General features: G+C 72.8%; 45 protein-coding genes (1 of these 45 running past the window's edge). 25 read left to right on the top strand and 20 right to left on the bottom strand.

Features of this window, described 5'->3' with window-relative positions; all coding sequences use genetic code 11:
* Positions 1-83: 83 nt before the first annotated feature.
* The gene (locus tag AB0I16_RS10050; protein WP_363248824.1) at positions 84-1,250 is read right to left on the bottom strand and encodes a PP2C family protein-serine/threonine phosphatase; all 1,167 of its coding nucleotides are present in this window, start codon (positions 1,248-1,250) and stop codon (positions 84-86) included.
* Positions 1,251-1,402: 152 nt separating this feature from the next.
* Between AB0I16_RS10050 and AB0I16_RS10055 the strand changes: the two genes are divergently transcribed.
* Entirely contained in the window at positions 1,403-2,632 is a 1,230-nt protein-coding gene (locus AB0I16_RS10055; RefSeq protein ID WP_363248825.1) for a GNAT family N-acetyltransferase, read from the top strand.
* 40 nt (positions 2,633-2,672) lie between these two features.
* Here the strand turns inward: AB0I16_RS10055 and AB0I16_RS10060 are convergent, their stop codons facing one another.
* On the bottom strand, positions 2,673-3,482 hold the full coding sequence (locus AB0I16_RS10060) for a DNA-formamidopyrimidine glycosylase family protein (protein WP_363248826.1): 810 nt from the start codon (positions 3,480-3,482) through the stop codon (positions 2,673-2,675).
* A 96-nt stretch (positions 3,483-3,578) separates the two neighbouring features.
* Entirely contained in the window at positions 3,579-4,064 is a 486-nt protein-coding gene (locus AB0I16_RS10065; protein ID WP_363248827.1) for a ribose-5-phosphate isomerase, read from the bottom strand.
* Positions 4,065-4,248: 184 nt separating this feature from the next.
* On the opposite strand from AB0I16_RS10065, the gene AB0I16_RS10070 reads away from it, so the two are divergent.
* The gene (locus AB0I16_RS10070; RefSeq protein ID WP_363248828.1) at positions 4,249-5,718 is read left to right on the top strand and encodes an amino acid permease; all 1,470 of its coding nucleotides are present in this window, start codon (positions 4,249-4,251) and stop codon (positions 5,716-5,718) included.
* 218 nt (positions 5,719-5,936) lie between these two features.
* A complete protein-coding gene (locus AB0I16_RS10075) occupies positions 5,937-7,265 on the top strand; it encodes an FAD-binding oxidoreductase (protein WP_363248829.1) in 1,329 nt (442 codons plus the stop codon).
* On the opposite strand, the gene AB0I16_RS10080 is transcribed toward AB0I16_RS10075, so the two are convergent.
* Complete coding sequence (locus AB0I16_RS10080) at positions 7,262-7,840, bottom strand: biotin transporter BioY (RefSeq protein WP_363248830.1); 579 nt, start codon at positions 7,838-7,840, stop codon at positions 7,262-7,264. The two genes, AB0I16_RS10075 and AB0I16_RS10080, sit on opposite strands and share 4 nt — an antisense overlap.
* Before the next feature lie 263 nt (positions 7,841-8,103).
* On the opposite strand from AB0I16_RS10080, the gene AB0I16_RS10085 reads away from it, so the two are divergent.
* From AB0I16_RS10085 to AB0I16_RS10100, 4 genes are all read left to right on the top strand, one after another.
* The gene (locus AB0I16_RS10085) at positions 8,104-9,543 is read left to right on the top strand and encodes an amino acid permease (protein ID WP_363248831.1); all 1,440 of its coding nucleotides are present in this window, start codon (positions 8,104-8,106) and stop codon (positions 9,541-9,543) included.
* Positions 9,544-9,689: 146 nt separating this feature from the next.
* Positions 9,690-11,129 carry an amino acid permease gene (locus tag AB0I16_RS10090; RefSeq protein ID WP_363248832.1) on the top strand — a complete coding sequence of 480 codons (1,440 nt, stop codon included), beginning with the start codon at positions 9,690-9,692 and terminating at the stop codon, positions 11,127-11,129.
* Positions 11,130-11,334: 205 nt separating this feature from the next.
* Positions 11,335-11,985, top strand: a complete 651-nt coding sequence (locus AB0I16_RS10095; protein WP_363248833.1) for a superoxide dismutase — start codon at positions 11,335-11,337, stop codon at positions 11,983-11,985.
* A gap of 125 nt (positions 11,986-12,110) precedes the next feature.
* Entirely contained in the window at positions 12,111-12,317 is a 207-nt protein-coding gene (locus tag AB0I16_RS10100) for a hypothetical protein (protein WP_363248834.1), read from the top strand.
* 22 nt (positions 12,318-12,339) lie between these two features.
* Here AB0I16_RS10100 and AB0I16_RS10105 read toward each other — a convergent pair whose 3' ends face one another.
* A complete protein-coding gene (locus AB0I16_RS10105; protein ID WP_363248835.1) occupies positions 12,340-12,981 on the bottom strand; it encodes a DsbA family protein in 642 nt (213 codons plus the stop codon).
* 186 nt (positions 12,982-13,167) lie between these two features.
* Here AB0I16_RS10105 and pepN (AB0I16_RS10110) point away from each other — a divergent pair, with 186 nt between their 5' ends.
* Entirely contained in the window at positions 13,168-15,732 is a 2,565-nt protein-coding gene (gene pepN, locus AB0I16_RS10110) for an aminopeptidase N (protein ID WP_363248836.1), read from the top strand.
* A 227-nt stretch (positions 15,733-15,959) separates the two neighbouring features.
* Complete coding sequence (locus tag AB0I16_RS10115; protein ID WP_363248837.1) at positions 15,960-17,012, top strand: hypothetical protein; 1,053 nt, start codon at positions 15,960-15,962, stop codon at positions 17,010-17,012.
* 9 nt (positions 17,013-17,021) lie between these two features.
* Here the strand turns inward: AB0I16_RS10115 and AB0I16_RS10120 are convergent, their stop codons facing one another.
* From AB0I16_RS10120 to AB0I16_RS10130, 3 genes are all read right to left on the bottom strand, one after another.
* Positions 17,022-18,188: a serine hydrolase domain-containing protein gene (locus tag AB0I16_RS10120; protein ID WP_363248838.1), complete on the bottom strand. Its 1,167-nt coding sequence runs from the start codon at positions 18,186-18,188 to the stop codon at positions 17,022-17,024.
* Positions 18,189-18,278: 90 nt separating this feature from the next.
* Positions 18,279-20,045 carry a TIGR03767 family metallophosphoesterase gene (locus AB0I16_RS10125; protein ID WP_363248839.1) on the bottom strand — a complete coding sequence of 589 codons (1,767 nt, stop codon included), beginning with the start codon at positions 20,043-20,045 and terminating at the stop codon, positions 18,279-18,281.
* Positions 20,046-20,291: 246 nt separating this feature from the next.
* A complete protein-coding gene (locus AB0I16_RS10130; RefSeq protein WP_363248840.1) occupies positions 20,292-20,756 on the bottom strand; it encodes an NUDIX hydrolase in 465 nt (154 codons plus the stop codon).
* A 311-nt stretch (positions 20,757-21,067) separates the two neighbouring features.
* Here AB0I16_RS10130 and AB0I16_RS10135 point away from each other — a divergent pair, with 311 nt between their 5' ends.
* The gene (locus AB0I16_RS10135; RefSeq protein ID WP_363248841.1) at positions 21,068-24,352 is read left to right on the top strand and encodes a S8 family serine peptidase; all 3,285 of its coding nucleotides are present in this window, start codon (positions 21,068-21,070) and stop codon (positions 24,350-24,352) included.
* A 115-nt stretch (positions 24,353-24,467) separates the two neighbouring features.
* Here AB0I16_RS10135 and AB0I16_RS10140 read toward each other — a convergent pair whose 3' ends face one another.
* Together AB0I16_RS10140 and AB0I16_RS10145 are read right to left on the bottom strand one after the other, a co-directional pair.
* Positions 24,468-25,253, bottom strand: a complete 786-nt coding sequence (locus tag AB0I16_RS10140) for a hypothetical protein (protein WP_363248842.1) — start codon at positions 25,251-25,253, stop codon at positions 24,468-24,470.
* The gene (locus tag AB0I16_RS10145) at positions 25,250-25,822 is read right to left on the bottom strand and encodes a sigma-70 family RNA polymerase sigma factor (protein WP_363248843.1); all 573 of its coding nucleotides are present in this window, start codon (positions 25,820-25,822) and stop codon (positions 25,250-25,252) included. The genes AB0I16_RS10140 and AB0I16_RS10145 overlap by 4 nt, the downstream gene beginning before the upstream one ends.
* Before the next feature lie 197 nt (positions 25,823-26,019).
* On the opposite strand from AB0I16_RS10145, the gene AB0I16_RS10150 reads away from it, so the two are divergent.
* Positions 26,020-27,036 carry an aspartate-semialdehyde dehydrogenase gene (locus AB0I16_RS10150; RefSeq protein ID WP_363248844.1) on the top strand — a complete coding sequence of 339 codons (1,017 nt, stop codon included), beginning with the start codon at positions 26,020-26,022 and terminating at the stop codon, positions 27,034-27,036.
* Positions 27,037-27,065: 29 nt separating this feature from the next.
* Here the strand turns inward: AB0I16_RS10150 and AB0I16_RS10155 are convergent, their stop codons facing one another.
* On the bottom strand, positions 27,066-28,265 hold the full coding sequence (locus tag AB0I16_RS10155; RefSeq protein ID WP_363248845.1) for an MFS transporter: 1,200 nt from the start codon (positions 28,263-28,265) through the stop codon (positions 27,066-27,068).
* A 114-nt stretch (positions 28,266-28,379) separates the two neighbouring features.
* Here AB0I16_RS10155 and AB0I16_RS10160 point away from each other — a divergent pair, with 114 nt between their 5' ends.
* Entirely contained in the window at positions 28,380-29,273 is an 894-nt protein-coding gene (locus tag AB0I16_RS10160) for a LysR family transcriptional regulator (protein WP_363248846.1), read from the top strand.
* On the opposite strand, the gene AB0I16_RS10165 is transcribed toward AB0I16_RS10160, so the two are convergent.
* Together AB0I16_RS10165 and AB0I16_RS10170 are read right to left on the bottom strand one after the other, a co-directional pair.
* Positions 29,274-29,780: a DUF1203 domain-containing protein gene (locus AB0I16_RS10165; protein ID WP_363248847.1), complete on the bottom strand. Its 507-nt coding sequence runs from the start codon at positions 29,778-29,780 to the stop codon at positions 29,274-29,276.
* 314 nt (positions 29,781-30,094) lie between these two features.
* A complete protein-coding gene (locus tag AB0I16_RS10170) occupies positions 30,095-31,306 on the bottom strand; it encodes an FAD-dependent monooxygenase (protein ID WP_363248848.1) in 1,212 nt (403 codons plus the stop codon).
* Between the two features lie 197 nt (positions 31,307-31,503).
* Here AB0I16_RS10170 and pepN (AB0I16_RS10175) point away from each other — a divergent pair, with 197 nt between their 5' ends.
* Positions 31,504-34,104, top strand: a complete 2,601-nt coding sequence (pepN, locus tag AB0I16_RS10175; RefSeq protein WP_363248849.1) for an aminopeptidase N — start codon at positions 31,504-31,506, stop codon at positions 34,102-34,104.
* Between the two features lie 430 nt (positions 34,105-34,534).
* Here pepN (AB0I16_RS10175) and AB0I16_RS10180 read toward each other — a convergent pair whose 3' ends face one another.
* The 3 genes from AB0I16_RS10180 to AB0I16_RS10190 form a co-directional block, all read right to left on the bottom strand.
* On the bottom strand, positions 34,535-35,446 hold the full coding sequence (locus AB0I16_RS10180; protein ID WP_363248850.1) for a LysR family transcriptional regulator: 912 nt from the start codon (positions 35,444-35,446) through the stop codon (positions 34,535-34,537).
* A gap of 51 nt (positions 35,447-35,497) precedes the next feature.
* Positions 35,498-36,361, bottom strand: a complete 864-nt coding sequence (locus AB0I16_RS10185; protein ID WP_363249021.1) for a DMT family transporter — start codon at positions 36,359-36,361, stop codon at positions 35,498-35,500.
* A 266-nt stretch (positions 36,362-36,627) separates the two neighbouring features.
* Complete coding sequence (locus tag AB0I16_RS10190; protein WP_363248851.1) at positions 36,628-38,115, bottom strand: FAD-dependent monooxygenase; 1,488 nt, start codon at positions 38,113-38,115, stop codon at positions 36,628-36,630.
* Between the two features lie 98 nt (positions 38,116-38,213).
* Between AB0I16_RS10190 and AB0I16_RS10195 the strand changes: the two genes are divergently transcribed.
* Entirely contained in the window at positions 38,214-38,807 is a 594-nt protein-coding gene (locus AB0I16_RS10195; protein WP_363248852.1) for a TetR family transcriptional regulator, read from the top strand.
* 145 nt (positions 38,808-38,952) lie between these two features.
* On the opposite strand, the gene AB0I16_RS10200 is transcribed toward AB0I16_RS10195, so the two are convergent.
* The 3 genes from AB0I16_RS10200 to AB0I16_RS10210 are packed head-to-tail and all read right to left on the bottom strand — an operon-like array spanning position 38,953 to position 41,659.
* Complete coding sequence (locus AB0I16_RS10200) at positions 38,953-39,192, bottom strand: hypothetical protein (RefSeq protein WP_363248853.1); 240 nt, start codon at positions 39,190-39,192, stop codon at positions 38,953-38,955.
* A 20-nt stretch (positions 39,193-39,212) separates the two neighbouring features.
* The gene (gene malQ, locus AB0I16_RS10205) at positions 39,213-41,339 is read right to left on the bottom strand and encodes a 4-alpha-glucanotransferase (protein WP_363248854.1); all 2,127 of its coding nucleotides are present in this window, start codon (positions 41,337-41,339) and stop codon (positions 39,213-39,215) included.
* Positions 41,339-41,659, bottom strand: coding sequence for a hypothetical protein (locus AB0I16_RS10210; RefSeq protein WP_363248855.1), 321 nt, complete (start codon positions 41,657-41,659; stop codon positions 41,339-41,341). The genes malQ and AB0I16_RS10210 overlap by 1 nt, the downstream gene beginning before the upstream one ends.
* 434 nt (positions 41,660-42,093) lie before the next feature.
* Here AB0I16_RS10210 and AB0I16_RS10215 point away from each other — a divergent pair, with 434 nt between their 5' ends.
* A complete protein-coding gene (locus tag AB0I16_RS10215; protein ID WP_363249022.1) occupies positions 42,094-45,144 on the top strand; it encodes a beta-N-acetylglucosaminidase domain-containing protein in 3,051 nt (1,016 codons plus the stop codon).
* A gap of 115 nt (positions 45,145-45,259) precedes the next feature.
* On the opposite strand, the gene AB0I16_RS10220 is transcribed toward AB0I16_RS10215, so the two are convergent.
* Positions 45,260-45,796, bottom strand: a complete 537-nt coding sequence (locus tag AB0I16_RS10220; RefSeq protein WP_062773975.1) for an HNH endonuclease — start codon at positions 45,794-45,796, stop codon at positions 45,260-45,262.
* Positions 45,797-46,144: 348 nt separating this feature from the next.
* Between AB0I16_RS10220 and AB0I16_RS10225 the strand changes: the two genes are divergently transcribed.
* The 10 genes from AB0I16_RS10225 to AB0I16_RS10270 all read left to right on the top strand — a co-directional run.
* The gene (locus AB0I16_RS10225; RefSeq protein WP_363248857.1) at positions 46,145-47,224 is read left to right on the top strand and encodes a mechanosensitive ion channel family protein; all 1,080 of its coding nucleotides are present in this window, start codon (positions 46,145-46,147) and stop codon (positions 47,222-47,224) included.
* Between the two features lie 232 nt (positions 47,225-47,456).
* Positions 47,457-48,650 carry an ROK family transcriptional regulator gene (locus AB0I16_RS10230; protein ID WP_363248858.1) on the top strand — a complete coding sequence of 398 codons (1,194 nt, stop codon included), beginning with the start codon at positions 47,457-47,459 and terminating at the stop codon, positions 48,648-48,650.
* A 65-nt stretch (positions 48,651-48,715) separates the two neighbouring features.
* Positions 48,716-50,044, top strand: a complete 1,329-nt coding sequence (locus AB0I16_RS10235; RefSeq protein WP_363248859.1) for an ABC transporter substrate-binding protein — start codon at positions 48,716-48,718, stop codon at positions 50,042-50,044.
* Positions 50,045-50,071: 27 nt separating this feature from the next.
* Positions 50,072-51,007 carry a sugar ABC transporter permease gene (locus tag AB0I16_RS10240; protein WP_363248860.1) on the top strand — a complete coding sequence of 312 codons (936 nt, stop codon included), beginning with the start codon at positions 50,072-50,074 and terminating at the stop codon, positions 51,005-51,007.
* Between the two features lie 9 nt (positions 51,008-51,016).
* Positions 51,017-51,925, top strand: coding sequence for a carbohydrate ABC transporter permease (locus tag AB0I16_RS10245; RefSeq protein WP_363248861.1), 909 nt, complete (start codon positions 51,017-51,019; stop codon positions 51,923-51,925).
* A gap of 8 nt (positions 51,926-51,933) precedes the next feature.
* Positions 51,934-53,199 (top strand): 6-phospho-beta-glucosidase, encoded by a 1,266-nt coding sequence (locus tag AB0I16_RS10250; RefSeq protein ID WP_363248862.1) that lies wholly within the window; start codon positions 51,934-51,936, stop codon positions 53,197-53,199.
* Positions 53,190-54,176, top strand: coding sequence for a BadF/BadG/BcrA/BcrD ATPase family protein (locus AB0I16_RS10255; protein ID WP_363248863.1), 987 nt, complete (start codon positions 53,190-53,192; stop codon positions 54,174-54,176). The genes AB0I16_RS10250 and AB0I16_RS10255 overlap by 10 nt, the downstream gene beginning before the upstream one ends.
* A gap of 259 nt (positions 54,177-54,435) precedes the next feature.
* Positions 54,436-55,974, top strand: coding sequence for a hypothetical protein (locus tag AB0I16_RS10260; protein WP_363248864.1), 1,539 nt, complete (start codon positions 54,436-54,438; stop codon positions 55,972-55,974).
* Between the two features lie 62 nt (positions 55,975-56,036).
* A complete protein-coding gene (locus tag AB0I16_RS10265; RefSeq protein ID WP_363248865.1) occupies positions 56,037-57,038 on the top strand; it encodes a glutamate ABC transporter substrate-binding protein in 1,002 nt (333 codons plus the stop codon).
* A gap of 85 nt (positions 57,039-57,123) precedes the next feature.
* Positions 57,124-57,671, top strand: partial view of a hypothetical protein gene (locus tag AB0I16_RS10270; RefSeq protein WP_363248866.1) — the 5' end (the start) only. The gene runs 772 nt beyond the window's last position; 548 of the gene's 1,320 nt are visible here — the first part of the coding sequence; its start codon is at positions 57,124-57,126; its stop codon lies beyond the right edge, outside the window.

Here is a 57,671-nt window from a genome sequence, read left to right on the forward strand (position 1 = left end):
GCGCACCCCACCCGCCACTGACGAGCCGTCATACCGGCACGCTCCCGCGCGCGGGGGAGGCTTGCCCTCCCCCGCGTCGCGGCTCACGCCTCCCGGCAGATCAGCAGCAGCGCGCGGTCGTCGTTCACGTCCTTGGCGACCGCCTCGATGAGGTGCCAGGCCGCGCCGTGGAAGCCGCCGGCCACATAGCGGTCGGCCTCGCCGGTCAGGCGGTCGATGCCCTCGGCGATGTCGCGGTCCGAGGTCTCCACCAGGCCGTCGGTGAAGAGCATCAGCACGTCGCCGGGGCGCAGCAGGCCCTTCACCGGGTCGAACTGGGCCCCGTCGTAGACCCCGAGGAGCGGACCGTGGCCCGTCTTCTCCTCCCAGCGGCCGGTGCCCGCGCTGAGCTGGAGGCCCGGCGGGTGGCCCGCGGAGAAGAGTTCGTAGTCGCCCGTCTCCAGGTCGAGCACGAGGTGGATGGAGGTCGCGAAGCCCTCGTCCCAGTCCTGGCGGAGCAGATAGCCGTTGGCGGCGGGCAGGAAGGAGTGCGGCGGCAGCGAGCCGAGGAGGCCGCCGAAGGCGCCGGACAGGAGCAGCGCGCGCGAACCCGCGTCCATGCCCTTGCCGGAGACGTCGGTGAGGACGATCTCCAGGGTCCGGCCTCCGTTCGTACGGGCCGCGACGACGAAGTCGCCGGAGAAGGACTGGCCGCCCGCCGGGCGCAGCGCCATCTCGCGGTGCCAGCCGCGCGGCAGCCTCGGCAGCTTGCTCTGGACGCGGATGCGCTCGCGCAGGTCGAACAGCATCGTGCCGCCGCCGCGCCACGGCACGCCGACGCGGCTGCGGAACTGGGCGACGACGAGCCCGAAGAAGCCGCAGGCGGCCACCACGAGGACCACGCCGGGGGTGACGCGCGAGTTCCCCTCGGTGTAGGGGCCGAGCAGGATGGACTCCACGATCAGGGCCACCGCCGAGGCCGCGTAGAGACCCAGGAGGCTCGCGGGGCGCAGCAGCAGTCCGCCCGCGACGATGGGCAGGACGAGGGCGGCGGGCGCGCACCACACGCTGTTCATGAGGGTGCCGCAGGTGATGAGCGGGACGGTGAGGAGCAGCCCCGCGAGGGCCACCCAGTCCGAGCCGTCCCCGCGGAAGTAGTCGACCCCGGATTTGCGCAGCACTATGCGGACCCGGTGCATCCGCTTCTTCATCCGGGCCGTGAATGTCTCGGCTTCCGCCCGCCGCTCGCGACGTTCTCCTCGTACCGCCATTGCTCGTGGACCTTATCCAGCGGGCCGCGCGCTTCGCACGGGAGGTCCCACTTGTCCGTGGTCGTCAGGTGCGGAGGGGCGGTGCGCGGTGGCCGGAAATGGCCCCGTTAATCCTGTCGCACCGGTTCGCACCGCCCTGGTAGGCATGGCATATGACAACAGACTTGCGCTCGCTCGCAAAGGACGAATGGGACACGTGGTACCAGACGTTGGACGTGGCGTTCGGAGGTGTGCCGGAGTCGCCCGACGAGCAGGACCTGTGGCGGTCGCTCACCGAGTGCGAGCGGTCGATCGGCGTCTGGGACGGGGCGGCCTGCGTGGGCGCGGCGGGGGCGTTCTCCTTCCGGCTCTCCGTGCCGGGCGGGGCCCTGGTGGAAACGGCGGGCGTGACGATGGTCGGCGTGGCGGCCACGCACCGCAGGCGCGGCATCCTGACGTCGATGATGCGGCGTCAGCTCGACGACGTGCGCGCGCTCGGCGAACCCCTCGCCGTGCTCACCGCCTCGGAACCGGCCATCTACGGCCGGTTCGGGTACGGCGCCGCGACCCAGCACATGAAGGCGGACATCGACACGTCCCGGGTGCGGCTGTCCACCCCGGCAGGCACGGATGACGTAGCCCTGCGGTACGCGAAACCCGCCGACGTCCACGAGGCGTGCGAGGAGCTGTACGCACGCGCGGTCACCCGGCGCCCCGGGATGCTGGCCCGGCAGCCCGGCTGGGAGCGCCTCGGCCTGCTCGACCCCAAGGAGGACCGGGAGGGCGCGTCACCGCTGCAGTGCGTCGTCGCGGAACGCGCGGGCGAACTCGCCGGGTACGTACGCTTCTGCGTCAAGCCCGAATGGGACTGGAAGGGCCCCAAGGGCGTGGTCCGGGTCCGTGACATAGAGGCCCTCGACCCGGCGGCGTACGCGGCGCTGTGGCGCTTCCTCTTCGGCATCGACCTGACGTCCTCGGTCCTCGCGGCCAGCCGCCCCGTGGACGACCCGCTGCTCCAGCTCGTCTCGGACGTCCGGCGGTGCGACGTGTCGGTCCGCGACTCGCTGTACGTGCGCCTCGTGGACGTGGGAGCGGCCCTCGCCGCGCGTACGTACCAGATGCCGCTGGACGTGGTCCTCGACGTCGACGACGCCTTCTGCCCCTGGAACGCGGGGCGCTGGCGGCTCACCGGTGACACCAAGGGGGCCTCGTGCGAGCGCACCGAGGACGCGGCCGACCTCGCCCTCTCGGTACGGGAGCTGGGCGCCGCCTACCTCGGCGGCACCTCCCTGTCGTCGCTCGCGGGCGCGGGCCGGGTGCGGGAGCTGCGCCAGGGCGCCCTCGCCGAGGCCTCGCCCGCCTTCGGCTCCGACGTGGCGCCCTGGCTTCCGCACGGGTTCTAGCCGGGGGCTCCGGCGGGCGCCCCGGGCGGGCCGCGGTGCCTCAGGCCGGCCGCTGGCAGGTGGGGCACCAGAACAGGTTGCGGGCGGCGAGGCCCGCGGTGCGGATCTCGCCGCCGCAGACGTGGCAGGGCTGGTTCGCCCTGCGGTAGACGTACACCTCGCCGCCGTGGTCGTCCACGCGCGGCGGGCGGCCCATCGCCTCCGGGGTGTGCTCGGGCCTGACGGTGTCGATGCGGTTCAGGCGGACGCCCTCCCGCATCAGCTCCACCAGGTCCGCCCAGACGGCGTCCCACTGCCGCCGCGTGAGGTCCTTGCCCGGGGTGTACGGGTCGATGCCGTGCCGGAAGAGGACCTCGGCGCGGTAGACGTTGCCGACGCCGGCGATGACCTTCTGGTCCATGAGGAGCGCGGCGACCGTGGTGCGGCTGCGCGCCATCCGCCGGTACGCCTTCTCCGGGTCGTCCCCCTCCCGCAGCGGGTCGGGGCCGAGGCGGGCGTGTATCGCCCGCTTCTCCTCGTCCGTGATGAGGGCGCAGGTGGTCGGGCCGCGGAGGTCGGAGTAGTACGCGTCGTTGACCAGCCGCAGCCGGACGGTGTCCGTGGGCGGCGGCGCGGGGACCTCACCGAGGGCGTACTTGCCGAAGAGACCCAGGTGGATGTGGACCCACTCCTCGCCGAAGCCCAGGAAGAGGTGCTTCCCATGGGCCTCGGCGGTGTCCATCGGCCGGCCGTCGATGAGGGCGGCGCTGTCGGAGAACTTGCCCTGCGGGCTGCGGACGCCCGCGGGCTTCCCGGCGAACCGTGCCAGGTGGTCCTGGGCCAGCCGGTGAATGGTGTGCCCCTCCGGCACGGGTCCCTCCGGGGATGGTTCGGTGCCGGGGGGGCCGCAGAACAGCCCCTCCGGCGTCTGAGGAGCGGGGTCCGGGGCGGAGCCCCGTGGGGGCGGCTACTGCTGGGGGTGCCCGGCGGGGATGGGCGGCAGTTCACCCGTGGTCTCGTAGGCCGACAGCATGTCGATCCGGCGGGTGTGCCGCGCCTCGCCCGAGTACGGCGTGGCCAGGAAGATCTCGACGAACTTCGTCGCCTCCTCCTGCGTGTGCATCCGGCCGCCGATCGAGATCACGTTGGCGTCGTTGTGCTCACGCCCGAGCGCGGCGGTCTGCTCGCTCCAGGCGAGGGCGGCCCTGACGCCCTTCACCTTGTTCGCGGCGATCTGCTCCCCGTTGCCCGAGCCGCCGATGACGATGCCGAGGGCCTCCGGGTCCGCGGCGGTCCGCTCGGCGGCACGCAGGCAGAACGGCGGATAGTCGTCCTGGGCGTCGTAGATGTGGGGCCCGCAGTCGACGGGCTCGTGGCCGTGGCTCTTGAGCCATTCGACCAGGTGGTTCTTGAGTTCGTAGCCGGCATGATCCGAGCCGAGGTACACGCGCATGCGTCCGAGTGTGGCACGTCGCGGGCCGGGTAGCCGCGACCGGGGCGGCACCTTGATCCCCCGGGTCAGGGCATTGGTACAGGCCATCGACCGGAATACAACAATCCGGATTCAGGACTTCCGTCCCGATCACCCCTGGGTTTGAATGCGGGGGCTCGCGACCCGAGAACTTAAGGAATCGTCCATGACCTCGCAACCCTCCCTTGCGAAGCCAGACAGCACCCCGCCGCGACCCGGCGATCCGCAGACTGGCGGCAGTGACTCCGGCGACGGCCTCAAGGCGGGTCTGAAGAACCGGCACCTCTCCATGATCGCCATCGGCGGCGTCATCGGAGCCGGCCTCTTCGTCGGTTCGAGCTCCGGCATCGCCGCCGCGGGACCCGCGATCCTCATCTCGTACGCCCTGGTCGGCGCGATGGTCGTCCTCGTCATGCGGATGCTGGGCGAGATGGCCGCCGCACGGCCCACGTCCGGCTCCTTCTCCACCTACGCCGACCAGGCGCTCGGCCGCTGGGCCGGGTTCTCCATCGGCTGGCTGTACTGGTTCTTCTGGGTCGTGGTCCTCGCCGTCGAGGCCACCGCGGGCGCGGTGATCCTCAACGGCTGGATACCGGCCGTCCCCCAGTGGGGCTGGGCGCTCATCGTGATGGTGGTGCTCACCGCGACGAACCTCGTCTCGGTCGGCTCCTACGGCGAGTTCGAGTTCTGGTTCGCGGGCATCAAGGTCGTCGCCATCGGCGCGTTCGTCGCCATCGGCCTGCTCGCCGTCTTCGGTGTGCTGCCCGGCTCCGACAACCCCGGCGCCGGATTCGCGCACCTCACCGACGCGGGCGGCTTCATGCCCAAGGGCGCGGGCGCCATCCTGACGGGCGTGCTCATGGTCGTCTTCTCGTTCATGGGCTCCGAGATCGTCACCCTGGCCGCCGGTGAGTCCGAGGACCCCCAGCGCGCCGTCACCAAGGCCACGAACAGCGTGATCTGGCGCATCGGCGTCTTCTACCTGGGCTCGATCTTCGTCGTGATCACGCTCCTGCCGTGGAACCACAAGTCGATCACCGAGGACGGCTCGTACGTCGCCGCGCTCAACTCGATCGGCATCCCGCACGCCGGCCAGGTCATGAACGTCATCGTGCTCACGGCCGTACTCTCCTGCCTCAACTCCGGGCTCTACACCGCTTCCCGCATGGCCTTCTCGCTCGGTCAGCGCGGCGACGCGCCCAAGGCCTTCGCGCGCACCAACGCGCGCGGCGTGCCGCAGGCCGCGATCCTCGGCTCCGTCGTCTTCGGCTTCGTCGCCGTCTGGTTCAACTACCAGTGGAAGGACACCGTCTTCGACTTCCTGCTCAACTCCTCGGGCGCGGTGGCCCTCTTCGTCTGGCTGATCATCAGCTTCACGCAGCTGCGGATGCGCGGCATCATCCTGCGCGAGGAGCCGGAGAAGCTCGTCGTGAAGATGTGGCTGTTCCCGTACCTGACGTGGGTCACGATCGGGATGATCTCGTTCGTCCTCGTCTACATGCTGACCGACGAGGCCGGACGCAAGCAGGTGCTCCTCTCCCTGCTCGCCGCCGCGTTCGTGGTCGTCTTCTCGCTGGTCCGCGAGAAGGTCGGCCGACGGGACGACGACACGGCCGAGGAGCGGGCCGGGGCCTGAGCCCTGCCCTGCCCTGCCCTGCCCTGCCCTGCCCTGCCCTGCCCTGCCCTGAGGGACCCTGTCCCACGGCGCCCCCGCGGTTCACCGCGGGGGCGCCGTGCTGTGCGCGGCCCGGGGAAAAGCTGACGGCCGGTGTCAGGTTATTGCGGGATGCTCGCCGCGTCAGGCAGGGAACGCGCGGCCCACGGCCGCGCACGGACGGCCAACGGAGGCATCCCGTGGACTTCACCGCTCAGCGACTCGTGTTCCGGCCCGGTGACGCCGGGTACGACGAGGAACTCGCCGGGTTCCAGACCGGCTTCGCGGTCCGGCCCACCCTCGTCTTCGGTGCCGGGAGCGCCGACGACGTCACCGCCGCCGTGTCCCATGCCGCCGAGCACGGCCTGCCCGTCGGCGTACAGGCCACCGGGCACGGGCTGCCGGGCGCGTCGGAGGGCGGGGTCCTGATCAGTACGCGGCGGATGGACGCCGTACGCGTCGACGCCGGGGCCCGTACCGCCACCGTCGGCGCGGGGGCCCGCTGGGGCCAGGTCGTCGAGGCCGCCGCGCCCCACGGCCTCGCACCGCTCAACGGCTCGGCGCCGAGCGTGGGCGCCGTCTCGTACACGCTGGGCGGCGGTCTCGGGATTCTCGCCCGGGAGTTCGGATACACCGCCGACCACGTACGTGCGCTCCGCGTCGTCACGGCCGACGGCACGCCGCGCCACGTGACCGCCGACGGCGACCCGGAGCTGTACTGGGGCCTGCTGGGAGGCGGCGCCAACCTCGGCGTGGTCACGGAACTGGAAGTCGGCCTGGTGCCCGTGGCCCGGCTCTACGGCGGGGCGCTCGCCTTCGACGGACGCGAGACGGACCCGGCCGCCCTGCTCGCCGGCTACGAGCGGTGGACGCGGACCCTGCCCGACGCGCTCACCTCGTCACTGGCCGCGCTGCTCTACCCGGACATCCCGCAGCTCCCGCCCCAGCTCCGGGGCCGCTACCTCGTCGCGGTGCGGGTGGCGTTCACGGGTCCCGCGGCCGAGGGCGAACGCCTCGTGGCGCCGCTGCGGAAGCTCGGGCCCGCCGTCTCCGACACGCTGCGGGAGATGCCGTACGCCGAGAGCCACACCATCCACGGCGACCCCGACTTCCCGCACGCCTACTACGGCGACAGCGCGTTCCTGAGCGGCCTGGACGTGACGGCCGCCGGTGAGCTGCTCGCCCTGACGGGCCCGGACGCCGCGTCCATGCACGTCGTCCAGCTCAACCACCTGGGCGGCGCGCTGGCCCGGCCCGCGGCCAACGCCGTCCCCTACCGCGACGCGGGCTGGCTCGTACGCGTCCTGTCGCCGCTCGGCGGTACGGACACCGCCTCCGTACGGAAGGTGCACGCCGAGGCATTCGGGCACCTGGCGGAGCAGACGGTGGGGCGCTCGCTGAACTTCGCGTTCGGCGGCGGCGACCGCCCCGACGGCCTCTACGACCCGGAAACGCGGAAGAGGCTCGCCGAACTGAAGGCCCTGTACGACCCGGCGAACCTCTTCAGGCGGAACTACAGCGTCCGCTAGCGGTCGAGCAGCTTCCACGCCGTCGGCAGCGCGCCCATGGCGAGCGCGGCCTTGAGGGCGTCGCCGATCAGGAAGGGCGTGAGCCCGGCGGCGACGGCCTGGGTCAGGGACATGCCGGTCGCGGCGGCGAGGTAGGGCACGCCGACCGCGTAGATGATCGCGGAGCCGAGGACCATCGTGCCCGCCGTGCGCGGCACCGAGCGGTCGCCGCCGCGGCGGGCGAGGGCGCCCACCACCGTGGCGGCCAGCAGCATGCCGAGGACGTAGCCGAGGGAGGGGGCCGCGACGCCCGAGCCCGCCTCCGCGAACCACGGCATGCCGGCCATGCCCACGAGGGCGTACAGCGCGAGCGAGAGGAAGCCGCGGCGGGCACCCAGCGCGGTGCCGACGAGGAGCGCGGCGAAGGTCTGCCCGGTCACCGGCACCGGGGAGCCCGGCACGGGCACCGCGATCTGGGCGGCGATCCCGGTGAGCGCGGCGCCGCCGAGCACGAGGGCCGCGTCCTTCGCGCGGGACGCGGGCAGCAGGTCGGCGAGGACCTGGCCGGGGCGGGTGGTGGCAGCGGCGATGCTCATCGGGACTCCGCGGGGACGTGGGCAGGTTGGGACGGCTCGACGCTATCCCAGGCCGGGGCGCGGCCACACGGTCTCCGGGCGACAACCCGGGGGCGGGGCCTTGGTGGGCTCCGTACAAAGCGCGCCCTGTACACCTCGCGGGGCGTGACGCTCGTCACGGAGGTCGGCGGGTGGGTGCCTCGTTTTGCGCCGGGGGTCACCGCCCGGGGAGACTGTGGAGTCCCGCCAAACTCCTTGAGCACCCTGAGAGCCAGCTGAGCGCCATGCACGACCCCAAGGCCACCGTCGATCCCCTCGGCGGCGGCGACGAACCGCTCGCCGGTGGTCTCAAGCAGCGCCACCTCACCATGCTGGGGCTCGGCGGCGTCATCGGGGCGGGGCTCTTCGTCGGGTCGGGGGCGGGGATCGCGGTCGCCGGGCCCGGCATCGTCGTGTCGTACCTGATCGCCGGGGCGCTCGCGATGTGCGTGATGCGGATGCTGGGCGAGATGTCGGCGGCGATGCCCGCTTCGGGCTCGTTCTCCGTGCACGCCGAGCGCGCGCTCGGCCGCTGGGCCGGGTTCAGCGTCGGCTGGCTGTACTGGTTCCTGCTGGTGGTCGTGCTCGCCGTGGAGGCGACCGGCGCCGCGCGGATCGCCAACGGCTGGGCGCCCGCCGTGCCGCAGTGGGCCTGGGTCCTCGTCTTCATGGTGGTCTTCACCGGGGCGAACCTCGCCTCGGTGAAGAACTTCGGCGAGTTCGAGTTCTGGTTCGCCACGCTGAAGGTCTGCGCGATCGTCGCCTTCCTCGTGCTCGGCCTGCTAGCGGTCTTCGGGGTCCTGCCGGCCGGCTCGCACGCCTCCGGCGACCCCGTGGGCCTCAGCCACCTCAGCGGTGACGGCGGTTTCCTGCCCAACGGCTGGGAGGGCGTGGTCTCCGGGGTGCTCGCCGTCGTCTTCGCCTTCGGCGGCCTGGAGGTCGTCACGATCGCCGCCGCCGAGTCCGACGACCCGGTCCGCTCGGTCACCCGCGCCGTGCGCAGCGCCGTCTACCGCATCCTCTTCTTCTACGTCGGCTCGATGCTGGTCATCGTGACGGTGCTGCCCTGGACGGTGCAGAAGGCGGGCGTCAGCCCCTATGTGACGGTGCTCGACTCGATCGGCGTGCCGTCCGCCGGGACGATCATGAACATCGTCGTCTTCGTGGCCCTGCTCTCGGCGCTCAACGCCAACCTCTACGGCTCCTCCCGCATGGTCTTCTCGCTGGCCGAGCGCGGTGAGGCGCCGAAGGCCCTGCTCAAGGTCGCGGGCGGCGGGGTGCCGCGCCGTGCGGTGCTCGCCTCGGTCGCCTTCGGCTTCGTGTCGGTCCTGCTCAATCTGGAGTGGCCCGACTCGGTCTTCCTCTACATGCTCAACTCGGTCGGCGCCGTCCTGCTCTTCGTGTGGGCGCTGATCGCGGTGTCCCAGCTGCGGCTGCGGCGGCGCATCGAGCGGGAGGCCCCCGAGCGGCTCGTGCTGCGGATGTGGGCCTTCCCGTATCTGACCTGGGCGGCGCTGGCCGCGATGGCCGTCGTGCTCGGCCTGATGCTGACCGACGACGGGGCGCGGCCCCAGCTCCTGTGGTCGGCGGGCGCCACGGGGCTGGTCCTGGTGATCGCGGGGCTGCGGGAGTGGCGTGCGCGGCGCGGAGCGGACGGGAACCGGAATGGCATGGGCCATTTGTAAACACCAGGTAAGCAAAATGTGGCCACACCTTCACGACGTGTAAGCGTCGTGTCCGTATAGCGGTCCGCTGTTCCCTGCCAGCGGTACCGGACTCCAGACTGTGGGCCCGCTCGTCCCCCGTCTCGGCTACTGAACAGGGCACGCCCATGTCTCGGACGTCCGCATCCAAGGACGCATCTCCCGACGAAGCATCCGGCTCGGCGCCCGCGGCCGACTCCCCGCTCGTCCACGGCCTCAAGCAGCGGCACCTGTCGATGATCGCCCTCGGCGGCGTGATCGGTGCCGGGCTCTTCGTGGGCTCCGGAGCGGGCATCGCCGCCGCGGGCCCCTCGATCGTCCTCGCCTATGCCGTATCCGGCGCGCTCGTCATGCTCGTGATGCGCATGCTGGGCGAGATGTCGGCCGCCAACCCGGCCTCCGGCTCCTTCTCCGTCCACGCCGAGCGGGCCATCGGCCCCTGGGCGGGCTTCACGGCCGGCTGGGGCTTCTGGTTCCTGCTCTGCGTCGCCGTCGGCATCGAGGGCATCGGCGCCGCGGACATCATGGTGGGCTGGTTCCCCGGTACGCCGCAGTGGGCCTGGGTCGCCCTGTTCATGCTGGTGTTCTGCGGCTCGAACCTGACGGCCGTGAAGAACTTCGGCGAGTTCGAGTTCTGGTTCGCCGCCCTCAAGGTCGGCGCGATCGTGCTCTTCCTCGGCATCGGCGTCCTCGCGATCATCGGCATCCTGCCCGGCTCGGACGTCTCCGCCCCCGGCACCGCCCACCTCACCGGCGAGGGCGGCTTCATGCCGAAGGGCACGGACGGCCTGATCATCGGCCTCCTCGCCTCCGTCTTCGCGTACGGCGGCCTGGAGACCGTCACGATCGCCGCCGCCGAGTCCAAGAACCCGGTCCAGAGCGTCGCCAAGGCCGTGCGCACGGCGATGTGGCGCATCGCCCTCTTCTACGTGGGCTCCATGCTCGTGGTGGTCACGCTGCTGCCGTGGGACGACAAGGAGGTCGCCGACAAGGGCCCCTACGTCGCCACCCTCGACCACCTGGGCATCCCCGCCGCGGGCCAGATCATGAACGTCGTCATCCTCATCGCCCTGCTCTCCGCGATGAACGCCAACATCTACGGCGCGTCGCGCATGTCGTACTCCCTGATCGAGCGCGGCCAGGGCCCCAAGGTGCTCGGCCGGGTCCACAGCGGCGTGCCGCGCCTCGCGGTGCTCGCCTCCTCGGTCTTCGGCTTCGTCTGCGTGCTGCTCAGCTACTGGCGCCCCGACGACGTCTTCCCCTGGCTGCTGAACATGATCGGCGCGATGATCCTCGTCGTCTGGATCTTCATCGCCGTCTCGCAGCTCATCCTGCGCCGCAGGACGGAGCGCGACGAGCCGCAGAAGCTGGTCGTCCGGATGTGGGCGTACCCCGTCCTGACCTGGGTGGCGCTGGCCGCGATGGCGTACATCTTCTACCTGATGACGGAGCAGCCCGACACGCGCAAGCAGCTCATCGCGACGGGTTCGCTCACGCTGGTGCTCGCCGTGATCGGCTACGTGCGCCAGCGGATGGCGGAACGGCCGGTGGCGGAGGCCGCCGAGTAGGCGGCGGCGACGTACGCCGCCGAAGGGGCCCGGGGTCGATGTCGACCCCGGGCCCCTTCGGCGTACCCGGGGCCTTTCGCGCGTCCGGCGGTCCTAGGTCGAAGGGCTGATCAACCGCGCGGCGTTGCTGCTGTTAGCCTGCACTTGCATATAGGTTGCAATAAGCGGACGCACTCAGCAGAGCAGCAGTCGGAGGGCTCGCACCATGGCCATTTACACGCTTCCTGAACTCCCGTACGACTACGCGGCGCTGGAGCCGGTGATCAACCCGCAGATCATCGAGCTGCACCACGACAAGCACCACGCGGCGTACGTGAAGGGCGCGAACGACACCCTGGAACAGCTGGAGGAGGCGCGCGACAAGGAGACGTGGGGCGCCATCAACGGCCTGGAGAAGAACCTGGCCTTCCACCTCTCCGGCCACATCCTGCACAGCATCTACTGGCACAACATGAACAGCCCCAAGGACGGTGGCGGCGGCGAGCCGCTGGCCGCCGACGGCGTGGGCGAGCTCGCGGACGCGATCACCGAGTCGTTCGGCTCCTTCGCCAAGTTCAAGACCCAGCTCACCAAGGCCGCGGCGACCACGCAGGGCTCCGGCTGGGGTGTGCTCGCCTACGAGCCGCTCAGCGGCCGCCTCATCGTCGAGCAGGTCTACGACCACCAGGGCAACGTCGGCCAGGGCTCCACGCCGATCCTGGTCTTCGACGCCTGGGAGCACGCCTTCTACCTGCAGTACAAGAACCAGAAGGTCGACTTCATCGAGGCCATGTGGCAGGTCGTCAACTGGCAGGACGTCGCCAAGCGCCTCGATGCCGCCAAGCAGCGGGTGAACAGCCTCCTGCTGACCCCGTGAGAACGTCCCGCCTCGTGATCGTCTTCTCAACTTTCGCCGGGGCGGGCGGATGAGGGAAAGGCCCCCGTGAGGACGTGACTCACGGGGGCCTTTCGGTTGCCGGGGTTCTACGGGAACGTGTCGGCATGGTGGACGAGAAGCACTGCCCCACATGCCGACAACTGCACCTGTTCCGCAGGGTCACCCCGGCCGAGGAGGTGCACATCGCCCAGGAAGTGGGCGTCGCGGAGGCCCGCGGCTTCTGGCGCTGCACGAACCCCGGCTGCCTCTGGGTCCAGCCCTACCACGTACAGAAGCGGGGCTTCCAGCTGCCGAAGGAGACTTTCGGCTAGCCCGGCGGCAGCTCTACGCCGGTCAGTCGAAGATCGGGCCCTGCGTGCGGGTGCGCTTGATCTCGTAGAAGCCCGGCGTCGACGCCACGAGCAGCGTGCCGTCCCAGAGCCTGGCGGCGGCGTCGCCCTTGGGGGCGGGGGTGACCACGGGGCCGAAGAAGGCGACCTGCTCGCCGTCCGCGCCGGGGACCGCGATGACCGGCGTGCCGACCTCCTGGCCCACCTTGTCGATGCCCTCCTTGTGGGAGGCGCGCAGCTCGGTGTCGTAGGCGTCGGAATCCATGTACTCGACGAGGTCGGCGGGCAGGCCCACGTCCTTCAGGGCGCCGGCGACCGCCTCGCGGGTCGGGCCCTCGCCACGGTTGTGGAAGCGCGTGCCGAGCGCGGTGTACAGGTCCCCGACGATCTCGTCGCCGTGCTTCTGCTGGGCGGCGACGACGACGCGGACCGGGCCCCAGGCCTTGGTCTCCAGCATCTCCCGGTACTCCTCGGGAAGCTCGTCGATCTTGTCCTCGTTCAGGACGGCCAGGCTCATCACGTGCCACCGGACCTGTACGTCGCGGACCTTCTCCACCTCCAGCATCCAGCGGGACGTCATCCACGCCCAGGGGCACAGCGGGTCGAACCAGAAGTCGACAGGGGTCTTGCCGGTGTTCTCGGACATGTCTCTCCCTAGGGAAGGTGTTCGGCGCCTGGGCAGGGGAACGTCGGGGGCGCACCGGGGCATTCCCGGATGTCGGCAGCCGACGGCACATGCGAGGATCTAGACATTCGTACGAGTCATGCGCGGCATGCGAGCCATGCGGCATGCGAGTCACGCAACCAAGCGAGTCACGAAGGAGTGCCGCCCGTGCCCGGTGAGAATCTGTCCCGCGACGAGGCCCATGAGAGGGCCGCGCTGCTGTCCGTCGATGGCTACGAGGTCTTCCTCGACCTGCGTTCGGCGGTCGGCGAGAGCGGTCAGGAGCCGCGCACGTTCCGGTCGGTGACCACGATCCGCTTCCGCGCCGAGCCGGGCGCCACGAGCTTCGCCGACCTCGTCGCGCCGAGCGTCACGGCCCTCTCCCTCAACGGCAGGGACCTCGACCCCGCCGAGGTCTTCGACGGCACCCGGATCGCGCTCGACGACCTGGCCGAGGAGAACGAACTGGTGGTGGACGCGCAGTGCGCCTACAGCCGCACCGGTGAGGGCATGCACCGCTTCGTCGACCCGGAGGACGGCGAGGTCTACCTCTACACCCAGTACGAGCCGGCGGACGCCCGCCGCGTCTACGCCAACTTCGAGCAGCCGGACCTGAAGGCGCCCTACCGCTTCCAGGTGCAGGCCCCCGAGGGCTGGACGGTGTGGTCCAACGGCGTGGGCGAACTGTCCGACGGCGTCTGGAGGTTCGCCGAGACGAAGCCGATCTCGACGTACATCACGGCGGTCGTGGCGGGCCCCTACCACTACGTCGAGGACCGGTACGAGCGCGTCCTCGACGACGGCACGCGCCTGGAGATCCCGCTCGGCGCGATGTGCCGCAAGGGCCTCGCCCCGCACTTCGACGCCGACGACGTCTTCCTGGTGACGAAGCAGGGCCTGGACTTCTTCCACGACAACTTCGACTACCCCTACCCCTTCGGGAAGTACGACCAGGCCTTCGTGCCGGAGTACAACCTGGGCGCGATGGAGAACCCGGGCCTCGTGACCTTCCGCGAGGAGTTCATCTTCCGCGGCAAGGTCACCCAGGCGTCGTACGAGCGCCGGGCCAACGTCATCCTGCACGAGATGGCGCACATGTGGTTCGGCGACCTGGTCACCATGCGGTGGTGGGACGACCTGTGGCTCAAGGAGTCCTTCGCCGACTTCATGGGCTCCTTCTCCATGGTCGAGGCGACGCGCTTCACCAACGGCTGGATCACCTTCGCCAACAACCGCAAGGCGTGGGCCTACCGCGCCGACCAGCTCCCCTCCACCCACCCGGTCACCGCCGACATCCGCGACCTGGAGGACGCCAAGCTCAACTTCGACGGGATCACGTACGCGAAGGGCGCCTCGGTGCTCAAGCAGCTCGTGGCGTACGTCGGGCGGGACGCGTTCCTGGAGGGCGCCCGCCGCTACTTCAAGCGCCACGCGTACGGCAACACGGTCCTCGGCGACCTGCTCTCCGTCCTGGAGGAGACCTCGGGGCGCGACATGGCGGCCTGGTCGCGGTCCTGGCTGCAGACCGCGGGCGTCAACTCCCTGACCCCGCAGGTCATCCTGAACGCGGAGGGCCGCGTCACCGAGCTGTCCGTGCTCCAGGAGGCCGCCGAGTCCCACCCCGAGCTGCGTCCGCACCGCGTCGCGGTGGGCCTCTACCGCAGGGCGGCCGGCGGCGCCCTGGAGCGGTACGCCCGCGCGGAGGTCGACGTCGAGGGCCCGCGCACGGTCGTGGCCGAGCTGGCCGGTGAGCAGGCTCCCGAGCTGGTCCTGGTCAACGACGACGACCTGACCTACTGCAAGATCCGCTTCGACGAGAACTCCCTCGCCACGCTGCGCGAGCACCTCGGCGACATCACCGACCCGCTCGCCCGCGCCCTGTGCTGGTCCGCCCTGTGGAGCCTGACGCGGGACGCCCTGATGCCCGCCCGGGACTTCATCGGGCTCGTGCTGCGCTTCGCCGGCCGCGAGAGCGACATCGGCGTCCTGCAGATGCTGCACGCGTGGACCAACTCCGCCCTCACGCACTACGCCGCGCCGGAGTGGCGCGAGGAGGGCGCCCGGGACCTCGCCGAAGGGGCGCTGCGGGAGCTGCGGATCGCCGAGCCGGGCAGCCAGCACCAGCTGACGTGGGCCCGCTTCCTCGCCGCGGTGGCGTCCTCGCCGGCCGATCTCCAGCTGCTCCAGGGCCTGCTCGACGGCACGGCCAAGATCGACGGCCTGGAGATCGACCAGGAGCTGCGCTGGGCGCTGCTCACCCCGCTGGCCGCGCACGGCGCCGCCGACGAGGAGGTCCTCGCGGCGGAGCTGGCCCGTGACGACACGGCCTCCGGCAAGCGGCACCAGGTGCGGTGCCTGGCCGCCCGTCCCTCGGCGGCCGTCAAGGCGCAGGCGTGGGCCTCCGTGGTCGAGTCGAGCGCCCTGTCGAACGCGCTGGTCGAGGCGACGATCTCCGGCTTCTCGCAGCCGTCGCAGCGGGAGCTCGCCGCTCCGTACGTCGCGAAGTACTTCGACGCGATCGAGCGGGTGTGGGCGGAGCGGTCCATCCAGATCGGCATGGACGTGGTGCGGGGCCTGTTCCCCCACCTCCAGTCCGACGAGGCGACGCTGGCCGCGGCGGACGCCTGGCTCAGCGCGCACGAGGCGTCGGCCCCGGCCCTGCGCCGCCTGGTCCTGGAAGCCCGCGACGACCTGGCCCGCTCCCTGCGGGCCCAGGCCTGCGACGCGTCGTGACCACCGGCTGACCCCGCCCCCCGGGCATCCCGCGCTCCTCGCGGGGTGCCCGGCCTCCGGGGGAGGGCGCCCCAGCAGAAACCGGCCCCGGGGGTTTTGCGCGCGGGCCCGCGGGCCAGAGATCATCGGTGGTCGAACGCCCGTGCTTTAGGGCAGAGTTGTCCGGGTTTGACGACGGGCTTGTAACAGCGGTTAGTGCGCCGCCCCCATGAGGGAACGACCCGGGCATGAACCACGAAGCCCCGCTCTCCCCCCTCCCCCTCCCGCACCTCGCCGACGCCCGCCCCCGCGTCATGAGCGCCGCCCAGCTCCGTACGCACGGCGTCTCCGCCGCCGACGCCGGCGCCCACTGCCTGCCCGGCGGCCCCTGGCAGCAGCTCCTGCCCGGCGTCTGGCTGCTGCACCCGGGGCCGCCGACCAGTGAGGAACGGCTGCACGGCGCCCTGTTGTACGCGGGGCGCCCACCGGTCCGCCAGGCCAGGGCCGTGCCCGCGCAGCCCCAGGCGGGCGAGCCGCACGCCCCGTACGCCGACGCGATGATCACCGGCCTCGCCGCCCTCGCCCTGCACCGGTTCGCCTCCGCTCCCCCGCTGCTCTCGCTCGACCGCGTCGACGTCCTCGTCCCGCGCACGCGCCGCCTGCGGTCCGTGGGGTTCACGCGGCTCGTGCGCAGCCCCGCGATGCCGACCACCCAGCAGATCGCCGGCTTCCCGGTGGCGCCGGTGCCGCGCGCCCTCGCCGACGCGGTGGCCCAGCTCGCCGACGCGGGTGCCGTGCGCCGGCTGCTCACCGAGGCGGTGCGCGGCGGCCACTGCGAACCCCTGGCCGTGGTCCGCGAGTTGCGCAACGCCCGGCTGCTCTCCCTGCCGCACGTCGTGGACGCCGTCGACTCGCTGCTCGCCGAGGGGCGTGCCATCGCCGAGGACCGGCTGTACCGCATGGTCGCCGAGCACGGCCTGCCCGCGCCCCTGTGGAACGTGGACCTCCGGCTCCCGGGCGGCCCGCACCTCGGCGGCGTCGACGCCTACTGGCCCGACCAGGCCGTCGCCGTGCAGCTCGACACCCGCGTCCCCCGGCAGGGCCTGCGGCACGACGACGCCCTGTGGTCGGAGTACGCACGCAAGCGCGAGCTTCTGGAGCGGCTCGGCATCACGGTCGTCCACCTGGGCGCGCAGAAGCTCAGGGACGCCCTCGACCAGCAGGCCACGGTCGTCCGCACCGCCCTGATGGCGTCGCACGACCGTGACCCGGCGGCGTACGTCGTGGTCCTCCCCCGTTAGCGGCCCGTGCTACCGCTCGCCGCAGAACTCCGCGTTGACGACGGCCGCCGCGTCTCCGCCCGGACCGTTGAAGTTGAGCGCCAGCGCGTGGCGGCCGTCCGCCGTCGTCACGGCCAGCGAGGACGAGCCGTGGATGCCGCCGTCATGCCCCCACAGCACCGTGCCGCAGGAGGTGGTGAGGGGGGCGATACCGAGCCCGTAGCGTCCTTCGGGCCGGTTCTCGTCCCTCGGCACGGTGGTCTTCATCTCCGCGAGCTGCTTCTTCGGCAGGAGCTTGCCGCGCAGGAGGGCCGAGTAGAAGCGGTTCAGGTCGGCCGAGTCGGAGATCATCTCCCCCGCCGCCCCCGCCACCGACGGGTTGAGCCGTGTCACGTCGTGGTTCTTGGCGCCCGGCTCGTCGGACAGCCTGGTGTAGGCCCTGGAGCTGGGCTTCGGCAGATCCGGCCGGGTACCGGGGACACTGGTGCCGCGCAGCCCCAGCGGCTTGATGACGCGCTTCCTCACCTGGTCCGCGTAGGGCGTCCCCGTGACCTTCTCGATGATCATCGAAGCGATGGTGTAGTTGGTGTTGGAGTACTTCCACCCCTTGCCGGGGGCGAAGTCCGGCTCGTGGCGCATGGCGATGGCGACCTGCTGCCGCGGGGTCCAGGTGTCGTAGCGGTGGGCGAGGAACTCCTCGCCGAAGACTCTCCGCTGGAACCACGGGTCGGCCGTCACGTTGTAGATGCCGCTGGTGTGGTTGAGGAGCTGGCGCACGGTGATCCGGTCGCCGTCGTGACCGTGCCCCTCGACGACGCCGGGCAGCCAGCGGCCGACCTTGTCGTCGAGGTCGAGCGCGCCCTCCGCCTCCAGTTGCAGCACGACCGTGGCGACGAACGTCTTGGTGACGCTGCCGATCCGGTAGTGGTCCTGGCTGCCGCGCGGGCGCTGCCGCTCCAGGTCGCCGAGGCCCGCGGCGGAGTCCCACTCGCCGTGCCGGTCCCTGACCTGCACCGTCACACCCGGGGCGTCCTCGTCGAGCGCGGCTTCCAGCGCGCGCTGCGTCGCCCGGTGCCGGTCGCCGCCGCCCTGCCCTGCCCCGGGCTCCGCCGCGAACGCCGGCGCCGCGAGCACTCCCGCCGCCACCGTCACGGCCACCGCTGCCGCCACTGACGTCCATGTCCTGCGCACTGCCATGTCCCGCCCCTCCTGTACATCCCGGTTGTCGGGCCGGGAGACCTCTGGCCGTCGGGCGGGGTTGAGCGGTGCCCGGGGGTTGGGCCGAAATCAGCCCTTCCGCAGGATCAGTTCCGTGTTCCTGTCGCCCGCCTCCCCGCCGAGCGCCGGCTTGGCGCCGGGGGCGTTGAAGGACAGTTCGCGGTACAGCGCGGCCAGGCCCGTCCGGGAGAGGTCGGCGAAGTCCGTGCGGTGCGGGGCGGCGGACTCGATGAGCGTGGTGAACAGGGAGACCGTGCCGTCGTGGTTGTCGGTCAGCTCCACCACCCGCGCGAGCTGCGGGAAGTCGATGTGCGAGGCGGTGGAGACCTCCCAGAAGGAGCCGTGGGCGGTCCGGTGGGGAGTGATCGCGTTCTTGTGGCTGTGCCCGTTGACCCAGGCGAGGACCGAGCGGTACCGGCCGAGCAGCGAGACGATCTCGTCGCCGCCGTGGCGCGCCTCGGCGGGCCGCGCCGGGTCCTGGCGGAGGTTGCGCATGGTCCTGCTGGTGTGGTGGCTGAGGACGACGACGTACGAGGGCCCGCCCGCGCGCCGCTCGTTGGCGGCCAGCTCACGCTCCAGCCAGCGCAGCTGCCGGGTGCCGAGTGAGCCCTCGTAGTGCCCGGCCGGGTCGGTGCTGTCCAGGCTGATGCCGAGCACGTCGTCGCTGATGCGGAAGGAGTAGTACTGGGTGGCCGCCGCCAGGTTCTCCTCGGTGTAGCCGTGGCCGACGGGGCCCGCGCCCTTGTGGGCGGGGTCCAGGTGGGCCAGCACGTACTCGGCCGGGGTGAAGGGCGCCCGCGACGCGTCGGGCGTGACGGGGCGCATGCGCCGCGCCTCGGACCTCAGCAGTTCCTTGAACCGGTCCCCCTTGGGGTCGTGCCCCTTCTTCACGGCCTTCCACAGGGCGGCGCCCCGCGTCTCGTCGAGGGACATCAGCTTCTTGCCGCCGACGGCGAATTCGGTGAGGTACGGGTCCCTGGGCGCCCAGCAGCCGCCGGGCAGCGCGTCGTGGTTGCCGACGGTGGAGTACCAGGGCAGGCCGAGCCCGGGGCTGTCGACCTCGCGGATCGCCGCGTCGAGGAAGCCGTGCAGCCGCGGGAAGCCGCGGCTCTTGTCGGCGTCGCGCAGGGCGTCGTCGGGGTGCCAGTACAGCGGGACGCCGCTGGCCTGCACGCCCTCGTAGCGGCGCGGGTCCCCGGTGTTGGGGGTGATGCGGCCGCCGCTCATGACCTTGAGGTACCAGTCGAGTTCGGCGCGGGAGTTGTTGTCGGTGTTGTCGCCGGTCGTCACCACGCAGTGCAGGGGGGCGCCGGTGGCGGGCGCGCCGCGCAGGGCGTTGACGCGTTCGACCAGGGAGACGGCACCGGCCACCGAGAGGGACTCGTGCGGCCGCCAGGCGCTCGCGGTCTGCGCGCGCAGGTACTCGTACCGCAGCGGGTGCTGTACGTCGACCAGATGCAGGTCGGTGAACTGGACGAACGCGGCGAGCGCGGTCCGCCGCTCCTCTCGTCCCGCCCTGGCCGCCGCCAGGTCCCCCCGCACGACGCGCGGCCAGGCGGGCCCGTCGCCGAGCCGCCGGTAGCCGGAGGTGCCGCGCGGGGCGGCGGCGGTGAGCAGGGTGGTGCCGCCCCGGTAGGGCGCGAGGGGCGCGGTGGGCGCCTGCCGTGAGCGGGCCACGGCGGCGCGGACCGGGGACGCCGCCGCGTTGCCGGAGCCCGCGCCGGGGCCGAGGGTGTGGCCGATGCCCGCGGAGAGCGCGACGGCTCCGGCGGCGGCGAGGAGGGCACGGCGGTCGATGGCGGCGGCTGCGGTGGCGACGGTGCGTGTGCGCGACATGGCGCGGTCTCCCCGGGTGCGTACGCGTCGGCAGTGGTCGCGAGGGCCCCGGGCCCGTTTCGGACCCGCGGATTCCTCGCTCGTACTGGATCGTTGGCAGCGGGGATGGCCTGCGCGTGAACGAGACGGCAACGCGCAGCACCGATCACCGTACGTGGATCATCGGGCACCCTACGCGGTCACGCACCTCTCCTCGGCTGGAGAGGAGGCGGTCACTCCGCGTTCATCTTCCGGGGAAGCGGAGGCTCAGGACGTGGGGTCGGCGGTCCGGCCGCGTCCGTCGGCGGGGCGGTCGCGCCAGAGCCCGATGCCGATGTCGACGAGCCCCACGCGCTCCAAATCCGGGACGGACTCCAGGGGATGCCAGGCCGCGAGGTCGGTGGAGCCGTTGGTCTCGTGGCGCAGTTCGCCGCCGGTGACGCGGGCCTCGTACACGATCCGCAGCCCGTGGAAGTCGGCGACGGCGCCGAGTCTGCGGGGATAGCGGCGGCGCAGGCTGTCGATGCCGAGGAGGGTCACGGGCTCCACCACGTAGCCCGTCTCCTCGTCCGCCTCGCGGATCACCGTGTCGTAGGGGTCCTCGCCGTGGTCCATGCCACCGCCCGGCAGCGTCCAGCGTCTGCTGCCGTCGCCCGCGACCCAGCGGGCCAGGAGGATCTGCCCGTTCCGTACGCATACGGCGTAGGCCGCCACCCGGAGTTCTTTCTGCACGGGTTGACGCTAGACGCTTCGCTGTGAGTTGACCGCTGGTCCGCGAGTTCGCCGCGGCCGGCAGCGAGGTCCCCCGCCCCCCTCCGGGGCGTCGGCGGGCGCCCGCCCCTGGGGCAAGTCCCGCTATAAGCGCCCTTGTCCGCGATGGCGTATGGCGGAATTGCGTCACGCGCTGATCACAGCTCGGACAACTCTCCCCAAACACCTGCCACTTAAGTAAAGCTGAGCGGTCATCCGACCCCGGATTTCGGACCCGTCCGAAAATCGGCGGCCGGATCACCCTCTCCCGACCTTCACGTACAGGGATGCCGATGCCCAGATCCAGTTCCAGCGCCAGACGCGCGCCACGTCTCGCGATAGCCGTCGGTCTCACCGCCGCGCTGTGCGCGACCGGGGCGGTGCCCCTCGCCTTCGCGGCGGACGAGACCCCCGTGCCCGCCCCCAAGTCCGCGAAGGGCAAGCTCGGGCCGGCCGACGCCGAGCTGCTCGCCGACGCCAAGGCGGACGGCGAGAAGACCGTCACGATGATGGTCGCCACCGCGCCCGGCGCCACCGAGCAGGTCGCCGACCAGCTCGACGGCGTCAAGGGCGGCTCGGTCGGCCGCACCTACGACAAGCTCGGCTACGTCCGCGCGACCGTGCCGACCGGCAAGGCCGACGCGGCGATCAAGTCCGCGGCCAAGCTGTCGTCCGTGCACGCCATCGACCTGCGGCACGAGATCGAGCTGGACGACCCGACGCCGGCCGCCGACCGCGCCAAGGGTGCGAAGACCGGCGCACGCGGCACCTACCCGGGCCCGGACAAGAGGACCCCGGCGGACAACCCGTACAACCCGTCCGCCGAGACCGGCGCCGTGGACTTCGTGAAGAAGCACCGCAAGGCCGACGGCCGCGGCGTCACCATCGGCATCCTCGACTCCGGCGTCGACCTCGGCCACCCGGCGCTGAAGAAGACGACCACCGGCGAGCGCAAGATCACCGACTGGGTGACGGCGACCGACCCGATCGTCGACGCGGACGGCACCTGGCGCCGGATGACCAACCCCGTCAGCGGCCCCACCTTCACCTGGGACAGCGAGACGTGGCAGGCCCCCGCGGGCTCCTTCCAGGTCAACCGCTTCCGCGAGTCGGCCACCACCGGCGGCGACGCCAAGGGCGACATCAACCGCGACGGCGACACCACCGACTCGTGGGGGATGCTGTACGACCCGGCGGCGGGCACGGTCCGCGTCGACCTGAACGACAACAACGACTTCACCGACGACGAGCCGATGAAGCCGTACAAGGACGACCACCAGGTCGCCTACTTCGGCAAGGACGACCCGGCGACCGACGTCGTCGAGCGCGTCCCGTTCGTCGTCGAGATCCGCAAGGACGTGCCGACGGACCCGTACGGCGGCGACTGGGTCGGCAAGAAGGCCGACTTCGTCAACATCGGTGTCATCGAGTCCGAGCACGGCACGCACGTCGCGGGCATCACCGCGGCCAACGGCCTGTTCGGCGGCAAGATGAACGGCGCCGCCCCCGGCGCCAAGCTGGTCTCGTCGCGCGCCTGTACCTGGAGCGGCGGCTGCACCAACGTCGCGCTCACCGAGGGCATGATCGACCTCGTCACCGAGCGCGGTGTCGACATCGTCAACATGTCGATCGGCGGCCTCCCGGCCCTCAACGACGGCAACAACGCGCGCGCCGAGCTGTACACGCGCCTCATCGACACCTACGGCGTGCAGCTCGTGATCTCCGCGGGCAACTCCGGCCCCGGCGCCAACACCATCGGCGACCCCGCCCTGTCCGACAAGGTCATCTCGGTCGGCGCCGCCATCTCCAAGGAGACCTGGGCCGCCAACTACGGCTCCCAGGTCGAGAAGACGTACGCGATGATGCCCTTCTCCTCGCGCGGCCCGCGTGAGGACGGCGGCTTCGCGCCGATCATCTCCGCCCCCGGTTCGGCCATCAACACCACCCAGACCTGGCTGCCGGGCTCCGCGGTCGCCGAGGCGGGCTACAAGCTCCCGGCCGGCTACTCCATGCTGCAGGGCACCTCGATGGCGTCCCCGCAGGCCGCGGGCGCCGCGGCGCTCCTCCTCTCCGCCGCCGAGCGGGAGAAGATCGACCTGACCCCGGCGAAGCTGCGCACGGCGCTCACCTCGACCGCGGACCGCATCCGCGGCGAGCAAGCGTACGCCCAGGGCACCGGCCTGATCGACGTCGTCGACGCCTGGGAGGCGATCGAGGACGACGCGAAGGCGCACACGTACACGGTGAAGGCCCCGGTCGACACCGCCCTGGAGCAGGAGCTGAAGAAGCCCGGCACCGGCATCTACGACCGTGAGGGCGGCCTGAAGGCCGGCCAGAAGCGGACGTACGACGTCACGATCACCCGCACCTCCGGCCCCGACCGCGGCGTCCGCCACGAGCTGGAGCTGGAGAACAACCACGAGGGCACGTTCAAGCTGCTCGGCGACGACGACGTCACGCTGCCGCTGAACAAGCCGGTCACCGTCAAGGTCCAGGCGAAGGCCGGCTCGGCCGGGCTGCACAGCGCGATCCTGACCGTCGACGACGAGCGCACCGAGGGCATCGACCACCAGATCATGTCGACGGTCGTCGTCTCGGCGCCGCTCGCGAAGCCCTCGTACACGTTCTCGGCCAAGGGCTCGACGCAGCGCAACAGCCCCACGTCGTACTTCGTGACCGTGCCGAAGGGCGCCAAGTCCCTCGAAGTCGCCCTCGGCGGCCTGAAGGACAAGAGCCAGACGCGCTTCGTCGCGATCCACCCCTACGGCGTCCCGGTCGACTCCACCTCGTCGATCGCCTGCTACCCGAACTACGAGAACCCGGCCAACACCTGCCGCCCGGACCTGCGTTCGTACGCGGAGCCGCAGGCGGGCGTCTGGGAGATCGAGGTCGAGTCGCGCCGCACGTCGCCGCTGCTCGACAACCCGTACGAGCTGAAGGTCGCCGCCCTCGGCGTCGACTTCGACCCGGCCGTGCAGTCGCTCCCCGAGGCCAAGGTCGGCACCCCGGCGCCGGTCGCCTGGAAGGCGACGAACAACTTCGCGGCGGTCGACGGCCGTCTGAAGGGCGGCCCGCTCGGCTCGGCCAAGTCGGCCCGCCCGAGCATCGCCCAGGGTGCCACGCAGACGTCGACGGTCGACGTGCCCGCGGGCGCCGAGCGGCTCGACGTCGTCATCGGCTCCCCCGCGGACATCGCCGCCGACCTCGACCTGACCGTCAAGAAGGACGGCACGGTCGTCGGCTCGTCGGCGGAGGGCGACTCGGAGGAGTCCGTCTCGCTGACGAAGCCGGCCGCCGGCACGTACACGATCGAGGTCACGGGCTACTCGGTGCCGTCCGGCACGACCGCGTACGACTACCGTGACGTCTTCTTCTCGGGCGCCCTCGGCAGTGTCACCGTCGACGAGGCCAAGCGGATCGAGCTCGGCAACGGCGACTCGGCGCAGGTCGAGGCCAAGGTCGAGGCGAAGGCCCCGGCCGCCGAGGGCCGCGAGCTCTTCGGCGAGGTGTCGCTCGTCAACGCCCGCGGCACGGCGGCGGGCAGCGGCAGCGTGAAGATCGAGAAGGTCACGCCGTGATGGTGTGACCGCCCGCCGCTGAGCGCCTGTCGCTGAGCGGCGCTGCGGAGAAGTCCCGCTGAAACGCCCCCTTCGGGAGGGTTTCGGCGGGACTTTTCCGTATCCCCCGACCGGGTCAGCCCTCGTCCCCGCAGCTGAGCTTCTTCGCGGCCGGGAGGGCCTTCAGGATGTGGGTGCGGAGGCGGGTGCGGTCCTCGCCCACGGCCCAGCGCGTCGGTTCGGCGGCGCCCCCGTCCAGCGCGACCAGCGCGCGGTCGCCCGGCTTCGGGCGGGGGCCCGCCTCGCGGTCCAGGAGGAAGCTGACCGTGCCGCTGCCCGACTCCGGCTTGAGGTAGCGGGTCACGTCGAGCGTGACCCGCTCCCTCCGCGAGCCGCCCGGCAGCGGGGCGACCGCCGTGACCGTGCCCTCCACGATCAGCCGCGAGCACGCCACCAGGGCCTCGGCGCCCAGGCCGGCGTCCGCGTCGCCCTCCGGCCTGCTCTCGCCCTTCGCGTCGGACGCCACGCCCGCCCCGCTGTCCATGCCGCCGGTTCCCGGCCCGGCGTCCACGACCAGCCAGGCGAGGCCGCCGAGCAGGGCGGCGCCCGCCGTGGCGGCGACCGCGCGGAACGCCGCGCCGACGCGGCGGCGCGCCGGGTGCGGGGAGCACGGCGGGTGCGGGGAGCGGGGCGGGTGTGGGGAGCGCGGCGGTACGGCCGTCCGCCGCGGCGGGCCCGCCGCCAGGGCGTCGCCGACCACGGCGATCCGCTCCCGCAGCAGGGCGACGTCCGCCAGGGCCGCCGCCCGTTCGGCGGCGAAGCCGGGGTCCGCGCGGGCCCCGTCGGGGACGGGCTCGTCCGTGAGCGCGGACATCAGCGCGTCGAAGTCCCTCTCGCCCTCCTCCTTCTCCGGCACCGTCACACCACCTCCCCTTCGTGCAGCCGCGCCCGCAGGAGCCGTACCGCCGTGTGCAGCCTGCTCTTGACCGTGCCCTCGGGGATGCCCAGCTCGTCGGCGATCGCCCGTACCGGCAGGTCGGCGTAGAAGCGGAGCACCACGACCTGCCGCTGTGCGGCGGGCAGCGCGCCGAGGCCCTGCGCCACGGACAACGACAGGGCCCGCGCCTCGGCGCCGTCCTCGTCCGTCGCCTCCCGCCACAGCACGGCGAGGCGCTCCCCGAGGCGCTCCTGTCTGCGCCGGGCCCGGTGCCAGTCCATGGCGAGGTTGGAGGCCACGACCGCCGCCCACGCCGAGACGTCACGCGGCGCCGCACGCCCGTCCGCGGCCCGCTCCAGGAGCTTCAGGCGCACCTGCTGGACGCCGTCGGGGAGGTCGGCGTACGGCACACCGCCCAGGGCGAGCACCGCCCGCACCCGGTCCACCTGCGCCGGGCCGAGCGGGTCCGGGCCGAGCGGGCCCGCCCCGTCCGCCCCGTCCGTCCCGTCCGCCCCGTGCGTTCCCGGCGCGCGGCGCGCCCTTCCGCGCAGCAATGTGCGCCTCCCCTCCCCGCGTTTCCCCTACGACGCGCGGGGCGCCCGGAACGTTCGGCGAGCCGTCCGGGGAATGTGGCGTCCCGCACCTCGGACAATGGATTGGACAATGCGGCACTGGAGAGACGCATCATGGAGCCACCCCGCACAGACCGGCCGAGGTCACGAGGCCGCACGCACAAACGGAGGAAGTCCCTGTGAAGGTCGGAATCGTCGGAGCCACCGGTCAGGTCGGCACGGTCATGCGCAAGATCCTCGCCGAGCGGAAGTTCCCGGCCGACGAGCTGCGCCTGTTCGCCTCGGCCCGCAGCGCCGGGACGGTCGTCGACGGCGTGACCGTCGAGGACGCCTCCACGGCCGACTACACGGGCCTGGACATCGTGCTGTTCTCGGCCGGCGGCGCCACGTCCAAGGCCCTCGCCGAGAAGGTCGCCTCGCAGGGCGCCGTCGTGATCGACAACTCCTCCGCCTGGCGCCGGCACCCCGAGGTCCCCCTCGTCGTCTCCGAGGTGAACCCGCACGCGATCAAGGACCGCCCCAAGGGCATCATCGCCAACCCGAACTGCACGACGATGGCCGCGATGCCCGTCCTGAAGCCGCTGCACGCCGAGGCGGGCCTCGAAGCGCTGGTCGTCGCCACCTACCAGGCGGTCTCCGGTTCCGGCCTCGCCGGCGTGGAGGAGCTGTTCCAGCAGGTCAAGAAGGTCGGCGACGCCGCCCCTGACCTCACGCACGACGGCTCCTCCGTCGACTTCCCCGAGCCGGACAAGTACGTCGCGCCGATCGCGTACAACGTCCTGCCGATGGCCGGTTCCGTCGTCGACGACGGTCTGAACGAGACGGACGAGGAGCAGAAGCTCCGCCACGAGTCCCGCAAGATCCTGGAGATCCCGGAGCTGAAGGTCTCGGGCACGTGCGTGCGCGTCCCCGTCTTCACCGGCCACTCCCTCCAGGTCAACGCCCGCTTCGCGCGTCCGCTGAGCCCCGAGCGCGCCACCGAGCTCCTTGAGGCCGCCGAGGGCGTCGTCGTCACGGAGGTCCCGACGCCGCTGGTCGCCGCGGGCAAGGACGACTCCTTCGTGGGCCGCATCCGCAACGACGAGACCGTCGAGAACGGCCTGGCCTTCTTCATCTCCGACGACAACCTCCGCAAGGGCGCGGCGCTGAACGCCGTGCAGATCGCGGAGCTGGTCGCGGCGGAGCTGAAGGGCTGATCCGTCCGTCCGTACGGCTCCGGGGGCGGTCACCTTCCGTCGGTGGCCGCCCCCGCCGCCGCCCCCGCCGGGTCGGCCGAGGCGTCCCTCGCGCGAGCCACGGCGACCAGGGCGAGCGCCGAGAGCGCGCCGCCGAGCCACAGCACGGCGCCGGGACCGCCGCCGTCCGCGACCCGGCCGCCCGCGAAGGCGCCGAGCGCGATCGCCACGTTGAAGACCCCGGCGAAGAGCGCGGACGCGGCCTCGCGGGCGTGCGGGGCGGCGGCCATCACCCAGTTCTGGGCGGAGACCGAGACCCCGCCGTACGCCAGGCCCCAGGCGACGAGCAGCACCGCGGAGGCGGTGAGCGAACCGCCCGCGGGGACCAGCAGGAGCACCACCGTCCCGAGCCCCGCGCTGATGGCGAGCAGCGCCCTGCGCGGCTCGCGGGCCGCGACGGCTCCGGCCGCGAAGTTGCCGGCGATGCCGGCGGTCCCGTAGGCGAGGAGCAGCCCGCTGACCGGACCGGCGCCGATGCCGGGCAGCCGCTCGATGACGGGCCGTACGTAGGTGTACGCGGCGAAGTGCCCGGTCACGAGCAGCGTGACGGCGATCAGCCCGCCCCGCAGCCGCCTGACCCGCAGCAGACCGGCGAAGACGCCGAGCCGCACCCCCTCGCCCGCGGGCAGCGGGGGCAGCAGTACGGCGAGCAGCACCGCCACCGCCAGCGCGAGCACGGCGAGGGCGGCGAACCCCCAGCGCCAGCCGGCCAGCTCGCCGAGGAACGTCCCCGCGGGTACGCCGAGCACGGAGGCGACGGCGATGCCGCTGAAGATCACCGCGGTGGCCCGTCCGGCGCCCTCCGCGCGGACGAGGCGCACCCCGAGCCCCGCGGCGATGGCCCACACCCCGCCGATGCACACGCCCACCAGGACGCGCGCCGCGAGCAGCACGCCGAAGCCCGGGGCGAGCGCGGACGCCAGGTCGGCGGCGGCGAGCAGGACGAGCAGGGCGCACAGGACCGTACGCCGGTCGGCGCGGCGCACCGCGACGGGCAGCAGCGGTGCGGCGAGCGCCGCGACGACGCCGGGCAGGGTGACGGCGAGTCCGGCGCTGCCGGCGGAGACGCCGAGCCCCGAACCGATGGGGGTGAGGAGCCCCACCGGCAGCATCTCCGTGGTGACGACGGAGAACGTGGCGGCGGCGACGGCGAGGACGGCGAGGTGTTCGTGGTGTGTGCTCTGCGGCATGTCCGGCATGCCATCCACCCTGTGACGGACCCGTGCGGGGGAACAACGCCGCGGATCTCATCCTTGTATGAGCCGGGGTCATCGATGCGGCGAGCGGTGCGGAGGAGGTGCTGCGTGGGAGCGGTGGAGCGTGGTCTGGAGATCCGTGAACTGGAGTGCTTCCTGGTGCTCGCCGAGGAGCTGCACTTCGGGAGGGCGGGCGAGCGCCTGTACGTCTCGCAGAGCCGCGTCAGCCAACTCCTCGCCGCCCTGGAGCGGCGGATCGGCGCCCGGCTCGTCGAGCGTACGAGCCGGCGGGTCGCGCTGACCCCGCTCGGCACGACGTTCCTCGCCGAACTCCGGCCCGCGTACGAGGACTTGTCGTCGACGGTCGAACGGGCGATGGCGGCGGCGCGGGGCGTGGAGGGCACGCTGCGGATCGGCTTCCAGGGCACGGCGGACGCCCGTCTGATGGCGGCGATAGCGGCGTTCCAGGAATGTCACCCGGCCTGCACGACCCAGATCCTTGAGGTCCCGTTCGCCGACCCCTTCGGCGCGGTGCGGCACGGTGAGGTGGACACGGCGATCGTGCTGCTGCCGGTGGCGGAGGCGGACCTGGTGCTCGGGCCGGTCTTCTCCCGCGAGCGCCAGACGGTGGCGGTGTCGGTACGGCACCCGTACGCGGGGCGGGAGTCGTTGACGGCCGCCGAGCTGAAGGAGACCCCGCTGATAGCGGCGACGGCCCCGGCCCCCGCGTACTGGCGTGCGGCCCACGCCCCCTCGGACGCGCCCGCGCCGGAGGTCCGCACGCTCCAGGAGGGCCTGACGCTGGTGGCGGCGGGCCGGGGTGCGATGCTGCTGTGCCGGCCGACGGCGGAGTACCACGGCCGCAAGGACGTCGCCTTCGTACCGGTCGACGGCCTTCCCGACTCCGTCCTCGGGATGGTGTGGCACCGGGACGGGGAGACGGCGCGGGTACGGGAGTTCGCCCGCGCCCTGCGGACGACCACCGGAGCGGCCCACGCCTGATCAGTCCTCTCTGCGCACCTCGAAGTGGAAGCAGCCGTACTCCACGGCGCGTACGTGGACGAGGGCGACGGCGGGGTCGGCGAAGGCCTCGCCGAAGGCGGCGTCGAAGCCCTCGGTCCCGGCCTCGGGGATCTCCAGCAGCCGCCCGCCGACGATACGGCCGCCGGCGTCGTACCGCCGCAGCGTCCGCAGCGCGCCCGCCCGGGAGAACGGGTACTCCTTCCGTCCCTCGTCGGGCCCCGCGCACGGCTCGGCGTGGATGAAGACGGGCCCCTGCTCGTCGTAGGCCCCGGGCGCCGCCCCGGTCCGCGCGGCCCAGCGCCGCAACGGCGCGTACGACACGAGCGCGACGCGCTCCCCGGGGGCGACGGGCCGCAGACAGCACCGCAGGGGGTCGCCGCCTTCATGATCGACGTACGGAACGCAATCCCGCCCGGCGTCATCGCGCCGCCGCAGCTCGGCGAGGGTTTCGGGGTCGATGGGGCGGGGCGTGTAAGCAGTACTCATGGGTCGAGCCTCGCGCGGGAAGAGCCGAGAAGCTGGCGGTTTTCGGACGGCACGCTCGGACCGCTGAACCTCGGCGACACACAGCCAGGCGCTTGAAGCCTGTCCGGCGATTGAGGACGAGCCAGGCGCAGCCGGCGACAGACCGAGCCACGACGCCGGGCACGGCACACAGCCAGGCCCCCGAGCCCGCCCGGCCATCAGGCCCGAGCACGACGCACAGCCAGGCGCTCAAAGCCCGTCCGGCGATTGAGGACGAGCCAGGCGCAGCCGGCGACAGACCGAGCCACGACGCGGAGCGCGCGGCAGGGCTCCGCCTACAGCCGGCCATCCGGCATGGGGGGCCTCCGCTCGGCCGGGCCGAGAACACCCCGCCGGGCCGAAGCCCCGGGCAGGGACCGCTCCGAGGCCCAGGGGCCAGACCTCGCCGCGAGGACCACCGCGTTGGCCGCCTCCCCCCGCACGTCCTCGTAGTGCCGCAGCCCCGCCTCCCGGTCGGCCCCCGCGTACGCCAGGCACTGCGCGAGCACCCGGGCGTCGAGCACCGCCTGGGAGCCGCTCTCCGAGCCCACGGGATACGTGGGGTACATGGGGTGCGCCGCGTCCCCGAGCAGCGTCACGGGCCCCCGCCCCCACCGGGGCAGCGGGTCCCGGTCCACCATCGGGCACTCCAGGATCTGCCGGGTCCCCGCGAGCAGCGCCGGCACGTCGAGGTCCCCCATCCGCCACCCGGCGAAGTGCGGCAGGACGTCCGAGAGCCGCCCGGAGCGGTTCCAGTCGGCGGGCCCCGCGACGGCCTGGTGGTGCGCGGGCGGAAACCGCACCTCCGCCACCCAGCTCAGCAGCGCCCGCCCCCGCTCCAGCGCCCACCGCGACACCGGGTGGACGACGAACCTCGCGGAGTCGTCGCCCGCCACCGCCACCGTCTGCCCGCCGAGCACCGGCTGCCACTCCGTGACCCCGCGCCACATCCGTACGCCGCTCCACAGCGGCGGCCCCTCCCCGGGGTGCAGCGTGGCCCGTACGGCGGAGTGCAGCCCGTCCGCCCCCACCAGGGCCCGCACCCCCACCCCGTACTCCCGGCCCCGCTCCATGTCCCGCAGGATGACCCGCAGCCCGGCCCCCTCGCGCTCGGCGAGGCGTACGAAGGCGGTCCCCGTCCGCACGGCGTGCTCGCCGAGCCGGTCGCGGACGGCGTCCAGGAGCATGAGCTGGAGGGCCCCGCGGTGCAGCGAGTACCGCGGCCAGGGATGGCCGAGCGCGAGCCCGCACGGCTCGCTCACGACCCGGTCCCCGCGCCGGTCGAAGTGGACCGCGGCCTCCGGCGCCACCGCCGTCGCCGCGAGCCCGCCGCCGAGGCCGAGCTGCGTCAGCTCACCCACCGCGTACGGCAGCAGGTCGATCCCCACGCCCACGGGCCGCAGCTCGTCGACCGGGTCCACCACGCGCACGCCGATGCCTGCCGCGTGCAGGCTCAGCGCGGCCGTGAGCCCGCCGATCCCCGCTCCCGCCACCAGTACGTCGATCATGGCCGCCGCCCCCTGTGGTCCCGGTGGTCCCCTGCGGACGCGCGGAGCGTAGCGGGAGCGGCGGCGGGAGAACAATGGGCCGGGCGGCCAGGTGAACCCGCATGGAAGGATGGCCGGAAACACCACAAGTGCACCCGCTGGGACCCCGGGGTCCACACCAGCGAGATCCCATCCGTCGTACCCGAGGAGATGACCGCGTGCCCGGCACCAATCTGACCCGCGAAGAGGCGCAGCAGCGGGCGAAGCTGCTCACCGTTGACTCGTACGAGATCGACCTCGATCTCTCCGGAGCCCAGAGTGGGGGCACCTCCCCCTCGGACGGAGGCGAGAGCGGCGGAGGCACCTACCGGTCCGTGACCACGGTGCGCTTCGACTCCGCGGAGGCGGGCGCGGAGACCTTCATCGACCTGGTGGCCCCCGCGGTCCATGAGGTCGTCCTGAACGGCCACACCCTCGAAGTGGCCGCGGTGTTCCGCGACTCGCGCATCGCGCTGAGGCACCTCAAGGCGGGCCGCAACGAGCTGCGGGTCGTCGCCGACTGCGAGTACACCAACACCGGTGAGGGCCTGCACCGCTTCGTCGACCCGGTCGACGGGCAGGCGTACCTGTACACGCAGTTCGAGGTGCCCGACGCCCGCCGCGTCTTCGCCTCCTTCGAGCAGCCGGACCTGAAGGCCACCTTCCGGTTCACCGTGAAGGCGCCCGCGGGCTGGACGGTGATCTCCAACTCGCCGACGCCCGAGCCCAAGGACGACGTCTGGCACTTCGAGCCGACGCCGCGCATCTCCTCGTACATCACCGCGCTGATCGCCGGCCCGTACCACTCGGTGCACTCCTCGTACGAGGGTCCGAACGGCCAGTCGGTGCCGCTCGGCATCTACTGCCGGCCCTCGCTGGCGGAGTTCCTCGACGCGGACGCGATCTTCGAGGTGACACGGCAGGGCTTCGACTGGTTCCAGGAGAAGTTCGACTACGCGTACCCGTTCGCCAAGTACGACCAGCTCTTCGTGCCGGAGTTCAACGCGGGCGCCATGGAGAACGCGGGCGCGGTCACCATCCGCGACCAGTACGTGTTCCGCTCGAAGGTGACGGACGCGGCGTACGAGACGCGCGCGGAGACCATCCTCCACGAGCTGGCCCACATGTGGTTCGGCGACCTCGTGACGATGGAGTGGTGGAACGACCTCTGGCTGAACGAGTCGTTCGCCACGTACACGTCCATCGCCTGCCAGGCGTACGCGGAGGGCTCGCGCTGGCCGCACTCCTGGACGACGTTCGCCAACTCCATGAAGACGTGGGCGTACCGCCAGGACCAGCTTCCGTCGACGCACCCGATCATGGCGGACATCCGCGACCTGGACGACGTGCTCGTCAACTTCGACGGCATCACGTACGCCAAGGGCGCCTCGGTGCTCAAGCAGCTCGTCGCCTACGTCGGGATGGACGAGTTCTTCCGGGGCGTGCAGAAGTACTTCAAGGCGCACGCGTTCGGCAACACGCGCCTGTCCGACCTGCTCGGCGCCCTGGAGGAGACCAGCGGGCGCGACCTGAAGACCTGGTCGAAGAAGTGGCTGGAGACCGCCGGCATCAACGTGCTGCGCCCGGTCGTCGACGTCGACACCTCCGGTGTCATCACGTCCTTCGCGGTCAAGCAGGAGGCCCCCGCGCTGCCCGCCGGCGCCAAGGGCGAGCCGACGCTGCGGCCCCACCGGATCGCGATCGGCCTGTACGACCTGGACGAGGCGTCCGGCAAGCTGGTGCGCACGGACCGCGTCGAACTGGACGTGGACGGCGAGCTGACGGCCGTGGACGCGCTCGTCGGCAAGCGCCGTCCCGCGGTGATCCTGCTGAACGACGACGACCTCTCGTACGCGAAGGTGCGGCTGGACGCCGAGTCGCTGGCGTTCGTCACGGACCACATCGGCGACTTCGAGGCGTCGCTGCCGCGGGCGCTGTGCTGGGCGTCGGCGTGGGACATGACGCGTGACGCGGAGCTGCCGACGCGCGACTACCTCTCGCTGGTCCTCTCCGGCATCGGCAAGGAGTCCGACATCGGCGTCGTGCAGTCGCTGCACCGGCAGGTGAAGCTGGCACTCGACCTGTACGCGGCGCCCGCGAACCGCGAGGCCGCGCTGGCCCGCTGGACCGAGGAGACCCTCTCGCGCCTGCGCTCGGCCGAGCCCGGCAGCGACCACCAGCTGGCATGGGCGCGGGCCTTCGCGGCGACGGCGCGTACGGAGGCGGACCTGGCGTTCCTCGAAGGCCTGCTGGCCGGTACGGACTCGGTCGACGGCCTGGCCGTGGACACCGAGCTGCGCTGGGCGTTCGTGAACCGCCTCGCGGCGACGGGGCGCCTGGACGAGGCGGGCATCGCGGCGGAGCTGGAGCGGGACAGGACCGCCGCGGGCGAGCGTCACGCGGCGTCCGCCAGGGCCGCGCTGCCGACCCCGGAGGCCAAGGCCGCGGCCTGGGCGTCGGTCGTCGAGTCCGACACGCTGCCCAACGCCATCCAGGAGGCGGTGATCGGCGGCTTCGTCCAGACGGACCAGCGGGAGCTGCTCGCGCCGTACGCGGAGAAGTACTTCGCCGCGGTCAAGGGGGCGTGGGACTCGCGCTCCCACGAGATGGCGCAGCAGATCGCCATCGGGCTCTACCCCGCGCTCCAGGTGTCCCGGGAGACGCTGGACGCCACGGACGCGTGGCTCGCCTCGGAGAACCCCTCCGCGGCCCTGCGCCGCCTCATCACCGAGGCCCGCGCGGGCGTCGAGCGAGCGCTGCGGGCCCAGTCCGCGGACTAGCCCTCCAACCGGGCGGGGAAGCGGCTGCCCCGCCGGGCGGAGCCTGGCTCACGCCTGGGCGGAGCCCTTGGTTCTGCCTGGGCGGTGCCTGGCTCCCCCACGCAGTCGGGCCGTGGGGCCCCTTGGCCCAGCCGCACCGCCCTGCTCCGGCCCGCCGAAGACCTGTTCCACCCACCCGCCCGTTACCCCGGGTCCCGGGTGGGTGGATGGGTATGTGTATCCGCTTCGGGGTTCCGGGCGGGCGGGTCGGACACATCCGCGCGCAGCGCGGGACAGGCCGGGGACGGCCCGCAGCCGAGGACACGGCCACCCGTCCGCCGCCGGGCCCCCGGGAGACTGCCGCGCAGGACGGCCGGCGCCGGCCGGGGCGGCCCCCGGCAGCGACCCGCCCCGGGAGCCGCCTGGGGAGCCGCTTGGGGAGCCGCGCCCGCTAGGGGGCGACCGCCGCGCCGGCGGCGCGAAGCTCCGTCAGGACCCTCGCCACGGCCGCCCCACCCGCCGCCCCCTTCCGCACCGCGGCGACCACATGCCGCCGAGGACGCTCCGCGGAGAGGCCCCGCATCACCACCCCGTCACGCCGCACCGCCGCCATCCGCGGCACCAGGGCCACCCCCATCCCCGCCTCGACCATGGCGAGGATCGCCGTCCAGCCGGAGGCCGAGTGCGCCTGCTCGGGGGTGAACCCGGCCCCCTCGCAGGCCGCCCGCGTGATCTCGGACCACGGCCCGCTGCCCCCGAAGATCCACGGCTCCCCCGCGAGATCGGCGAGGCGCAGCCCCTCGGCCGCCGCCAGCGGATGGTCGACGGGCAGCGCCACGTCCAGCGGGTCCGCGACCAGCGACTCCCGGGTGAAGCGCGTGTCGGCGTCGGACGGGGCGGGCGCCTGCACCGCGAGGGACAGCGCCACGTCGACCTCCCCCGCGGCAAGGAGCTCGTACGCCTCGGCCGCCTCGGCCTCCCGCACCCGTACCGAGATGCCCGGCGCGGCCGACCGCAGCGCCCGCACCGCGGGGACGACGAGCGCGGGCACGGCCGTGGAGAAGGCCCCGACCCGCACCTCCCCCGCCTCACCGTGCGCGTACGCGGCCAACTCCGCGTCGGCCCGCTCCAGTTGCGCGAAGACCGCTTCGGCGTGCCGCAGCACGAGGTGCGCGGCGTCGGTCAGCCTGACCCGGCGTCCATGGGCTTCGAGGAGCGGCACGCCGAGCTGCTTGGCGAGGTTGGACAGCTGCTGCGAGACCGCGGACGGCGTCATCCGCAGCGCCCCGGCGGTCGCCGTGACGGTGCCCCGTTCGCTCAACGTACGCAGGATCTGCAGCTTCTTGATGTCCCACTCGCTCATGGGGCCAACGTACCGACCGGCGGGGAGGGACGGCCCCACGGGACGCCCGCCCTACTCGGCGCGGGCCGAGCCGAGCACGACCCCGCCGAGGATCAGGCCCATGCAGAGCACCTGGAGCCATCCCATGGCCTCGCCGAGGAGCGCGTAGGAGAGCAGGGCGACGCAGACGGGCTGGAGGTAGTAGACGACGCCGGCGCGGGCGGCGCCGATGACCGAGACGGCCTTGTTCCAGGCGAAGAAGGCGACCGCCGAGGAGACCACGCCCACGTACAGGAGCGGGGCGACGGTGCCGGCGGTCGGCTCGAAGCCGCCCTGGACGGCGTAGCTGACCACGAACGCCGGGAGCAGCATCAGCGCGCCGAGCACGAACGTCGAGAAGAGGAAGGGCAGTCCGCCGATCTCCGGGGGCCTGCGCCTGAGGAGCACGCTGTAGGAGCCGAAGGCGAGCGCCCCCGCGATGATCCAGAGGTCGCCCGGCGCGAAGTCCATGGCGAGCGAGCCCTTGCTGACGAGGAGCAGGACGCCCACGCAGGCGACGGTCATGCCGGTCACGCGGCGCGCCCCGAGCCGGGTGCCGCCGGCGCGTTCGTGGACGGCCATCAGGACGGGCGACGCGGCCATGATCATGCCCATGTTGCCCGCGGTGGTGGTCGTCCCCGCCTGGTTCACCAGGGTGTTGTAGACGGTGACGCCCAGCAGGGCGGCGAGCAGCAGGAAACGCAGGTGCTCGCGGAGGAGCCGCCGCTGCCGCCAGGTCTCCCGTACCGCGAAGGGCGCCACGGCCGCGATGGCGATGATCCAGCGCCAGAACGCGTGCTGGACGGGCGGCACGGTGTCGTGCAGCGCCCGGGAGGTGACGAAGCTGCCCGACCAGACGACCGTGGCGAGGACCGCGAGGGCGATTCCGGCGCCGATGGGGCGGGCGGCGCTCGCTCCCGCGGAGGGAGCGGTGCCGTGCGGGCTCCGGTCGAGGACTGTCACGTGGTATCCCTTGCCTGCCTTCCCCGCCGTGGACGCGAGGATGTGGAGTGCGCTGCGTGCGCTGCACGTGCGCTGCGAGCGCGCTGCGAGTGGGTTGCGGGACTACCGTGACAGGGGACCACCCATCAGGTCCATCGAAACTTTACGCCTGCTCTATTAAGGAACATTGAACGGTTGGGGGGCCGGCGGACGCGGTCTCCTCACGCCCCGCACCCCCACTCCCCCAGCGCCGCTCCGACGGCCGCCGCGTCCGCCTCGTCCGCGGCCCACGCCACGTACCCGTCGGGCCGGACGAGGAGCGTCGTGCGGCGGGCGCTCGACCAGTGCGCCGGTACCGCCCCGCCCGTCTCGAACGCCGCGTCCCTCGGCGCTATGAGCACGAACTCGCCCGCGCGCAGCAGCTCATGGAGCCGCCCGCCCCGCAGCGCGACATCCGGCACCCGGCGCCCGACCAGGCGGTGGGCGCCCCGCGGGGCGGGATACGCGATGCCGACACCGGTGATCCGGCCGACCGCCCTGGCGCGCACGGGACCCACGCGGCCGACGAGCGTGGCGAACGCGGCGCGCGCCGCCCGGGTCCACGGCCGCTTGGCCATGGCGAACCTGACGAGGCCGCCGCTGCTGCGGAGGACCGCCCTGCCGACCGGGTGCCGCTCCGCCTCGTAGGTGTCGAGCAGGCCCTCCGGGGCCCGTCCCCGGAGGGTGGCGATCAGCTTCCAGCTCAGGTTCGCGGCGTCCTGGAGGCCGGTGTTCATGCCCTGGCCGCCGGCCGGGGAGTGGACGTGCGCGGCGTCCCCGGCGAGGAAGACCCGGCCCACGCGGTACGCGGGCGCCTGCCGCTCGTCGCTGTGGAAGCGGGACATCCAGCGGGCGTCGTGCATGCCGAAGTCGCGCCCCAGCGCCTGCCGGACGATTCCCCTGACCTCGTCGAGGTCGAGCGGCTCGCTGTCGGGGACGTTCCGCGAGCGGTCCCAGCCGACGACGCGGTGGTAGCCGTCGGCGAAGGGGGCGATGAAGGCGAAGGCGTCGCCCGCGGTGTCGACGGTCAGCAGGGCCGGCGGCCGCTCGGTGAGCTTGACGTCGGCGAGGACCAGTGAGCGGATGACGGACCTGCCGGGGAAGGGCAGGCCGACCGCCCCGCGCACCCCGCTGCGCAGCCCGTCGGCGCCGACGGCGTAGGCGGCGGTGAGGGTGCTCGTCGCGCCGTCGGGACCGCGCACGTCGAGATGTACGCCGTCCGCGTCCTGGGCGAGTCCGACCAGCTCGGTCTCGTACGCGAACCGCACCCCGGCCTTCACCGCGCGCCGCTCCAGGACCCTCTCGACCTCGTACTGCGGCAGGACGAGGACGTACCGGAAGCGGGAGCGCAGGTGGCTGAGGTCGAGCGTGAGGCGGTCGAAGAGGCGCAGCTCGTCGAGCGGTTCGCCCACGGCCTCCAGTTCGTCGGCGATCCCGCGGGCGTCGAACTGCTCCAGGGTGCGGGCGTGCACGACCATGGCGCGGGAGAGGTTGCCGATGCCGCGCGCCCGCTTCTCCACGAGCGTGACGGCGACGCCCGCGGCGGCCAGGTCGCCGGCGAGCAGCAGCCCGGTGGGGCCCGCGCCCACGACGACGACGGTGCGGCGCTCCTCGCCCGCATGCCCGGTGGTGGTGCCCTTGCCCTCGCTCGATCCGCTGGTGCCGTTCATGGCCGCCTCCTGATGCCAACGCTTGTTGGTCAACGCTTGTTGGCAACGTAGAGCCACCGCCCTGGACTGTCAACACGTGTTGGCCTACGTTTGTTGGCATGACCGGAAAAGCACCCGCCACCGCGGCGGCCGACGCCGCCCCCCGCCGCTCCGACTCCACGCGCGCCTGCATCCTCGCGGCGGCCCGCGAGCGGTTCGCGGCGGACGGGTACGAGCGCGCGACGATCCGCGCCATCGCCAGGGACGCACGCATCGACCCGTCGATGGTCATGCGCTACTACGGCAACAAGGAGGGGCTCTTCGCCGCCGCCACCTCCGCCGACCTGCGGATGCCGGACTTCACGCGGGTGCCGCGCGAGGACGTCGGGCGGGTCCTCGTGACGCACTTCCTCGACATGTGGGAGGACGGGGACGTGCTCACCGCGCTCCTGCGTGTGGCGCTCACCAACCAGCCGGGCGCCGAACGCATGCGGAAGATCTTCGAGGAGCAGCTGCTGCCGGTCGCCCGCGCGGTCTGCCCCGATCCGGCCGAGGCGCCGACGCGGGCGGGGCTCTGCGCCGCGCAGGTGCTGGGCCTCGCGCTGACCCGGTACGTCCTGCGGTTCCCGCCGTCGGTGGCCCTGACGCGCGAGGAGGTCACGCGGTGGCTCGCGCCGACGCTCCAGCGCTATCTGACGGCCGAGCGGCCGTAGCCGGCCTCGGCCCGCCGGGCGGACGCAGAGCGCGCCGAGGGCGCCCGCCACCGTGGCGTACGCGGACACGCGTACGTACGTCGGTGAGGGGCGCCCTCGGCGCGGAAGTCGTGGCGGCGGCGGGACCGGGTCCCGCGCCGGCGCGTCAGCCCTGCTTGTGCTGCTTGCGGGACTTGTCGCCGACCATCACGAGGCCCGCGATGACCAGGAACAGCACGATGGGGGCCGCTACAAAGAGGCCGAGCGTGTCGATGACGCTCAGGCCGGGACCCGGGTCGTCGCCGTCGTCCCGCATGTTCGCGAGCGCGGGGGACGACATGAGCAGCATCATCAGCGTCGTGCCGGAAGCCAGGGCGCCGGCGCGCAGAGCGTTCTTCTTGTCCACGGTGCAAACGTAGCGAACTCCTAAACGGGGTGCGCGCCCGGGGGTGCCGTACGGGCCCTCGTGTCGTCGCGCGCGGCGTCGCGGAACACCGCGAGCAGCGCGTGCAGCCGCGGGGAGGCCGCCAGCTCCTCCAGGCTGACGGGGCGTCCGGTGGCGTCGGCGACCGGCAGCCGCCAGTTGGGATACTCGTCCCAGGTGCCCGGCAGGTTCTGCGGGCGGCGGTCGCCGACGGCGTCCGGCAGCCAGATGCCGACCATGCGGGCGGGGGTGGCGAGCAGGAAGCGGTGCACGGCGCGGATCTCGTCCTCCTCGCAGCCCACGCCGCCCGGCAGCATGCCGAGCCGGGAGAGCAGCCCGAGCCACTCGCGGACGTCGGCGGCGGCCTCGCCCTGCTCCTCCGCCAGCGGACGGGTCAGCAGCCCGAGGTCGTGGCGCAGCCGGACGTGCTCGCCGGTGAGGCGGGCCGCGGTCGGGGGCAGGTCGTGCGTGGTGGCGGTGGCGACGCAGTCGGCGCGCCACCGCTCGGCGGGCAGCGGGCGGCCCGTGCCCTGCCAGTCCCGCTCGAACCAGAGCACGGAGGTGCCGAGCACGCCGTGCTCGCGCAGGGCGTCGCGGACCCCCGGCTCGACGGTCCCGAGGTCCTCGCCGATGACGAGGGCGTCCGCGCGGGCGGCCTCCAGGGCGAGGACGGCGAGCATGGCCTCCGCGTCGTAGTGCACGTACGTCCCCTGGGTGGGGTCGTGGCCCTCGGGGACCCACCAGAGCCGGAAGAGGCCCATGACGTGGTCGATCCGCAGCGCGCCCGCGTGGCGCAGGAGGCCGCGGAGCAGGGCGCGGAACGGGGCGTAACCCGATTCGGCGAGGCGGTCGGGGCGCCAGGGCGGCAGGCCCCAGTCCTGGCCGCGCGCGTTGAACGCGTCCGGCGGCGCGCCGACCGACGTGTGCCGGGCGAAGTAGTGCTGCTGCGCCCAGGCGTCGGCGCCGCCGGGGTGCACGCCGACCGCCAGGTCGTGCACCAGGCCGATGTCCATGCCGGCCTCGCGGGCGGTGCGCTGGGCGGTGGCCAGCTGTTCGTCGGTGAGCCAGGCGAGGCGGCAGTGGAAGTCGACGCGGTCCAGGAGTTCGCGCCGCGCGCGGGTGGTCGCGGCCGACGCCGGGTCACGGAGCGCGGCGGGCCAGGAGTGCCAGTCGGGGCCGTAGGTCTCGGCGAGGGCGTACCAGGTGGCGTGGTCTTCGAGGGCCTGGCCCTGCTCGGCGAGGAAGGCGCTGTAGGCGGCGCAGCGGCCGGGGCCGACGGGGACGTCGGCGAGCAGTCCGAGCGCTTCGCGCTTCAGGGCCCAGACCGCGTCGCGGTCGATCAACTCGCCGCGTCCGAGGACTCCTTCGCGCAGTCCTTCGGCCCTGCGGCACAGCTCGTCGGCCCGGTCCCTGGCCTCGCCCCGCAGCTCCGTGAACTCGGGGACGGCCTCGACGCGCAGGTGCACGGGGTCGGGGAAGCGGCGGGACGAGGGGCGGTACGGAGAGGGGTCGCCGCCCGGCCCGTCCGGCGGGCTCGGCACGGCGGCGTGCAGCGGATTGACCTGGAGGAAACCGACGTCCAGGGCGCGGCCCGACCAGGCGGCCAGCTCGGCCAGGTCACCGAGGTCGCCCATGCCCCAGGAGCGGTGGGACAGCAGGGAGTAGAGCTGGACCAGGAGGCCGTGCGCGCGGCGCTCCGGGGTCTTGATCCGGCGGGGGGCGGCGATGAGGTGCGCCTGTGCCTCGCGCCCGTCGGGGCTCCGTACGTGGAGGGTGTGCACGCCCGGCGGCAGCGGCGGGCCCACGTCGGCGCCTGCCGCCCACGCGTGCGTCCCGCCCTCTTCCGCCTCGACCCGCACATGTGTGCCCCGCGGCAGTGCGGCGAGCAGGGGGGCGGCGGACGGGGCGGCGTCCGTCCAGGCCACGACGGTCGGCGGGAGAAGGCGCTCGGACAGCTCCGCCTCGCGCGCGGCGAGGGCGGCGGAGACCGCGTCGGGGGCGCTCGCGTCCACGCCGAGGGCGGCGAGGGCCGCGACCACCGCCGTGTCGGCGGCAGGGACCGTGCGGCCCGGGGACGGGGAGTAGGAGGTGGCCACGCCGTACGAGGCGGCCAGCCGGGGCAGGGCCATCAGACCCCCATGTAGTCCAGGCCCGAGGCCATGCCGGTGGAGGTGGGCTCGCTGGTGAGGGGGGCGGCGTCGGCGAGGGGCGGCTCGCTGGTGAGCGGCGCGGCGTCGGCGAGCGGGGGCTCGCTGGTCAGGGGCGGCTCGAAGCAGCCGCAGGAGCACGATCCGTCCAGGCCCGAGTCGGGTCCGGAGAGCCGTGCCGGGTCCGGTCCGGTCGCCTTGGCCCAGTCGGGGCCCGACGACTGCCGGGGCACCTGTCCGGAGACCGGCCCGGGCACCTGTTTGGAGAGGGCGTCGAGGAGGAGATGGGCGGAAGCGGCCACGTGTGAGCTCCTTGTCAGGGGGCAGGTCACGGCAGCCCTACCCAATACGTGGGGCCGCAGACGTATACGTTGTATCAACGTGACGCTGGTCACGTCAGGTTCCCGGCGCGGGAGTTGTTTTTCCGTGCCCCGGCTCACTCCGGAAGATGAAGCTCCGAGGGGTCCCCCGCCGGGAAAATTCGCGCCGCGCGGAGAAGGGGCCCAAAGCCCCGCCGTCACCGGCCGCCCCGCCGCCGCCCCGCCGCCGCCATGGCTCCGGTCGAGGCTCCGGCCATGGCTCCGGTCATCGACCGCGGCCCGGTTTCGCGTGGGTTCCGCGAAGAATCACCCCTGCCGTGCCTCCTCCCGTTGACACCTCAGCCGCCGCAGTGGTGGGCTCACTGCCACATGTGACGACAGGTGCCACAGGGGCCATGGGAAACAGGGGAGCGGCCGTGCAGTTGCGGCGCAGGAAGGGCGCGGCCGCCATCGCGGTCGCCGTCATCGCGGGCGCCCTCGGCGGCGCCCCCGGCGCCCTCGCGGCACCGGGAGGGCCCGGTGCCCCCGCCACCTCCCCGGACGCCGTCAGCGGTGAGCGCGAGGCGGCGCCGGAGCTGCCGCCCGTCTGGCCGCGCCCCCAGACGATGGACGCCGCGGGAAGCGCCGTCACCCTGGGGGACGACGTGGTCCTCGTGACCGCCGCCGACGGCGCCCGAAGCGGCCGGGCGGACTCCGACCCGTACGCCCTGAAGGCCCTCCGCGACGTGCTGCGCGACGCCGGTGTCCGGCGCGTCACCGAGGTCCGCGACGGTGACCCGCTGCCCGCGGGCAGCACCCTGGTCGTGCGGGCGGGCGGCTCGGGCGCCGCCCTGGCCCTGCGCGCGCTCGGCGCCCGCGAACGGGCCGACCTGCCGCCGGGCGGCTACCGCCTGGCCGTCGGCCGCGTCGACGGACGGGACACCGTCGCCCTCGCGGGGACCGGCGACGACGGCCTCTTCCACGGCGTGCAGACGCTGCGGCAGCTGGTCTCGGGCAAGACCCGCACGATCCCCGGCGTACGGGTGCGGGACTGGCCGGGCACGGCCGTGCGCGGCCTGACCGAGGGCTTCTACGGCACCCCGTGGACCCACGCGCAGCGCCTCGTCCAGCTCGACTTCCTGGGCCGCACCAAACAGAACCGCTACCTCTACGCCCCCGGCGACGACCTCTACCGCCAGGCCCGCTGGCGCGAGCCCTACCCGGCCGGGCAGCGCGCCGACTTCCGCGCCCTCGCCGAGCGGGCGGCGGCCAACCACGTCACGCTCGCCTGGGCCGTCGCCCCGGGCCAGGCCATGTGCATGTCCTCCGACCGGGACATCAAGGACCTCACCCGCAAGCTGGACGCGATGTGGGAACTCGGGGTGCGCGCCTTCCAGCTCCAGTTCCAGGACGTCAGCTACAGCGAGTGGCACTGCGAGCGGGACGCCGAGACGTTCGGCAGGGGCCCGAAGGCCGCCGCGAAGGCGCAGGCCAGGGTGGCCAACGCCGTCGCCGGGCACCTGGCCGGGCGCCACCCCGGCGCGGAGCCGCTCTCCCTGATGCCGACCGAGTACTTCCAGAAGGGCACGACGGAGTACCGCGCGGCCCTCTCGGACGACCTCGACCCCGGCGTCCAGGTGGCGTGGACGGGCGTCGGAGTGGTCCCCAAGACCATCACCGGGCGCGAACTCGCGGGCGCCAGGGACGCCTTCGGCCCGCACCCGCTGGTCACCATGGACAACTACCCCGTCAACGACTTCGCGCAGGACCGCATCTTCCTCGGCCCCTACACCGGCCGTGAGCCCGCCGTCGCCACCGGTTCGGCCGCCCTCCTCGGCAACGCCATGGAGCAGCCGTCGGCCTCCCGCATCCCGCTGTTCACCGCCGCGGACTACGCCTGGAACCCCCGCGCCTACCGCCCCCACGAGTCCTGGCTCGCCGCCATCGACGACCTCGCGGGCGGCGCCCCCGGGGCACGGGGCGCGCTGCGGGCCCTCGCGGGCAACGACGCGTCCTCCGTGCTCGGCGCCGACGAGTCCGCGTATCTGCGCCCCCTCATGCGGGAGCTGTGGCAGGCCCGTACGACGACGGACCGGGCGCGGATCGAGGACTCGGCCAAGGCCCTGCGCAAGGCGTTCGGCGTCATGCGTGAGGCGCCGCGACGCCTCGCGGACAGCGCCCTCGACGACGAGATCCGGCCCTGGATCGAGAAGCTCGGCACCTACGGCGAGGCCGGTGAGGCCGCCGTCGACATGCTGCGCGCCCAGTCCGCGGGCGACGGGGCCGCCGCCTGGCGCGCCTCCCGCGAGCTGACCGGGCTGCGCGAGGAGCTGAAGGACGAGCGGGTGACCGTCGGCGAAGGCGTGCTCGACCCGTTCCTCGCGCGGGCGCAGAAGGCGTACGCGGCCTGGGCGGGCACCGACAGCGAGCGGGCGTCGGACCGTGCGACGGCCCGGTTCGGCCGTACGCACACGCTGGCCGCGGTGACGGCGCTGACCGACCCCGGCACCGGGGGCAGCGTCGAGGCGCACGTGCCGGGCGAGGGCTGGCAACGGATCGGCACGCTCTCGGCGAGCGGCTTCACCGAGATCGACCTCGCCGGAGGGCGCGGCAAGGGCGGGGCCGGGGGCGAGGACGCGGGCGGAAGCGGGGCCGCGGGCTCCGGGCGCGAGGCACTGCGTGCCGACGCCGTCCGCACCACGCTCACCGACGGCACGGTCCGCCACCTCGTCCCCTGGTACGCCGACGCCCCCGGGGCCCGTCTCTCGCTGGAGCGCACCGAGGCGGACGCGGAGATCGGCGGCGGTGCCCGGCGGGTCACGGCCAGGCTGCTCGCCCAGCGCCCCGGAGACATGCGCGGCAGGCTCACGGCCAAGGCGCCGAAGGGCATCGAGGTGCGGGTGCCCGAGGAGTCCACGCTGCCGCGCGGCACGCGGGTCGACGTGCCGGTCGACATCACCGTGGAGCCGGGCACGCGCGCGGGGACGTACGACGTCCCGCTGACCTTCGGCGACGAGACCCGCACGGTCCTGGTGCGCGCCTACCCGCGCACGGCGGGCCCGGACGTGGCGCGCGAGGGGCGTGCGACGTCGTCGGGCGACGAGACGGAGGACTTCCCCGCGTCGGCCGCCAACGACGGCGACCCGGGGACCCGCTGGTCCTCGCCGGCCGAGGACGGCGCCTGGTGGCAGGTCGAGCTCGCGGAGCCGGTCCGGCTCGGCCAGGTCGTGCTGCGCTGGCAGGACGCCTACGCCGCCGGCTACCGCGTGCAGACGTCCGCCGACGGCAGGACCTGGCGGACGGCGGCGACCGTGAGGGACGGCAAGGGCGGGCGCGAGGCGATCCGCATGGACGCGCGTGACACGCGTTACCTCCGCGTCCAGGGCGACGAGCGCGCCACGCGGTTCGGCTACTCGCTCTGGTCCGTGGAGGCGTACGCGGTCGCGGAGGACCAGGGCGGCGGACGCGTGCGCGGCGGGGCGAGGTGACACGCGTGCGCGGCGGGGCGAGGTGACACGCGCGCGTGGCGGACGATCCCCGCGCGCGTAACCCCTACGCCCCTTCTCGCGACCCCTTCTCTACGACGAAGGCCCGGATCGATTGCTAGGCGGAAATGCCATCGATCCGAGCCATCGCGTCGTCCGCGCCGAACGGCTGCAAATAGGGCAGCCAGCGCGGATCCCTATGCCCGGTCCCGATGATGCGCCACGCGAGGCCCGAGGGCGGCGCGGGCTTGTGCCGCAGCCGCCAGCCGAGCTCCATGAGGTGCCGGTCGGCCTTGACGTGGTTGCAGCGGCGGCACGAGGCCACCACGTTGTCCCAGGCGTGCCGGCCGCCCCGGCTCTTGGGGATGACGTGGTCGACGCTGGTTGCGACGCCACCGCAGTACATGCACCGGCCGCCGTCGCGGGCGAACAGCGCCCGCCTGGTCAGCGGGACGGGGCCGCGGTAGGGAACCCGTACGAACCGCTTGAGGCGGACCACGCTGGGTGCGGGGACGGTGCGTGTGGCACTGTGCATGAAGGCGCCGGATTCCTCTAGGCAGAGAGCCTTGTTCTCCAGGACGAGGACGAGCGCGCGGCGGAGCGGTACGACGCCGAGAGGCTCGTACGACGCGTTGAGGACCAGGACATGCGGCACGGATGCCTCCTTGTACGCCGGCGGCGCGTGGCTCGCGCCGGGACGATCTGCTGCCAGTCTCCCCTCATGCCTGGTCGAAGCGCCACCATGTGCCGGTAACGGCCTTGAAGTGTTTTCGACCACAGGTCGTCCGGCGACGATGCGTCACTTCCCGCTTTCCCAGGTCCTTCCCAGGTGAGCACCGTCTCTCCCTCCCTCCACCTTCGAACATCACAACGATCCACACACAATGCCCCGTTAGTGTGGTGGGTCTGCCCGGTTCCCCCGGTACGTCATCCACACATCGTCGATCACCGCTGATCGCTACTTCGTTCGCCGGGCAGGCCGCGATACCTGGAGGTACCTGCCGTGCTCTTGTCCGTCCTTTCGGCAGCCGGAGCGGACCCCGACGACACGTCGTCGCCGAAGCCACCCACCTTCGAGGACGCCCAGGAGAGCGCCACGAACGCGGCGAGCTGGGTCGAGCAGAACTGGTCCGCGTGGCTCGGCATAGGCCTGCGCATCGTGCTGATCGTGGCCGTCGCGATCACCCTGCGCATCCTGGTCCGCCGGGCCATCACCAAGCTGATCGACCGCATGAACCGCACGGCGCAGGCCGTGGACGGCACGGCTCTCGGCGGTCTCCTGGTCAACGTGGAGCGCCGCCGGCAGCGCTCGCAGGCGATCGGTTCCGTGCTGCGCTCGGTGGCGTCGTTCCTGATCCTCGGCACCGCCGCGCTGATGGTGCTCGGCACCTTCGAGATCAACCTCGCCCCGCTGCTGGCCTCCGCGGGCGTCGCGGGCGTCGCGATCGGCTTCGGCGCGCGGAACCTCGTCACGGACTTCCTCTCCGGCGTCTTCATGATCCTGGAGGACCAGTACGGCGTCGGTGACTCGATCGACGCCGGTGTCGCCTCCGGCGAGGTGATCGAGGTCGGCCTGCGCGTCACGAAGCTGCGCGGCGACAACGGCGAGATCTGGTACGTCCGCAACGGCGAGGTCAAGCGCATCGGCAACCTCTCCCAGGGCTGGTCCACGGCCGGCGTCGACGTGACCGTCCGCCCGGACGAGGACCTGGACAGGGTCAAGGCCACGCTCGCCGAGGTCGGCGAGACCATGGCGAAGGACGAGCCGTGGAACGAGCGGCTGTGGGGCCCGGTGGAGATCCTGGGCCTGGACAGCGTGCTCCTCGACTCGATGGTGGTCCGCGTCTCGGCGAAGACGATGCCGGGCCAGTCGCTGGGCGTGGAGCGGGAGCTGCGGTGGCGCATCAAGCGCGCCTTCGACGCGGCGGGCATCCGCATCGTGGGCGGCCTGCCGGTGCCCGCGGCCGAGGACGCCCCCGACCCCTCGGCGGGCATGGCGCCCCCGTCCGCGTACGCCTCGACGACGTCCCCCCAGTCACTGGCGACGGCACCGATCACACCCCCGCCGAACCTGTCGAAGTAACGCCCGCCCCCCCACACAGCCCGGCCCGCGCCCCGCCGAAGCACCGGCGGGGCGCGGGCCGCCCCACGTGCCACCCCACCCCCGCAGGTAACGACTTGGTTGCCGCGGCGTCGCCTTCTCTTGACGGCGTGTTCGCGCCGCGCCTACCGTCCACACTCGTTGGACAGTCTGGAAAGTTTCCTAACAGTTAACGTCAAGCGGCGGCAGCCGACAGGTACAGGCAGGTGGCGTCATGGCAGCAGGCAGCACCCCCGGGGCTCCGGGCACCCCTGGCACCCCCGGCACGCCGCGCGTCCTGCGGGCCATGAACGACCGGGCCGTGCTGGACCTCCTCGTGGCGCACGGACCGCTCACCCGTACCCGCATCGGCGAGCTGACCGGGCTGTCCAAGCCCACGACCTCCCAGCTCCTCGGGCGGCTCGAAGCGGCCGGACTCGTGCACACCACCGGCAGCCAGAGCGGGCGCCCGGGGCCGAACGCCCTGCTGTACGAGGTCCACCCGGGCGCCGGCCACGTCGCCGCCCTCTCCGCCGACCCCACCGGCATCACCGCCCTCGTGGCCGACATCACCGGCACGGTCCTCGGCAGGGAACGCGTGGAGGCCGACGCCGTGGCCGAGGACGTGCGCCACCGCACCGCCCAGCTCGTCGCCGAGGCCGTGGACGGCGCCCTGCGGCAGGCGGGGCTCGGCCACGACGACCTGCGGGCCGCCGTCATCGGCACCCCCGGCGCCATCGACCCGCACACCGGCCAGCTCCGCTACGCGCCCCACCTGCCCGGCTGGCACTCCCGCACCCTGCGCGACGACCTCGCCGCGGTCCTCGGGACCCCCGTCGCCATCGAGAACGACGTCAATCTCGCCGCGGTCGCCGAGCAGTACGAAGGCGCCGCGCAGGACCACGACAACTACGTGCTGGCCTGGCTCGACGAGGGCGTGGGCGCCGCCATCGTGCTCGGCGGCACGCTGCTGCGCGGCGCGACCGGCGGCGCGGGCGAGATCGGCTACATGCCGCTGCCGGGCGCCCCCCTGGCGCGCGGCGGCCCGGAGGCGACCCGCGGGCCCGACGGCGGCGGCGGCTTCCAGAGCCTCGTCTCCACACCCGTGGTGCGCGAACTCGGCGGCCCCGGCGCCTCCCTGGAGGACGCCCTCGCCGACGACGCCGTCCTCGCCGAGGTGGCCCGCCGCATCGCCACCGGCATCGCCGCGGTCATCGCCGTCGTCGACCCCGAACTCGTCGTCCTCTCCGGGGCCGTCGCCCAGGCCGGCGGCGACAAGCTGCGCGCCCGGGTCGAGGAGGAGCTGACCGGGCTCGCCCTGCCGCGCCCCCAGGTCGGCCTCAGCGAACTCGACGGTGACCCCATCCTCACCGGCGCCCTCCGCGAGGCCCTCACCCAGGCCCGCGACCAGGTCTTCGACACGGCCTGATCCCGGCCCCCGCACACCGAAGCACCGCCACCCCTCTCCCCCGTACTCCGTAAAGGAAGTCCGCCATGCCGCGATGGCGCATACCCGCGGCGCTCGCCGCAGCCGGGCTCTTGCTCGCCGGCTGCGCCAACCCGAGCGTCGGCAGTGCGAACGACGACCCGACCAAGCCGGTCACCCTGAAGTTCTGGCACGGCTGGGCGACGCCCGGCGAGGTCAAGGCCGTCGACGACAGCATCGCCCGCTTCGAGAAGCTGCACCCGAACATCGACGTCAAGTCGACCGGCAACGTCTCGGACGCGACCATCAACCAGGCCCTGCGCGCGGGCGGCGACAAGGCCCCGGACGTGGTGTCGTCCTTCACCACCAACAACGTGGGGCAGTACTGCGACTCCGGGATGTGGGTGGACCTCGACCCGTTCATGGAGAAGACGGGGCTCGACAAGCACAAGACGTTCCCCGAGACCCTGCTCGACTACACCAGCCACCGCGGCAACCAGTGCGCCCTGCCCCTGCTCGCCGACGCCTTCGGCATGTACTACAACAAGGACGCCTTCGAGAAGGCGGGCGTCAAACGGCCGCCGCGCACGATGTCGGAGTTCGAGGAGGTCAGCAAGAAGCTGACCGTCCGCGCCGGCAAGCGCTCGTACAAGCAGGTCGGGTACATGCCCAACTTCCGGTTCTACCAGAACAGCCCCGACCGGCTCTTCGCCCAGTGGGGGCCCGAGTACTTCGACGCCGATGGCGACTCACGGCTCGCCGAGGAGCCGGCCACGTACGACTTCTTCGAGACCGCGCGGAGGCTCGCGCGGGTGCAGGGCGGCTTCGACGACCTGGAACGGTTCCGGCTCACCTTCGGTGACGAGATGTCCAGCCAGAACGCCTTCCTGACCCAGAAGGTCGCCATGCACCTGGACGGCGAGTGGCGCGGGCTGATGCTCAAGGACGCCAAGGCGGACTTCGCGTGGGGCGTGGCACCGCTGCCCGTCCCCGACGACCAGGCCGAGACGTACGGGCGCGGCTTCATCACCGGGACCGTCGCGGGGATCGCCCACAGCAGCAAGCACCAGAACGCCGCCTGGGAGCTGGTGCGGTTCCTGACCGCGGACACCGAGCAGGTCGTGAGCTTCGCGAACGCCATCCACAACGTGCCCTCCACGTTCGCCGCGCTCAAGTCGCCCGACCTGGACGCCGATCCGACCTTCCGCACCTTCTTCGACATCCTCCGGAACAAGCACAGCAAGGCCCTGCCGCCCTCCGTCAACGGCGGCGCGTACGTCGTCTCGCTGGGGGACTTCGCCTACTCCGTGGAGGCCGGGCGCGTGGGTGACCTGCGCGCGGGTCTGAAGAAGCTCGACGAGCAGATCGATGCCGACACGCTCCAGTCGAAGAGCTGACGAGCCGAAGAGCATAAGGACCCCGCCATGGCACTGACCCTCTCCAACCCCGCGCGCCGCAGACTGCGCACGCTCGGCTTCCTCTCCCCCTGGCTGGTCGGCTTCAGCGTCTTCTTCGCGTATCCGCTGGTCGCCACCGTCTACTTCTCGTTCATGCACTACAACCAGATCAAGGAGCCCACCTTCGTGGGGCTCAGGAACTGGACGTACGTGTTCGAACAGATGCCCCTGTTCGGTCCGGCCCTGTGGAACACGCTCTGGCTGGTCGTGGTCATGGTGGCCGTGCGGGTGGTCTTCGGGCTGTCGCTCGGACTGCTGATCACGAAGATCAAGACGGGCGCCGGGTTGTTCCGTACCGCCTTCTACCTGCCGTATCTGGCGCCGCCGGTGGCCGCCACCGTGGCCTTCGTCTTCCTGCTCAATCCGGGCACGGGGCCGGTGAACGAGGTCCTGGACGCCGTCGGGATCTCCGGCCCCAACTGGTTCAACGACCCGGACACCGCCAAGCCGTCGCTCGTCATGCTCTCCCTGTGGGGCATCGGCGACCTCATGGTCATCTTCATGGCCGCCCTGCTCGACGTGCCCAAGGAGCAGTACGAGGCAGCCGACCTGGACGGCGCCGGGGCGTGGGCCAAGTTCCGCTACGTCACGTGGCCCGCGATCACGCCGATCGTGATGTTCGCGGTGGTCACGGGCGTCGTGCAGACCATGCAGTACTACACGCAGGCCCTGGTCGCGGGGAAGGTCGCCTCCGGCGTCAACATCGGTCCGGGCTCCGTCATCCAGCCCGGCTACCCCGACCACTCGACCCTCACGGTCCCCCAGCTCGTCTACCAGCTGGGCTTCCAGAACTTCAACACCGGTGCCGCGTGCGTGCTCTCGCTCGTGCTCTTCGCCATCGCCATGGCCGTGACCCTGCTCCTGATGCGCAAGCGCTCCGGACTGCTCTCGGCGGAGGACTGAGGATTCCCCATGACGACCACGACTCTCGGCGCGCCCGCCGCGCCCGCCCCCGCCGCGTCACAGCCGCGGGGCCCCGCCGCCGCCCGCGCCCGCCGCAAGCGCGTCCTGCACTGGATCGCCGTACACAGCGTCGCGATCGCCGTCGCGCTGCTGTTCGTCCTGCCGTTCGTCTTCGTCTTCCTGACGTCGGTGATGAGCGACTCGCAGGCCATGAGCGGCGACCTGTGGCCGGACTCCTGGCACTGGTCGAACTACAAGGCCGTGTTCGAGACGCCGGGCTTCCTGGACTGGTGGCGCAACTCGCTGCTCTACGCGGGTCTCGGCACCCTCTTCACGGTCTGCTCGGCCATCCCCGTGGCGTACGCGCTCGCCAAGTTCCGCTTCCGGGGCCGGCGCACCGCGATGCTGCTGGTCATCTCCACGATGATGCTGCCGCCGCAGGTCATCGTGATCCCGATGTACCTGGTCTGGGCCCAGCAGTTCCACCTGTCGGGCACCTTGTGGCCGCTGATCGTCCCCATGGCGTTCGGCGACGCGTACTCGATCTTCCTGCTGCGGCAGTTCCTCCTCACCATCCCCAAGGAGTACATCGAGTCGGCCAAGGTGGACGGCTGCGGTGAGTTCCGCACCCTGGTGAAGATCGTCGTGCCGATGGCCAAGCCGGGCATCGCCGCGATCGCGCTCTTCCAGTTCTTCTACTGCTGGAACGACTACTTCGGGCCGCAGATCTACGCGGCCCAGAACCCCGGCGCCTGGACACTGAGCTACGGCCTTGAGTCGTTCAAGAGTGCCCACAGCGTCAACTGGAACATGACGATGGCCGCGACCCTGCTCGTCATGGCGCCCGTCATCGTCATCTTCTTCTTCGCACAGAAGGCCTTCGTCGAAGGCGTCACCCTCACCGGAGTAAAGGGCTGAGAACCGATATGAAGCTCGCAGTGGTCGGCGGAGGGTCGACCTACACACCCGAACTCATCGACGGATTCGCACGGTTGAGGGACACCCTGCCGATCGAGGAACTCGTCCTCGTCGACCCGGCCGCCGACCGCCTCGAACTGGTGGGCGGCCTGGCGCGGCGCATCTTCGCCAAGCAGGGGCACCCCGGCCGCATCGTCACCACCTCCGACGTCGACGCGGGCGTCGCGGACGCCGACGCCGTGCTGCTCCAGCTCCGCGTCGGCGGACAGGCGGCCCGCGAGCAGGACGAGACGTGGCCCCTGGAGTGCGGCTGCGTCGGCCAGGAGACCACCGGCGCGGGCGGCCTCGCCAAGGCGCTGCGCACGGTCCCCGTCGTCCTCGACATCGCCGAGCGCGTACGCCGGACCAACCCGAACGCCTGGATCATCGACTTCACCAACCCCGTGGGCATCGTCACGCGCGCGCTGCTCCAGGCCGGGCACAAGGCGGTCGGCCTCTGCAACGTGGCAATCGGCTTCCAGCGGAAGTTCGCGAAACTGCTCGACGTCGCGCCGGGCGAGGTGCACCTCGATCACGTGGGGCTCAACCACCTGACATGGGAGACGGGCGTACGCCTCGGGGGCCCCGGCGGCGAGGACGTGCTGCCCCGGCTGCTCGCCGAGCACGGGGACGCGGTCGCCGAGGACCTGCGCATGCCGCGCGCGATCGTCGACCGGCTCGGCGTCGTCCCCTCGTACTACCTGCGCTACTACTACCAGCACGACGCGGTGGTCCAGGAGCTGCGGACCAAGCCGTCGCGCGCCGCGGAAGTGGCCGGGATGGAGCGCGAGCTGCTGGCGATGTACGGCGATCCCGCGCTCGACGAGAAGCCGGCGCTGCTCGCCAAGCGGGGCGGCGCGTTCTACTCCGAGGCGGCCGTGGACCTGGCGGCCTCGCTGCTCGGCAACGGCGGCAGCCCGCACCAGGTGGTCAACACCGTCAACAACGGCACGCTGCCGTTCCTGCCCGACGACGCGGTGATCGAGGTGCAGGCCACGGTGGACGGCAAGGGCGCCACGCCACTCGCGGTGCCGGCGCTCGACCCGCTGTACACGGGACTGATCGCCAACGTCACGGCCTATGAGGACCTCGCCCTGAAGGCCGCGCTGCACGGCGGCCGCGACCGCGTGTTCACGGCGCTGCTCGCCCATCCGCTGGTCGGCCAGTACGCGTACGCCGAGCAGCTCACCGACAGCCTGATCGCGCACAACCGGGAGCACCTGGCGTGGGCGTAGGCACGAGCGTGCTCGCGATCGACGCGGGCAACAGCAAGACCGACGTCGCGGTGGTCGCGGCCGACGGCGAGGTCGTCGGCGCGGCCCGCGGCGGCGGATTCCAGCCCCCTCAGGTCGGCGTGGAGACCGCGGTGGACGTCCTCGCGGAGGCGGTGGCGCGGGCGTTCGCCGAGGCGGGCGTGGCCTCCGTGGGCCATGTGTCGGCCTGCCTCGCCAACGCCGACCTGCCCGTGGAGGAGCGCGATCTCGCGGACGCGCTGCGGCGGCGGGCGTGGGGCCGCTCCGTCGACGTGCGCAACGACACCTTCGCCATCCTGCGCGCCGGGCTCCTTGAGGACGCCGAGCCGCGGGGCGTCGCCGTGGTGTGCGGGGCGGGCATCAACTGCGTCGGCATGCTGCCGGACGGGCGCACCGCGCGCTTCCCCGCGATCGGCCGGATCTCCGGTGACTGGGGCGGGGGCGGCGGCCTCGCCGAGGAGGCGCTGTGGCACGCGGCGCGGGCCGAGGACGGCCGCGGGGAGGCGACCGCGCTGCGCGAGACGCTGCCCGGTCACTTCGGTCTCGCGTCGATGTACGCGCTGATCGAGGAGCTGCACCTGGGCCGCATCCCGGTGGTGCGGCGGCACGAGCTGACGCCGGTGCTCTTCGCGACCGCGGCGGCGGGCGACGGTGTGGCGCGCTCGCTGGTGGACCGGATGGCCGACGAGGTCGTCGCCATGGCGACCGTGGCGCTGGACCGCCTGGGGCTGCTCGCCGAGGAGGCCCCGGTGCTGCTCGGCGGCAGCGTCCTGGCGGCCCGCCACCCGCAACTGGACGGCCGCATCGCGGCGTTGCTCGCCGAGCGGGCCCCGAAGGCGGAGCCGCGGGTGGTCGTCGCGCGGCCGGTGCTCGGCGCCGCGCTGCTCGGCCTCGACCAGGTGGGGGCGCCGACGGAGGTGCACGCGCGCGTGCGGGAGCAGTACGAGAGCGGCGCCTGAGCGCCTCGTCAGGAGGCTCCCTTCCGGGCCGCGACGGGTTCAACGCCCGTCGCGGCCCGCCGCGTTCGACGGCGCGGGCCCTCTCCCCCGTTCGCCCCGTTCGAGGGAAAAGGGAACCGAACACCTTCGAATGTCGTGTTCAAGGGCAGGGAGCCGAACAAGATCGAGTCAAGGCCTGTGCGGATGTCAGTCCCTGCGGCGATACTTGCGGCCGTGGACTCCTTCCCGTGCCGGCGCGCCGGGCCGGGGCCGCAGTCCGATGACCAAGGGGGAGGTCGAGGTCGAGGTGTCACATCCGCCGAACGGCAGCGCGGGTCCGCCGGGTCCGCCGGACCCCCCGGGGCGTTCCGGGCCGCCCGCGCCGACGCTGCCCGCCACCCCGCCGCAGCCGCCCCCGAGTGTCCCGCCCGCGCGCAGGTCCCCCGCCGCGGCGGCCTCCGCACGGCCCGCCGCGCAGCCCCTCGCCAAGCGGCGCACCGCCTGGGCCGAGGGCACCGACCGGCTGCGCGCCGCGGCGACCACCGAGCCGGGCAGGCTGCGGATCATCGGTGCCGTCCTCGCCGCGCTCGTCATCGGGTTCGGCGCGGTCACCACCTGGCAGATGACGGACCGCTCGGCCGCCGCGCACGACGTGCTGCACCGCAGCCAGCCGCTGAGCGCCGACGCCGCCGCCATCTACCGCTCGCTGGCCGACGCCAACACCGCGGCGTCCAGCGGCTTCCTCGCCGGCGGCCAGGAGCCCGCCGCCGTCCGCGAGCGGTACGAGCGGGACATCGAGCGGGCGTCGGAGAAGCTCGCCACCGCCGCGTCGAACGCGGGATCGACCTCGTCGTCGGCCGCAGCCGTCGGCAAGCTGAACGAACTGCTTCCCGAGTACACGGGCCTCATCGAGCGGGCCCGCGCCAACAACCGCCAGGGCCTGCCCCTGGGCGGCGCCTATCTGCGGTACGCGAACGACAAGATGCAGACGCAGATGCTCCCGGCCGCCGAGAAGCTGTACAAGGCGGAGAACGCCCGCCTGGCGTCGGACTACGCCAAGGCCAAGCCGTATCCGTGGTTCGCCATCGCCCTCGGCGTCGTCGCGCTCGCCGCCCTCGCGTGGGCGCAGCGCCGCAACTACCGCCGGACGAACCGCGTGTTCAACCCCGGCCTGCTCGCGGCGACGGCGGCCGGCACGGTCGTCCTGCTCTGGCTCGTCGTCGGTCACACGTTCGCACGCTCGGGGCTCAACGAGTCGTACGACGACGGCGTACGCTCCCTGAACGTCCTCAACGACGCCCGCATCGGCTCCCTGAAGGCCCGGGGCAACGAGAACCTCACGCTGGTGAGCAGGGGCGCGGAGACCACCGAGGTGAAGGGCGAGAGCGAGGACAAGTTCGACGTCTCCTACCGCGCCCTGATGAAGCAGCTCGGCGACAAGGACAGCGGCCTGCTCGGCAAGGCCGCGTCCCTCGCCAGGGGTGACGCGCGCGGCGCGGGCCCGGTGGCCGACGCCGCAAAGAACGTGGGCGTCTGGAAGGACCGCCACAAGGCGGCCCGCGTGAGCGACGACTCCGGTGACTACCAGGGGGCGCTCGACAAGGTCATCGGCGCCAAGGGCGCCACAGGTGAGTGCTTCGACAACGTGGACGCGGCACTGAACCGGGCCCTGGCGCACGAGCAGCGCCAGTTCAAGGAGGCGGCCGAGGACGGCAAGGGCGCCATGCGCGGGCTGCCCGTCGGCGCGGCGGTCCTCGCGGTGCTCGCCGCGGCGGGCGCCGTGCTCGGCATAGGCCGCAGGCTCTCGGAGTACCGATGAGCGGGCCAGGGACGGAGCCGGGGCCGGGGACGGCGTCAGGGGCGGAAGGGAGCGGACGGACGATGCGGATACGACGCGGCGGGTCCTCGCCGGGCGGCGGGCGCCTCGCCGGCATCGGCGCGCTGGGCCTCACCTGCGCCCTCGCGGGAACCCTCGTGGCCCTGCCGCACGGCGACGACGGCGGCGGCGGGACCGGCGCGGGCCGGGGCGGCGACGCCGTCGCGGTCGCGGCACCCGCGCGGGCCGAAGCCGACGACTGCAACGACCAGAGCCTGCGCCCGGCGGACGAGGACGGCCCGACGATCGAGGCCATCAGGAACCGCAAGGTCAAGAAGCTCATCGTCGGTGTCGACCAGAACAGCTACCGCTGGGGCTACCGCGACCCGAACAAGAAGGGCGGCCGGCTGGAGGGCTTCGACATCGACCTCGCGCGGAAGATCGCCGAGGAGATCTTCGACGACCGCGACGCGGTCGTCTTCCGCGCCATCCCCACGAACGAGCGCATCCGGGCGATCAAGGGCGGCGAGGTCGACATGGTGGTCCGCACCATGACCGTCAACTGCGAGCGTCTTCGGGACGTCGACTTCTCCACCGGATATTTCGAGACCGGCCAGCAGGTGCTCGCGCCCAGGAAGTCCGACATCACGGGCTATGACAGGTCGCTCAAGGGCAAGAAGGTCTGCTCGGCCGCGGGCTCCATCGCCGAGGAAGAACTCAAGAAGCAGAGCTACGGTGCCGACATCTCCACCACGGTGCCGAACCAGCTCGACTGCCTGGTGCGGCTGCAACTGGGCGAGGTGGACGCGGTGGTGACCGACAGCGCGCTCGCCGCGGGCCAGGCGGCGCAGGACCCGGCGGTCGAACTGAAGGGCGAGGAGCCCTTCACCACCGAGCACTACGGCGTGGCGATGAAGAAGGGCGCGGACGACCTGGTCCGCCGGGTCAACAAGGTCCTCGCCGACTACCGCGACGACAAGGACGGCTGGAAGAAGTCCTACGACAAATGGCTCAAGGGCCCGATCGGCGAGGACGCGACACCGCCGAAGGCCGAGTACCGCGACTGACGGAACGCGGACGTTACGTCCCTGGGCGTACAACTGGTGTGAGCAGAGGCAAGAGTTGCGGCCACGCAGAGCGGAGAGGTGATCGATGAGCGTCACGGGGCCCCCCGGTCCGCTGATGGACCGGGACGAGGTGGACCGTGCGCTGGCGCGCCTCGACGCCGAGCACGAGGCGATCGAGACCTCGCTCCTCGCCCTCCAGGACCACGCGGGGCGCCGCCTCCTCGAAGGCGCGCGGCTCACCGGCGTCACCGAGGAGCGGTGGGCGGCCACGGAGAGCCGGATCACCCTGCTGTGGGCGTACTTCGACGCGTACGCGGGCGCCCTCCGGGCGGCGCGGGAGCTGCGCGCCCGTCGCCGCTGGCCCAGCCGCGAGGACCTGGTGGAGCTCACGGAGCTGCTGCGCGGTGAGTCCGTGACGGTGGCGGGCGGCTCCGCGTCCGGTACCTCCCCGTCGCTCACGGGCCCCGCCAAGCTGACCGAGCGCTTCACGCTCGAAGAGCTGGTCGCCCGGATGAACGACCTGTACGCGCACTCGCTCGACATGGTGGTGGCCGCCGACGCCGTCTGGTCGGCGCTGCCCGCCCGCATCGACCTGCTCGCCGCCGAGCTGGCCCGCACCCGCCAGCTCGCGCA

The organism is Streptomyces sp. NPDC050703 (assembly GCF_040654435.1).
In the GTDB taxonomy this organism is placed as follows: domain Bacteria; phylum Actinomycetota; class Actinomycetes; order Streptomycetales; family Streptomycetaceae; genus Streptomyces.

Coding starts and splice junctions, on each gene's coding strand:
- AB0I16_RS10050 (WP_363248824.1), bottom strand. CDS start 1,250: ATGGCGGTACGAGGAGAACGTCGCGAGCGGCGGGCGGAAGCCGAGACA.
- AB0I16_RS10055 (WP_363248825.1), top strand. CDS start 1,403: ATGACAACAGACTTGCGCTCGCTCGCAAAGGACGAATGGGACACGTGG.
- AB0I16_RS10065 (WP_363248827.1), bottom strand. CDS start 4,064: ATGCGCGTGTACCTCGGCTCGGATCATGCCGGCTACGAACTCAAGAAC.
- AB0I16_RS10070 (WP_363248828.1), top strand. CDS start 4,249: ATGACCTCGCAACCCTCCCTTGCGAAGCCAGACAGCACCCCGCCGCGA.
- AB0I16_RS10080 (WP_363248830.1), bottom strand. CDS start 7,840: ATGAGCATCGCCGCTGCCACCACCCGCCCCGGCCAGGTCCTCGCCGAC.
- AB0I16_RS10085 (WP_363248831.1), top strand. CDS start 8,104: ATGCACGACCCCAAGGCCACCGTCGATCCCCTCGGCGGCGGCGACGAA.
- AB0I16_RS10090 (WP_363248832.1), top strand. CDS start 9,690: ATGTCTCGGACGTCCGCATCCAAGGACGCATCTCCCGACGAAGCATCC.
- AB0I16_RS10095 (WP_363248833.1), top strand. CDS start 11,335: ATGGCCATTTACACGCTTCCTGAACTCCCGTACGACTACGCGGCGCTG.
- AB0I16_RS10100 (WP_363248834.1), top strand. CDS start 12,111: ATGGTGGACGAGAAGCACTGCCCCACATGCCGACAACTGCACCTGTTC.
- AB0I16_RS10105 (WP_363248835.1), bottom strand. CDS start 12,981: ATGTCCGAGAACACCGGCAAGACCCCTGTCGACTTCTGGTTCGACCCG.
- AB0I16_RS10115 (WP_363248837.1), top strand. CDS start 15,960: ATGAACCACGAAGCCCCGCTCTCCCCCCTCCCCCTCCCGCACCTCGCC.
- AB0I16_RS10120 (WP_363248838.1), bottom strand. CDS start 18,188: ATGGCAGTGCGCAGGACATGGACGTCAGTGGCGGCAGCGGTGGCCGTG.
- AB0I16_RS10125 (WP_363248839.1), bottom strand. CDS start 20,045: ATGTCGCGCACACGCACCGTCGCCACCGCAGCCGCCGCCATCGACCGC.
- AB0I16_RS10135 (WP_363248841.1), top strand. CDS start 21,068: ATGCCCAGATCCAGTTCCAGCGCCAGACGCGCGCCACGTCTCGCGATA.
- AB0I16_RS10155 (WP_363248845.1), bottom strand. CDS start 28,265: ATGCCGCAGAGCACACACCACGAACACCTCGCCGTCCTCGCCGTCGCC.
- AB0I16_RS10165 (WP_363248847.1), bottom strand. CDS start 29,780: ATGAGTACTGCTTACACGCCCCGCCCCATCGACCCCGAAACCCTCGCC.
- AB0I16_RS10170 (WP_363248848.1), bottom strand. CDS start 31,306: ATGATCGACGTACTGGTGGCGGGAGCGGGGATCGGCGGGCTCACGGCC.
- AB0I16_RS10180 (WP_363248850.1), bottom strand. CDS start 35,446: ATGAGCGAGTGGGACATCAAGAAGCTGCAGATCCTGCGTACGTTGAGC.
- AB0I16_RS10190 (WP_363248851.1), bottom strand. CDS start 38,115: ATGAACGGCACCAGCGGATCGAGCGAGGGCAAGGGCACCACCACCGGG.
- AB0I16_RS10195 (WP_363248852.1), top strand. CDS start 38,214: ATGACCGGAAAAGCACCCGCCACCGCGGCGGCCGACGCCGCCCCCCGC.
- malQ (WP_363248854.1), bottom strand. CDS start 41,339: ATGGCCCTGCCCCGGCTGGCCGCCTCGTACGGCGTGGCCACCTCCTAC.
- AB0I16_RS10230 (WP_363248858.1), top strand. CDS start 47,457: ATGGCAGCAGGCAGCACCCCCGGGGCTCCGGGCACCCCTGGCACCCCC.
- AB0I16_RS10235 (WP_363248859.1), top strand. CDS start 48,716: ATGCCGCGATGGCGCATACCCGCGGCGCTCGCCGCAGCCGGGCTCTTG.
- AB0I16_RS10240 (WP_363248860.1), top strand. CDS start 50,072: ATGGCACTGACCCTCTCCAACCCCGCGCGCCGCAGACTGCGCACGCTC.
- AB0I16_RS10245 (WP_363248861.1), top strand. CDS start 51,017: ATGACGACCACGACTCTCGGCGCGCCCGCCGCGCCCGCCCCCGCCGCG.
- AB0I16_RS10250 (WP_363248862.1), top strand. CDS start 51,934: ATGAAGCTCGCAGTGGTCGGCGGAGGGTCGACCTACACACCCGAACTC.
- AB0I16_RS10260 (WP_363248864.1), top strand. CDS start 54,436: ATGACCAAGGGGGAGGTCGAGGTCGAGGTGTCACATCCGCCGAACGGC.
- AB0I16_RS10265 (WP_363248865.1), top strand. CDS start 56,037: ATGCGGATACGACGCGGCGGGTCCTCGCCGGGCGGCGGGCGCCTCGCC.